The sequence below is a fragment of the Lentzea roselyniae genome, from assembly GCF_039537795.1.
GTDB classification, from domain to species: Bacteria; Actinomycetota; Actinomycetes; order Mycobacteriales; family Pseudonocardiaceae; genus Lentzea; species Lentzea atacamensis.
The window spans coordinates 283,378-325,588 of record NZ_BAABBE010000008.1 but is presented as its reverse complement, the minus strand read 5'-3'; the positions used below and the strand labels follow the sequence as shown (position 1 = coordinate 325,588).

Genomic DNA, 42,211 nt, shown 5'->3' with positions numbered 1-42,211 from the left:
CCTCCGAGTGGGTCGCCGAGGACGACAACGGCCGCGCCAACTACCGCAAGCTGCAGCAGGAGGGCGAGAACCACCCGATCGAGGCCACCGGCAAGAAGCTCCGCGACATGATGTCGTGGGTCGACCGCCCGATCACCGAGACCGCCTGAGTCCTTCCCCCAGGGAGGCCCGCGGAGCAACGCTCCGCGGGCCTTTCCGCTTTCAGCAGTTGATCATCCGCTAGCTTCACTCCCATGACGGAAAGTGCGCCGATCTACGACGACAAGGCCCACGTGCGCGGCAACCTGGACCTCCGCAACGCGGAGTGGAAGCGCCCGCCGGAGCCCGAACCGGAAGACGGCCACGTCGAAATCGCCTTCGTCCCGCACACCGACGGCGCCACCTACGTGGCGATGCGCAACTCCAAGCAGCTGGAACCGGTGCTCGTCTTCACCATGGCCGAGTGGGACGCTTTCGTAGCAGGCGCAAAGGACGGGGAGTTCGACGAGCCCTGGTAGGAGCCACCGGCCCCGCCCCCCAATGGCGCGCCCGCGACCCGCCCCCGCGCCGAACGTCCGTCCCGTCAACCCGATCCCGACGCCGCCGCGCCCCGGTGGCCGCGATGAGCGACCTGGCCGCGGCGAGCTTCTCCGCACCGAGCTGGGCCCGCAGGTCCGCGACACACGTCGCGGGCGACTGCCACGCGGACCTCACGAGGACGTGGAACTCCTGCTGCACCCGTACGTCACGCATTCCGCTCCTGAGTTCTGTCAGGCACCGACAACCCGAAGCTAGCAAGGCACCGGGGCCCTGGTCAGCCGGTTTTCCTTGGCTATCCCGTGCCTCCACGGTGATCGCCCGGCCAGTCCGCGGTCCCCACCGTGACTGCCGGGCCAACCCGTGGCCCCATGGCGACCACGCGGCCAGCCCCGCGCTTCCCACCGCGACCGTCGGGCCATCCCGTGCCCCCGCCGCGACCAACCGGCCAGTCCGCGGTCCCCACCGTGACTGCCGGGCCAACCCGTGGCCCCATGGCGACCACGCGGCCAGCCCCGCGCTTCCCACCGCGACCACCTGGCCAACCCGTGCCACCACGGCGACTGCCGGGCCATCCGGTGCCCCCGGCCGCGACTACCCGCCCAGCCCTCGCTCCCCACCACAACCACCCGGCCAACCCGCACCCCCGACGGCAACAACCGCAAACCGCGTCCCACCCCCCAAGACGCCGCAGTGACCTGAGCCACCCGCCAAAGGCCCAGGCAAGCCCCCTGTCTATGCTCGTTAACAGTCCGGACACATTGCGGTGCCCGGTCGGCGCGGGCCAGCCGCCCCCGACCACGCCCGCGCCCCACGATCCGACCGTTCTGGGAGCGATGTCCGTGACCAACACGAGCCGACCTGTTGTCCTCATCGCCGAGAAGCTCGCACCGTCCGTCCTGGACGCTCTCGGCGACGGCGTGGAAGTGCGCCACGTAGACGGCACAGACCGCGCGGCCCTCCTCGAGGCCGTGCAGGACGCGGACGCCCTGCTCGTCAGGTCCGCCACCCAGGTCAACGCCGAGGTGTTCGCCGCCACTCGCAAGCTCAAGGTCGTGGCCCGTGCGGGCGTCGGCCTGGACAACGTCGAGGTGCCGGCCGCCACGGCCAGCGGTGTGATGGTCGTCAACGCCCCGACGTCCAACATCGTCAGCGCCGCCGAGCACGCCGTCGCGCTGCTTCTCAGCGTTGCGCGGCAGATTCCGGCCGCCCACGAGACGCTGCAGAACCACGAGTGGAAGCGCAGCAAGTTCAACGGCGTCGAGCTCAACGGCAAGACGGTCGGTGTCGTCGGCCTCGGCAAGATCGGTCAGCTGTTCGCGCAGCGCATCGCCGCGTTCGGCACCGAGCTCATCGCCTACGACCCCTACGTGTCCGCTCAGCGCGCGGCCCAGCTCGGCATCGAGCTCGTCACCCTCGAGGAGCTTCTCGAGCGGTCCGACTTCATCAGCATCCACCTGCCGAAGACGCCGGAGACCAAGGGGCTCATCGGCGCCGAGCAGCTGGCGAAGGCCAAGCGCGGCGTCATCATCGTCAACGCTGCACGCGGTGGTCTCATCGACGAGGAAGCTCTCGCGGAAGCGGTGAAGGAGGGGCAGGTCGGCGGCGCCGGCATCGACGTCTTCTCCACCGAGCCCACGACCGAGAACCCGCTGTTCAACGTTCCGGGCATCGTCGTCACCCCGCACCTCGGCGCCTCCACGGCCGAAGCGCAGGACCGCGCGGGCACCGACGTCGCGAAGAGCGTCATCCTCGCGCTCGCCGGTGACTTCGTGCCGGACGCCGTCAACGTCCAGGGTGGTGCGGTCGGCGAAGAGGTGCGCCCGTACCTGCCGCTCGTGCAGAAGCTCGGCACCGTCCTCAGTGCACTGTCGCCGAAGGCCCCGACCAGCGTCACCGTCGAGGTCCGCGGCGAACTGTCCAATGAGGACGTCGAGGTGCTGCCGCTCGCCGCACTGCGCGGTGTCTTCGCCAAGGTCGTCGAGTCGCAGGTCACGTTCGTGAACGCGCCGCGTCTCGCCGAGGACCTGGGCGTCAACGTCCAGCTGGTCAAGGAGACCGAGAGCCCGAACCACCGCAGCCTCGTCACGGTGAAGGCGGTCCACGCGGACGGCACCACCAACAGCGTCTCCGGCACGGTCAGCGGCATCGCCCAGGTCGAGAAGCTGGTGAACATCAACGGCCGCAACTTCGACCTGCGGGCCGAGGGAACCGTGCTGCTGCTGGAGTACCCGGATCGTCCGGGTGTCATGGGCACGGTCGGCACGCTGCTCGGCGAGGCCGGCGTGAACATCGAGGCCGCGCAGATCAGCCAGACCGGTGCGGACGCCGTCATGGTGCTGCGGGTGGACCGTCCGGTCGACACCGCCGTGCTCGACCCGATCGGGGCGGCCGTGGGTGCCCGCACCGTGCGGAGTGTCGACTTCGGATAGTCACGACAAACCGGGAAGGGGACTGCAATGTCCCCTTCCCGTGGCTATCGCCGTTCACAACGAACGCGTAACAGGCAACTATCTGTAGACAACTTCATACTTTCGGGGCAGTCGCAGAGGCGTAGTCAGCGATTAGGTTCCCCACGAGGTTGACCCGGTGCCGTAGAGGGCGCGGCACTGTGTATTCGGGTCGAAAGCACACACCTCGTTTGGGGCAACGTTGTGAAGAGACGATCAAGTCTGGTGGTGTTCTCCGCCATCACCACACTGCTGATCGCACCCGCCACTGCGCAGGCGCAGAGCGAACCGCTCGCGCAGCCGGTGAAGGGCGCGCAGAAGCTCGACGCGAAAGCACTGCAGCTCAAGGTTTCTCCCCGGCTGAACCAGTCCGGCAAGGTCACCGCGTTCGTCGCGCTGGACCGCAAGCCTGCCGTTGACGCCTTCGAGGAGAAGAAGCCGCAGGGCAAGGAGGCCGCCAAGCAGGCGGCCAAGCAGGCGCGCAAGGACGTGTCGGCCTCGGTCGACCAGGTCGTCGGCGAGCTCAAGTCGAAGGACACCGCCACCAAGGAGCTCTACCGCACCTCCAACGGCGTTCCCGGCGTGGTCGTCACGGCGGACGCCGCGAAGGTCCGTGAGCTGGCGAACCGCCCGGACGTCACGGCGGTCTACCCGGTCGTGCCGAAGAAGCGGACGAACTCGAGCGCGGTGCAGCTCACCAAGACGCTCAACGTCTGGCAGCAGTACGGCAAGCTCGGTGACGACGTCCGGGTCGGCATCATCGACACCGGCGTCGACTACACCCACGCGAACTTCGGCGGCCCCGGCACGGTCGAGGCGTTCCGCGCCGTCAACCCGCGCGCGGCCGACCCGAACTTCCCGACCGCGAAGGTCGTCGGCGGTTATGACTTCGTCGGTGAGGAGTACGACGGGAGCAGCAAGGACCCGGCGATCAACACGCCGAAGCCCGACCCGAACCCCATCGACTGCAACGGCCACGGCTCGCACGTCGCCGGCACCACCGCCGGTTTCGGTGAGAACGCCGACGGCAGCACGTTCAAGGGCGACTACACCAAGCTCGACGCCGAGAAGCTCAACGCGATGAAGATCGGCCCCGGCACCGCGCCGAAGGCCCTCATCTACGCGCTGAAGGTCTTCGGCTGCGACGGGTCGACCAACGTCACCTCGCAGGCGCTCGACTGGTCGCTCGACCCCGACGGCGACGGCGACTTCTCCGACCACCTCGACGTGGTCAACCTGTCGCTCGGCTCCGACTACGGCGCCCCGGACGACCCCGACAGCCTGTTCGTCAAGAAGCTGTACCGCGCCGGCGTCATGCCGGTGTTCTCCGCGGGCAACGGCGGCGACCTCTACGACATCGGCGGTTCGCCGGGCAACACGCCCGAGGCGCTGACCGTCGCGTCCACCCGTGACTCGTTCGTGCTGCGCGACGGTGCCGAGGCCAACGGCCAGGCGAAGCCGGGCCAGTACAGCCAGAACTTCACCGGTTACCTCGGCTACGACGAGACCCGGCCGGTCGTGAAGCTCACCCAGGCGGGCAACCTCGACGGCTGCCAGCCGATCACGGAGAACCTCGCCGGCAAGTTCGTGTGGCTGGAATGGGACGACAACGACGCGACCCGCCGTTGTGGTTCGGGCGGCCGCACCAACAACGCGCAGGCCGCCGGTGCCAAGGGCGTGCTGCTTTCGTCGACTTTGAACAACTTCAACGCGGGCATCGCGGGCAACGCGACCATTCCGGCGTTCCAGTTCACCGGCGACGCCACCAACCAGGTGCGCCCGCTGCTGGACGCGGGCACGCTGAACGTGAGGCTCGCGGGCAACCTGCGCACCACGGTGCCGACCTACGACCAGTCCATTTCGGACACCCCGAGCTCGTTCACGAGCCGTGGCACGCGCGGCAAGTCGATCAAGCCGGACGTCGCGGCGCCCGGTGACACGATCTCCTCGACCGCTGTCGGTTCCGGCAACGACCGCTCGGTGATCTCCGGTACGTCGATGGCGTCCCCGCACGTCGCCGGCATCGCCGCCCTGGTGCGCCAGACGCACCCGGACTGGTCGCTGGAGGAGGTCAAGGCCGCGATCATGAACACCGCGGGCGCGGACGTGAAGGAGAACGGCAAGACCTTCGCGCCCAACCGCGTCGGCACCGGCCGCGTGGACGGCAAGGCGGCGCTGGACAACCAGGTCCTGGCGTTCGTCGAGGACGACCCCGGCTACGTGAGCGCAAACTTCGGCGTCGTCGAGGTCTCCAAGCCGGTCTCGAAGACCAAGACGATCAAGATCGTCAACAAGTCGACGAAGTCCGTCGAGTACAAGGTCGGCTACACCGCCGCCACGTCGATCCCCGGCGTGAGCTACGTGCTCTCGCAGGACAAGGTGAAGCTGAGCCCACGCGGCGTCGCGCGCGTCAAGGTCACCCTGAAGATCGACGACCCCAAGGCGCTGCGCAAGACGATGGACTCGACCGTCGCGCCGACGCAGCTCGACGTGGCGCGCCAGTTCGTCGCGGACGCCTCCGGTCGCGTGACCCTCACGCCGACCGCGGGTGCCACGGTGCCGCTGCGCCTGTCGGTCTACTCGGCGCCCAAGCCGGTGGCGGACATCCACACCGCGGGCAGCGTCCGCTTCCGCGGCAAGGACACGCAGGCGATCCTGAACCTCGTCGGCCGCGGCGTCGACCAGGGCGCCGGCTCGCAGGCGTACCGCTCGCTGGTCAGCGTTCTCGAGCTGCAGGCCCAGTCGCCGAAGCTGCGCGACTGCCGCCGCAACGTCACCGAGAACTGCGCGCTCAACGAGACCGCCAAGGGCGGCGACCTGCGTTACGTCGGCGCGGCCTCCACGGCCCCGCTCGCCAAGGCGCAGGGCAAGCCGGAGGAGGCGATGCTCGCGTTCGGCATCGCGACCTGGGGCAACTGGTACAACCTCGGCACCAACACCGTTCCGTTCATCGACATCGACACGAACGGCGACGGGACCGCCGACTTCGAGACCTACGCGTCCCGCCTGACCGACACCGACCTGCTGGTCGCGACGACGGTCGACCTCAAGACGGGCGCGACGGTCGACATCCAGGCGGTCAACGGCCTGTTCGGTGACGTCGACACGAACACCGCCGACACCAACGTCGCGGTCCTGCCGGTGCTCCTCACGGCCCTCGGCATCGACCCGACGAAGGACACCTCGCGCATCTCGTACGTCGCCGGCACCACCGGCTACTACGTGGCGCCGGGCAACGCGAACGGCCTGATCGACGTGATCGACCGCAACCTGTCCTTCGACCCGCTCAAGCCGGGTCTGTGGACGCAGGGCGGCGGCGACGCGGCGCTCTCGTACCTCGCCAAGCCGGGCACCGCGCTCGTGGTGAACAAGGACGAGGCCGCGCTGAAGGCCGACAAGTCCGAGGGCCTGCTGGTGCTCAACCACCACAACGCCAGCGGCGACCGCGCGTCGGTCGTCACGGTGAAGTCGAGCGGGCGCGGTTCCGCCTACTGATCCGACGTTCGTCCGAGAGGCCCGGTTTCTCCCGAGAAGCCGGGCCTCCGGCATGTCACGGGTGGAACTGGCCGCTGTCACCCCTTGACGCGACACCGTTCCTGCGATCGAGTGACACCCGAAAGTGCGGAATGGGCCGTGTGGGTGTCCCGCAGTACGGGAGACAACACCCCGAAGGGGTGTCCGACATGCGGCGAGTGGCCGTGATGCCGGTAGCCTTTCGCGAAGGAAAGTAGTCCCACTAATTGGGGACGGACACCTGGGAGGTGTGTGGATGCGGCTCGCAGTGATCCCAGGAGACGGGATCGGGCCCGAGGTCATCGCTGAGGCCCTGAAGGTCCTCAACGAGGTCGTTCCGGCGGCCGAGATCACTCGCTACGACCTCGGCGCGGCGCGCTGGCACGCCACGGGAGAGTTGTTGCCCGAGTCGGTGCTGGGAGAGCTTCGCCAGCACGACGCGATCCTGCTCGGCGCGGTGGGCGACCCGTCGGTGCCGAGCGGAATTCTGGAGCGCGGGCTGCTGCTGCGGCTGCGCTTCGAACTCGACCACCACGTGAACCTCCGCCCCGCTCGTCTCTACCCCGGTGTCCGCAGCCCGCTCGCGGACCCGCCGGAGATCGACATGGTGGTGGTCCGCGAGGGCACCGAGGGTCCGTACGCGGGCAACGGTGGCTTGCTGCGCAAGGACACCCCGCACGAGATCGCCACCGAGGTCTCGCTCAACACGTCGTTCGGTGTGGAGCGCGTCGTCCGCGACGCCTTCGCCCGCGCGTCGGTTCGTCAGCGTCGCCATCTGACGCTGGTGCACAAGACGAACGTCCTCACGCACGCCGGCTCGCTGTGGTCGCGCGTCGTGGAGGAGGTCTCGCTGCAGCACCCGGACGTGACCGTGGCATACCAGCACGTCGACGCGGCCACGATCCACATGGTCACCGACCCGGGCCGTTACGACGTGATCGTGACGGACAACCTGTTCGGCGACATCCTGACCGACCTCGCCGCCGCCGTGACGGGCGGAATCGGCCTGGCCGCGTCGGGCAACCTGGACGTGACGCGCCGCAACCCGTCGATGTTCGAGCCCGTGCACGGCTCGGCACCGGACATCGCGGGCCAGGGCATCGCGGACCCGACCGCCGCGGTGCTGTCCGTGGCGCTGCTGCTCGACCACCTCGGCGAGCACGAGGCGTCGCGCCGGATCGAGGCCTCCGTGGCGTTCGACCTGGCGACGCGCGACCACCAGTCGCCGGGCGCGACCTACGCGATCGGTGACAGGCTCGCGGCGCTCGTGTCGTCGAACGTGCGCACGGGCTGAGTTCTCGCAGACGTTTTGAAGCCCGGCCGGAGTTCTCCGGCCGGGCTTCGGCGTTCTTCAGCGCGGGTCAGAGCTGACCGGTGCGCTCACGCCACGCGCGCTCCTTCTGGATCCACGGGTTGTCCTGGGGGAACTCGTCGATCGTGGGGACTCGGCGGATCTCGGTCTTGAAGCCGGGACCGGTGATCGGCGCGCGCCTGGCCCACTCGATCGCCTCCTCCTTGGAAGCGACGTTGATGATGTAGAAGCCGTTGAACAGCTCCTTGGTCTCGCCGTACGGGCCGTCCGTCACGACCGGCGGCTCGCTGGAGAAGTCGACGACCACGCCCTCTGAGGCATCGGCCAGGCCCTCCGCGGAGAGCAGGACGCCGGCGCGGATCATCTCGTCGTTGAAGCGGCCGACCGTCTCCAGCATCTTGTCGAAGTCGACGTCGCCCAGGTTCGCGAAGGCCTCGTCGGTCGCGCGCCAGATCAGCATGAACTTCATGGTGTGTCTCCCTGTTCCGCGGTGTTGCGGTGCCTGACATCCCGAGGTCGAACGGGTCTGCCGCCGGATCGACACGACCCCGGATCTTTTTCCCGAAGTGACGCGGACCTCAGTTGATCGACTGCTCAGGCACGGACAGTGAGCCGCCGGTAACGTACGGCGCTGCCGATCTGGGGGGATTGGTGGAACGGGAGAGGCATGCACGACGAAAACGAGGCGGTGGCGCACGCGCGGCGCTACCGCGAGGGTGGGGGAAACCCGGAGGCGTTCCTGCGGGCCTTCCGGGAGAGCACGGTCTACCTGCAGCGGATCGACCCGCTGTCCCTGCCGGTCGTCTCCATCGAGGGACTGAACTGGCTCGCCGCGTTCTCGAGCCCCGAGCGGTTGCAGGAGCACCTCGCGGCCAGGGGCGAGAGCACCGAGGCCCACTACCTGGCGGTCACGGGCGAACGGTTGCTCGACCACTACCTGCCCGCGTTGCCGAGGAACACCGGTGTCGTGTTCGACAACGGGGCCGAGCACATGATGAGCCTGCCGCCGGTGCGCGGCATCGTCGCCGACGAGCTGGCGGTGGACGCGTGACCGGGTTCGGCGTCGACCTCGGCGCGATGGGTCAGGCGATCAAGGGCGTCAACGACACGGTCGCGGCGTTGAAGGAGTTCGCGCCCGACGGCGGCCACCTGATGGCCAGCACCACCAGCCTCGGGTTCCTCTGCCCCAGCCAGGACGAGTGCGGTGACGAGGTGCTCGCCGAGGCGCTGGAGGAGTTCTTCGACCGCTGGAAGTGGGGAGTGCGGCACCTCGTCGAGGAAGGCACCGAGATGGTCTCGGCGCTCAGCGACACGCGCAGCGTGTACGAGCAGGCCGAGGACAAGCTCAAGCAGGGTTTCCAGCTGCTGCTCGGCGACCCCGGCTCACAGGTGGACCCGACCAGGCAGTCCTGGGAGGAGCTCGGCAAGCCGTACACGCAGTTGACCTCGATGGAGAAGGAGTGGGACAAGGCCGCGAAGGGCCTCGAGAACTCGTGGGACTCGGCGGTCGAGGACGTCACCGGTGAGGAGACGTCGTTCAAGAAGGCCGGTGATCGCGCGTGAGCTGGTTCGGGCGCAGTGAGCTCGGCGACACCGACGACCCGAAGGAGCTCGTCCCCGGCGACGTCGCGACTCTCGACGAGACCGCGAGCGGGCTGCGCAAGCTCGGCACCGCCTGTCAGGAGGCGTACGGCGGTCTGTCCAAACTGGACGTCGGCCACTGGACGGGTGCGGCGGCGGAGAAGTTCCAGCAGTACTTCGCCAAGGAGACGCCGAAGTGGCGGGACGCCGCCGAGGCGTTCGGGCCCGTCGTGGAGGCGCTGACGACCTACAAAGGCGCGGTCGAGCGCGCGCAACGCGAAGCCGCGGAGGCGATCCGTCTCCACAACGAGGCGAAGAAGGTCACCAAGGACGCCGAGCGCCAGTACGACGCTGCGGCGTCGCAGTTCGAGAAGGCGTTCATGGCCGCACAGGTCAGCGGTGACTCGGCGCCCGCACCGCTCGCCCCGTTCAACGATCCCGGCAAGGCCCAGCGGGAGGCCGCCGAGCGGATGCTCGCCGACGCGCGCAACGCCCTGCGCAGTGCGGCCGCTGAGGCGGCCGCCGTCGTCACCAGGGCGAAGGACAAGGCTCCCGAGGAACCGGGGTTCCTCTCCAAGCTCGGTGCCTCGATCGAGGACAGCATCGAGAAGACCGTGGACCAGGTCGTGTCGGTGCACTCCGGTATGGGCCAGGCCGTGCTCGGCCTGGTCAAGGTGGCGCGGGTGATGAACCCGCTCGACCCCTACAACGTGGCCCACCCCGGCGACTACGCGGCCCACCTGATGCAGCAGGCCGCGGGCATGGTCCACATGGCCACGCATCCGACCGAGGCCGTCAAGGGCATCCTCAACGTCGAACAGTGGAAGAAGGACCCGTTCGCGGCGTTCGGTCAGCTGGTCGGCGACGTCGGTCTCGGCATCGCGACCGGCGGCGCCGGGCTGGCCGGCACGGCGGAGAAGGCGGTGCTGCGAGAGACAGCCGAGATGTCCGCGCGCGAAGCGGCCGAGCAGATGGGCACGCAGGTCGGCAAGCACGTCGACGACGGGCTCCCGCCGTGGCACCGGGCGGACTACGAGCCGCCGTCGCACACACCGGACTACAACAACCCGCACCCCGACGAGCCGTTCGGTCCGCAGCGCACCGATCCGGACGATCCCGTGCCGCACGACCGCGAGCCAGAGCCGCAGCGGGAGCCGGACCCTCCCGCGGAGGAACCGAAACGCGAGCCGGACGAGCAGCCCAGGGTCAGGGAACCGGAGCAGTTGCCGGAACCCTCCAAGAGCCAGTACTTCCGGCTGCAGGACCTGGTCCGGGAGATCGACTCCAGGCTGCCCGATCTCCCACCGGGGGAGAAGTCCGCGCAGCAGGAGCTGATGAACAGTTATCGGCAGCAGATGCGCGACATCATGGCCAAGCACAGCTGACGTCACGGCGACCAACAGGAGTTCTGCCCCAATGCACCCCCAACAGCCGCCGATGCGTCCCCAGCACCCGATGCGTCCGCAGCGCCAGATGCCACCGCCGCCGCAACCGCCACGCGCGATGAGGCCACCCGTTCCGCCGCCACCACCCCGGCCGGTGCCTCCGCGGCAGCAGCCGGTGGAGGAGCTTCCGGAGTGGACCAAGGACGGTGAGTTCCCGGCGATCTCGCGCGACGTCCCGCTCCACGGCAAGGATCCGGAGTCGGGCAGGGAACAGGTCTGGGTGGGCCGCGTCGTGTGGCAGGCGGTCACCGCGAAAGAGATCAAGATGGCTCTCTACGGCCCCTTCGGCCGCAAGATGTCCACCGGTGACTCCGTGTTCAGCGCCCTGCTCTCGATCCGCAACGAGCTGGAGGACCTGGAGCAGTACAACCCGCCGTGGAAGGTGCTGGTCAAGGGATCCAGGCGGGATGTGTGGCACGTCGGCCACAAGGTCTCCGTCTTCCCCGGCGATCGCGCCGAGATCCTCGTCCCAGGCGAGAAGGCGACCGAGTCCGTCGACGTGCTCGCGATGCTGGAACCGCACGACACCCCGAAGTTCGGCCTCGTCGAGCACCAGATGGCGAACTGCATGGAGTACTTCCGCCGCTTCGAGCCGGGCTTCGGTGCGGAAGGCGCCTTGTAGCTCGGGTTAGAGTACGAGCGTCGTGCACGGGGGAAGTCCGGTCGAAGTCCGGCGCTGACCCGCAACGGTAGGCCCCACCAGGGGCGAGCCCGAACACCCGCACACGGCTGCAGAGGAACTCCGACTCCTGCCGTGGACTGCGGGAAGGGAACATGTGATCGGGAAGATCAGCGCGCTCGTCGGCGTGCTCGCCGTCAGCATCGTCGCGGGTGTGGCGCTCGGCCCCGTCTCCGTACCGTTCGACGTCACCCTCGAACTGCTGTGGGCGGCGCTGACCGGCGGCACGGTCCCCGCCGACCTCGCCGGGCAGTACCACATCGTCTGGGACATCCGGCTGCCTCGTGTGCTGCTGGCCGCGGTGGTCGGCGCCGGCCTCAGCACGGTCGGCGTCGCGATCCAGGCCATGGTCCGCAACGCGCTCGCCGACCCGTACGTGCTCGGCATCTCGTCCGGAGCCAGCGTCGGCGCGACGGCGGTGGCGACGCTTGGCGTGCTCTCCGGTCTCGGTGTCTACGCGCTCTCGGCCGGAGCGTTCCTGACGGGGCTCGGTGCCACGGCGCTGGTGTACATCACCGCGCGGTCGAGCCGGGGGCTCACGCCGTTGCGGCTGGTGCTGACCGGAACCGCGCTCGCGTACGGCTTCTCGGCCGTCGCCATGCTGCTGGTGTTCCAGGCGCCGCGCGGTGAGGCGGCGCGGGCGGCCATGTTCTGGTTGCTCGGCAGCCTCGGCGGGGCCAACTGGCAGTCTCTGCCGGTCGCCACGGCCGTGACCGCGGCCGGGATCGTCTACCTGACGACCAGGGCGCGGCAGCTCAACGCGCTGGCGATGGGCGACGAGACCGCGACCACGCTCGGCATCGAGGTCAACCGGTTCCGCACGCACCTGTTCGTCGTCACCGCGGCCATCACCGGCGTGCTGGTGGCCGTCAGCGGCGCGGTCGGCTTCGTCGGCCTGATGCTGCCGCACCTCACCCGCATGGTCGTGGGCGCCGATCACCGCAAGGTGCTGGCCCTCGCGCCACTCGCCGGCGCGAGCTTCCTGGTGTGGGTGGACGTGGCCGCACGCATGCTCGCGGCGCCGGAGGAACTGCCGCTCGGCGTCATCACCGCCGCCCTCGGTGTGCCGTGTTTCATCTTCCTGATGCGCCGCAGGGCGTACGTGTTCGGAGGGCGCTGATGCGCGTCGAGCTCACCGGTGTCACCGTCCAGAACATCATCGAGGACATCTCGCTGCACGCCTCGAACGAGGTCGTCGGCATCGTCGGGCCGAACGGCAGCGGCAAGTCCACGACGCTGCGTTGCGTCTACCGCGCCCTGAAACCGCACGCCGGCATCGTCCTGCTCGACGGCGAGAGCGTCCACAAGCGACAGAAGATCGCCCGCGACCTCGCCGCGCTCACCCAGGAGTCACAGGTCGAGTTCGACTTCACGGTGGCCGAGGTGGTGGAGATGGGCCGTCTGCCGCACGACCGCGATCCGGAGGCGGACCGCCGCATCGTCGCCGACGCACTGGCCACAGTGGACGTCTCGCATCTGGCGGGCCGGGGTTTCCTCAGCCTCTCCGGCGGTGAACGCCAGCGCGTGCTCATCGCGCGTGCCGTCGCACAGGAGCCACGCGTGCTCGTGCTGGACGAGCCGACCAACCACCTCGACATCCGGCACCAGCTCGACGTCCTCGCACTCGCACGCGGCCTCGGCGTCACGGTTCTCACCGTCCTGCACGACCTGAACCTCGCCGCGTCCTACTGCGACCGTCTGTACGTGCTCGAAGAAGGCCGCGTCGTCGCGCACGGCACGCCCGAGGAGGTCCTCGTGCCCGAACTGATCGCCAAGGTTTTCCACGTCACGGCACACGTCGTCCGACACCCCACCACGGGAGTTCCCCAGCTCCTGTTCGACCAGGAGGTCATCCCTTGAGAACCGCCCTCGCCACAGCCGCCCTGCTGCTCGTCTCCGGCTGCGGTGCCACGGTCGCGCAGGACGCCTCGAAGTCGGACCCGGTGACCATCACGAACTGCGGCCAGCAGGTCACGTTCGACAAGGTGCCGTCCAAAGTGGTCACCAACGACACCGGCATCACCGAGCTGATGTTCGCGCTGGGGCTGAAGGACCGCATGGCCGGCTACGTCGTGGACGGCAACAACAGGGTGGACCTGCAGACCTCGCCGTGGAAGGCCGACTTCGACAGCACGCGCAAGCTCGCCGACAAGATCTCCAAGGAGGTCGTGCAGGGCGCCAACGCCGACCTCGTCTTCGCGGGCTGGAGCTACGGCTTCAGCGAGAGCACCGGCTTCACCCCGGACGCCCTGAAGCAGCTCGGGATCCCGAGCTACCTGCTCACCGAGGCGTGCCGCAACGGCGCCGGCAAGCAGCGCGGCATCATGCCCGCCCTCGACGCGCTGTACACGGACCTGCGCAACCTCGGGAAGATCTTCCGCGTCGAGGCCGAGGCCGAGGAGCTCATCAAGGGCTACCAGCAGCAGATCGAGAACGCGGGCAAGCTGATGGCGGGCAAGCCGCGCCCGAAGGTGTTCCTCTACGACAGCGGCCAGGACCAGCCGTTCACGTCCGGCAAGAACGCCGCGCCGCAGGACGTCATCGGCAAGGCGGGCGGCGACAACATCTTCGGCGACCTCGACGACAGCTGGACCACGGTCAACTGGGAGACCGTCGTGCAGCGCGACCCGGACGTCGTGCTGATCGTGGACTACGCGGACGGTGAGGCGAACACGCCCGCGCAGAAGCAGGCGTTCCTGGAGGGCTTCGCTCCGCTCGCGAACTCGCCGGCGATCAAGAACAAGCGCTTCTTCGCACTTCCGTACGCCGCGCTGGTCGAAGGCCCGCGCAACCCGGCCTCGATCGAGGCCTTCGCGAAGTACTTGTCGCAGGCGTGAGCGTGACCAGATAGTGGGAGATTTCCTCCCGGCGCTTGGTACGTCGTGCTGAGCTGTGGCAGCATCCGCTACATGGCTCAGCACCTCGCCATCATTATCGACGAGCGCGTCGGGTAGTGCCGCCCCTGGCACCCGACGCGCAGACCTCTCGCATCCCGCGGGGGGTCTTTTTGTTTGTCCGGATGAGGAGATGACCCCGATGGCCGGCCCGACCGACGAGTTCCACGTCTACGACACGACGCTGCGCGATGGCGCCCAACGTGAGGGAATTTCGTACTCCGTCACGGACAAGCTCGCTGTCGCACGGCTGCTGGACTCGCTCGGCGTCGGTTTCATCGAGGGCGGCTGGCCCGGCGCTCTCCCCAAGGACACCGAGTTCTTCGCCCGCGCGGCGGCCGGTGACCTGGAGCTCAAGCACGCCAAGCTGGTCGCGTTCGGAGCGACCCGCAAGGCAGGGGTCAAGGTCGAGGAAGACCCCCAGGTCAAGGCACTTCTCGACTCCCAGGCCCCGGTGGTCACGTTGGTGGCCAAATCGGACCTCAGGCACATCGAGCGGGCGCTGCGCACGGACACCGACGAGAACCTGAGGATGGTGCGCGACACCGTCAAGCACCTCAAGGAACACGGCAGGCGAGTCTTCCTCGACGCCGAGCACTTCTTCGACGGCTACGCGTTCTCGCCGGACACCAGCCTCAGGGTGCTGGAGTCCGCTGTGGAGGGTGGCGCCGACGTCGTCGTGCTGTGCGACACGAACGGCGGTCAGCTGCCGTTGGGGCTCGCCGAGACGGTGGCCGAGGTCGTCAAGAAGACCGGCTTCCGAGTCGGAATCCACTGCCAGGACGACACGTCCTGCGCCGTGGCGAACACCATCGCGGCCGTTCAGGCGGGCGCGACGCACGTTCAGTGCACCGCCAACGGTTATGGCGAGCGAGCAGGCAACGCCGACCTGTTCGCCGTCGTGGGAAACCTCGTGACCAAGCTCGGCATGGAGGTGCTCCCGACCGGGGCACTGGCCGAGCTCACCCGCGTCTCCCATGCGTTGGCCGAGATCGCGAACATCGCACCCGACACCCACCAGGCTTATGTCGGGTCGTCAGCATTCGCTCACAAGGCGGGTCTGCACGCGAGCGCGATCAAGGTGGATCCGGAGCTGTACAACCACATCGTTCCGGACCGCGTCGGCAACGACATGCGGGTGCTGGTCACCGAGATGGCCGGTCGGGCGAGCATCGAGCTCAAGGGACGTGAGTTCGGGCTCGACCTGACCGGCCGGTCAACCGAAGTCGGCAGCGCGTTGAAGCGCGTGAAGGAGCTGGAGGCGAAGGGCTGGTCGTTCGAGGCCGCCGACGCCTCGATGGAGCTGCTGCTGCGCTCAGAGCTGTCCGAACTGGACACTCCTCCCTTCACGCTCGAGTCCTACCGGGTCGTGCTGGACCACCGCTCGGACGGCGAGATCGTGTCCGAGGCCACGGTCAAGGTGCACGTGGCGGGGGAGCGGGTCATCGCCACCGCCGAGGGCAACGGTCCCGTGCACGCGCTGGACGCGGCGCTGCGCAAGGCGTTGCTGCCGCACTTGTCCTGGTTGGACAGCGTGGAGCTGGCCGACTACAAGGTGCGCATCCTCACCGAGCACCCCGGTACGGACGCGGTGACGCGCGTGCTGGTCGAGTCCACGGACGGCGAGCGCGAGTGGACCACCGTGGGGGTGCACGGCAACATCGTCGAGGCGAGCTGGCTCGCCCTCTGTGACGCACTGGTGCACAAGTCGATGCGAGCAGCGCTTTGAACGAGTAACCAGTGCAGAGTGTGTGTTGCCCCGGAGGAAGCGCCGGAGCGCCTGCAGGGACACCGTCTAAGGTTGTATACGTGCGCATTGCCCGAATCGCTCATCCTCAAGGCGTTGCTTTCGTCGCCGTTCACGGCGAGGAAGCCGCAGAGATCGCCGAACACCCCTTCGGCACGCCCACGTTCACCGGCCGCAAGTGGCCCTTGGCCGACGTCAGGCTGCTGGCGCCGATCCTGCCGACCAAGATCATCGGCATCGGCCGCAACTACGCGGACCACGCGGCGGAGCTCGGCAACGAGGTCCCCGCGGAGCCGCTGGTCTTCCTCAAGCCCAACACGTCGGTCGTCGGGCCGAACGTCGAGATCAAGATCCCGGCCGCGTCCGAGCGCGTGGACTTCGAGGGCGAGCTGGCGGTCATCATCGGCCAGCCGTGCCGCGAGGTCTCGAAGGCCAAGGCGATGAGCGTGGTGATGGGCTACACCATCGCCAACGATGTCACCGCGCGCGACCTGCAGAAGAAGGACGTGCAGTTCACGCGTGCCAAGGGTTTTGACACGTTCTGCCCGATGGGTCCGTTCATCGAGACCGAGTTCGACCCCTCCGACGTCCGCGTCGTCACCGAGCTCGACGGGGAGGTCAAGCAGGACGGGCGTACTTCGTTGATGGTGCACGACATTCCGTCGCTCATCGCGTACGTCTCCGGGATCATGACGCTGCTTCCCGGCGACGTGATCCTGACCGGGACGCCGGCCGGCGTCGGACCGATGAGGGCCGGACAGACGGTCTCCGTGACTGTGGACGGCCTTGGCACGCTCACCAATCCGGTCGCAAATAGGTAGCCGTACGGAGCAATCCGGCGCTCGGCAGCTTACGCACCCGGGTACCCGCTAGTAACTTCCCGGTGTCATGACGGACCTGGCGTCCACCCGTGTGTTGCTCGTCGACGGTTCGCAGCTCATCACCGAGGGGCTGCGCATCTCGCTGCATCGCACGCACTGCTTCCGCGTTGTGGGCATCGCCCACACCGTGGCTGATGCCGCGCGTTGTTTGCGCAGCGTCCTGGTGGACCTGGTCGTCACGGACTTCGACGTGCCGGGCGCCGGGCCGCTGCGCACCGTGCGGGACACGGCGCAGTACCGGCCGAGCGCCCGTGTCGTCGTGCTGTCCAATGCGGACAGTCCGAGCTGGGCCCGCGCGGCGCTGGACGCCGGCGCCGTGGCCTACCTGCTGAAAACCTCGCCAGTGGCCGAGCTGTTACCCCTGATCGCGGCCGCGGTGCGGGGTGCTCCCGCCACGATCGACGCGCGGGTGGGGTCGCTGGCCCGCCTGCCGGCGCGGATGCCTCCGCCCGCCTCGCTCGCCCAGCTGTCGGCCCGCGAGTTCGACGTGCTGGCCGAGATGGCGAAGGGCATGGACAACGCCCGCATCGCCCAGCGGCTCTTCATCAGCAACGACACCGTGAAGACCCACGTGAAGGCGATCCTGCGCAAGCTGGGTGCCCGAGACCGGGCCCACGCCGTGGCGATGGTGCTCGGCGAGTCCTCCGAGGCTTTCGTGGCGACTTAGAACGGTCACGACCTGGCGATCGTCTGCGGCTTCCTGCGTGCGAACTCCGGCGCGTGCTCCGGGCGAGGGCCGATCGCGATCACGTAGGCCGGTACCGCCTGCAGGAACGGCAACCGCTGGGCCGCCTTGAGCATGAACGGCATGCCGGTCGACGAGACCGTCTCGGTGCTGTTGAGCTTGCGGCCGAGGAACAGCCGGTGGATCACCCGCTGCATCGTCTGGATCACCATCGTCGGGAACAGTCGCCGCCTGCGCACCTTCGCGAGCGTCTCGCTCGTCACCCTGCCCTGGCGCAACGGCCTCGCGAGCAGCCTGGCGGTGGCGACCGCGTCCTGCACGGCCAGGTTGATCCCCACCCCGCCGACCGGCGACATCGCGTGCGCCGCGTCACCGATGCACAACAGGCCGTCGACGTGCCAGCGCCGCAACCGGTCCAGTTTCACGTCGAGCAGCTTCGCGTCGTCGATCGACTCGATGTGGTGCACGCGGTCGGCGAGCCACGGGATGAGCGTGACCACGCGCTCGCGGAACTTCTCCACGCCTTCCGCGCGCAGCTGCCGGTCCGTGCCCTTGCGGATCAGGAAGGCGCACTGGAAGTACTCGCCGCGCGGGATGAGCACCATGCCGCTGCCGGCGCTGAACCGCCCGGCGCCACCCTTGACGGGGTCGCTCTCGTTGCGCGGCAAGCGGAACCACCACACGTCCATCGGCGCGCCGAAGCGGTAGACGGGCAGGTCGACCGCAGCGCGCAGGATCGAGCCACGCCCGTCCGCCGCGACGACGAGGTCCGCGGCGATCTCGCCCTCGTGCCCGTCGACGCGGTCGCGGTAGGTCACGCCCGTGACCCTGTTGCCCTGCTTGGTGATCCCGGTGACCTCGGTGTTCATCCGCAACGTGAACGACGGCTCGAGCTTGCCCGCGTCCGCCAGCAGGTCCAGGAAGTCCCACTGCGGCACCATCGCGATGCGCTTGTTCGGGCCGGGAAGCCGCGACAGGTCGGCGATCGTGGCCTTGGCGCCGCCGTCGAGCAACGCCTCGATCTTGTCCACGTCCTGGTGCGGCACCTGCTCGAACGCGGGCCCCAGCCCCAGTTCGTCCATGAGCGTGAGCGTCGACGCGTGCACCGTGTCGCCGCGGAAGTCGCGCAGGAAGTCGGCGTGCTTCTCCAGCACCGTGACCTCTACGCCACCGCGCGCCAGCAGCAGCCCCAGCACCATTCCCGCAGGTCCGCCTCCGACGACGAGGCAGGTGGTCCTCTCCATGTCGATCCCCTCTTTTCAACCACTGTTGAATAAATCCAGCATGCTCTTGATCGCCGGGTGCGTCAAGCTGGTTCGGGGGTGACGCGGCTCGCTCCGTCTGGCTCCACTGTGGACAGTCTGGGAACCCAGGCCCCAAAACGGTTGCGGCTTGTGCGAAATGCCCTTGTACGGGCTATGGTGTCGCGTTCGCGGAACGGCCCGTTCGGGCAGCTGCACGGTTGCCCAACAACACTCGACTGGGTGATTGCTTTTGGCGCCCGGACGAGTCTGACTAGTTCGTTCGGAGCCTCAAGGTCTTCTTGATCGTGCAAGGACCTATAGGAATCACCTCGTTAGCCGAATCGGACGAGGCCCACTCACACCTAGCCTCACGGGGTGACAACTGCGTCCCCGACTTTCACGCGTAAGAGAACCGGCGAGATCCGCGCTGTCTGCCTGGATGTCGACGACACACTTGTCGACTACAGCACTTCATCGCGCGCCGCGTTGGCCTCGATGGTCGGTAACGCCGACGCCTGGTCGTTGTGGCAGCGAATCACCGACGACCACGTGTCCCGCCAGTTGGCTGGTGAACTCCAGTACGAGTCGATGCGCAACATCCGCACCCAAGCCTTCTTCGCCGCTCTCGGCGAAGAGCTGACGCTGGAGGAAGCCACCCGCCGCGAGCTGTCCCGCCAGGAGGTCCTCTCCGCGGGGTGGTGTCTTTTCCCGGACGTGATCCCGATGCTCGACTGGCTGCGCGCCACGGGCCTTCCGATCGCCGCGATCAGCAACGCCTCTGGCCGTCACCAGCGCGTGAAGATCGCCCAGCTCGGACTCTCGGCCTACTTCGACGCCGTCCTGATCGCGGGTGAGGTGGGCTGCGCCAAGCCGGACCGCGTGATCTTCCACACGGCGTGCCTGGCCCTGGGCGTCCCGCCCGGCGACACGGTTCACGTGGGAGACCGCCTGCACGCCGACGCCATCGGTGCCCGTGACGCCGGGATGCACGGCGTTTGGATCAACCGGACAGGTCCGACCGGCGGCACGTTGCCCGCCGGCCTGTCCTCGATCACGTCGCTGGCGGAACTTCCGGAGCTCCTCGTGTGCGAGCTCTCCGCCGCCACCGCCTGACCCCTCGGCGGAACAGCCCTGAGACCGGCCCTCACCTGCTCGTTTGCCTGCAGGTGGGGGCCGATTTCACTTCTGGTGGCCACGTGGTCTAGTATTTCTCCCGGCAGCAACGAGGGGCTCGGAACTCCCACGGAGAACCGAAGTCGATCGTGAAAGCCAATGGGGTATGGTGTAATTGGCAGCACGACTGATTCTGGTTCAGTTAGTCTAGGTTCGAGTCCTGGTACCCCAGCTGCTGCGGAAGAACTGCCCTCGGGTAAGCTTCCGAAGCTGGTAACAAAGCAAGAAGAAGAACTGAATAGCCGGATTTGGACCGGACAGAGTGATCTGATAAGGTTCAAAACCAGCAGGAAGTTCTAGGGCCCCGTCGTCTAGCGGCCTAGGACGCCGCCCTCTCAAGGCGGTAGCGAGGGTTCGAATCCCTTCGGGGCTACAGAGGTGGGAGAGGTCCGTCGACGGAAAACGTCGACGGACCTCTTTCGCATTTGTCTTCTGGGGGCCGAGCCCCCAGACCCCCAGCCGGGAGGGCTTCGCCCCCCGGACCCCCCGTAGGTTGAACATCGTGGGAGTGGGGGCTTCGCTTCGCTCGCCGAATCCCTGGGTGAGACTGGGGTCACCTTGGAATGGTGGATGCCAATTCTTTGGGCTTCGTTTCGCCCGCCTGGGAATGTTGGTGGGATACCTGCCGGGTGAGGCGGCTAACTGCGACCGGGTACCCCGGGCTTGTGCGGGGATCACAATCTGATCGCCTCGCAGGGCTTGCGGTGGCGTTCGCGCGGCTCACGATCCGATAGCCCTCACGGGGCTGTGCTGACGTTCGCGCGTCGAATCGTTGGGCGCTTGCGGGTTTCGTTTCTGCCCTGCCCCGTTGTGGCCGCGGCGGTTGTGTTGCGGTGTCGCTGCGCCTTGTGCGTCGTTCGTCGGCCGTTGTGTTGCCGCCATCGCCATCGCTGTGTGCCTTGGCGTGCTCTGGCGGGCATCCGGGGTTGTACCGCGTGTCGCGGGGGAGTTGCGGCGTGTCGTTGGGTGTTACGCGTGCGGCCGCCCTTCCCGGTGGGGAGGACGGCCGCTTGGCGTTGGTGCTTTAGAGGCGGCTTTGGAGGGCCTCGGCTGCTGCTAGGAGGTCGGCTGCCCAGCGGGCGCCAGGACGGCGGCCCATTCGGTCGATGGGGCCGCTTACGGAGACGGCTGCCACCACGGTGCCGGAGGAGTCTCGTACTGGGGCCGAGACCGAGGCCACGCCTGGTTCGCGTTCGGCCACGCTTTGTGCCCAGCCTCGGCGGCGGACTTCCAGGAGAGTGCGTTCGCCGTAGACGGCGTCGGCGAGAACGGCGCGCTGGGTGCCAGGGTCCGACCAGGCGGCCAGGACCTTGGCACCGGAGCCGGCGGTCATCGGGAGGCGGGCGCCGATGGGGACGGTGTCGCGCAAGCCGGAGGGAGGCTCGGCGGCCGAGACGCAGACACGCTGCATGCCGTCGCGGCGATAGAGCTGGACGCTCTCGCCGGTGATGTCGCGCAGGCGTGGCAGCACGGAGGAGGCGGCGTCGAGCAACGGGTCCGTTGCCCCGCCCGCCAGTTCTGCCAGTGCCGCGCCAGGACGCCAGCGGCCGTCGGAGCCGCGGCGCAGCAACCGGTGCACCTCGAGGCCCACGGCCAGGCGGTGCGCGGTCGCTCGCGGCAGGCCGGTGCGATTGCACAACTCGGCCAGGCCACATGGATCTTTTGCTACGGCGTTCAAGACGGCCACTGCCTTGTCCAGCACGCCGATCCCGCTATGCTGTCCCACAAGCCGATACTAACTTCCCAGACAGTGAGAAGTCCAGATCTGTCGGCGCGTCCATGATGTGGGACCAGGATGTAGGAGATGTCGCGATGAGCCGCACGCTCGCGGAGAAGGTGTGGGAGGCACACGTTGTGCGCCACGGCAGTGGTGCGGAGCCGGACCTCCTCTACATCGACCTCCATCTGCTGCACGAAGTCACCAGCCCTCAGGCGTTCGACGGGCTGCGCCTCGCCAACCGCAAGCTGCGCAGGCCCGACCTGACGATCGCCACCGAGGACCACAACGTCCCGACCGTCGACATCGACAAGCCGATCGCGGACCCCGTTTCGCGCCTGCAGGTCGAGACGCTTCGCCGCAACTGCGCGGAGTTCGGCGTGCGGCTGCACCCGATGGGCGACCTGGAGCAGGGCATCGTCCACGTGGTGGGCCCGCAGCTCGGCCTCACGCAGCCCGGCATGACCGTTGTGTGCGGCGACAGTCACACGTCCACGCACGGTGCGTTCGGCGCGCTGGCGTTCGGCATCGGCACGTCCGAGGTGGAACACGTGATGGCGACGCAGACGTTGCCGTTGCGTCCGTTCAAGACGATGGCCATCAACGTCGACGGCGCTCTCCAGCCTGGCGTCACGGCCAAGGACATCATTCTCGCGGTCATCGCGAAGATCGGAACCGGCGGCGGGCAGGGCTATGTGCTCGAGTACCGCGGCCGCGCCATCGAGGACCTCTCGATGGAAGCGCGCATGACGGTCTGCAACATGTCGATCGAGGCGGGCGCGCGCGCCGGCATGATCGCACCGGACGAGACGACATTCGACTACATCAAGGGTCGTCCGCACGCACCGTCCGGCGCGGACTGGGACGCGGCCGTCGCCTACTGGAAGACGCTGCGCACTGACGACGACGCGACTTTCGATGCGGAAGTTCACATCGACGCCGACGAGCTGACGCCGTTCGTCACGTGGGGCACGAACCCCGGGCAGGGCCTGCCGCTGGGCGCGAGCATCCCCGACCCCGAGCAGATCGCGGACGAGAACGAGCGCGTGGCCGCCGAGAAGGCGCTGTCGTACATGGGCCTGGAGCCGGGCACGCCGCTGCGCGACATCCGCGTGGACACCGTCTTCCTCGGCTCGTGCACGAACGGCCGCATCGAGGACCTGCGGGCCGCCGCGGACGTGCTCAAGGGCAAGCACGTCGCTTCGGGAGTACGGATGCTGGTCGTCCCCGGTTCGATGCGGGTGCGCAAGCAGGCCGAGGAAGAGGGGCTGGACAAGGTCTTCCTCGACGCGGGCGCCGAGTGGCGCCAGGCGGGCTGCTCGATGTGCCTTGGCATGAACCCGGATCAGCTCGCCCCCGGCGAGCGCAGCGCGTCGACCTCGAACCGCAACTTCGAGGGCAGGCAGGGCAAGGGCGGCAGGACGCATCTCGTCTCGCCCCTCGTGGCGGCCGCCACGGCCGTGCGCGGCACCCTCTCCGCCCCCGCAGACCTGGAGAACTGACCATGGAAGCCTTCACCACCCACACGGGCGTCGGCGTGCCGCTGCGCAGGTCCAACGTGGACACCGACCAGATCATCCCGGCCGTCTACCTCAAGCGCGTGACCCGCAGCGGGTTCGAGGACGGGCTCTTCGCCGCCTGGCGCGGTGACGAGCACTTCGTCCTCAACCAGGAGCCGTTCAAGGCGGGCAGCGTCCTCGTGGCGGGCCCCGACTTCGGCACCGGGTCCTCTCGGGAACACGCCGTCTGGGCGTTGATGGACTACGGCTTCCGCGTGGTCGTGTCGTCCCGGTTCGCCGACATCTTCCGGGGCAACTCGGGCAAGCAGGGCCTCGTGGCGGCGCAGTGCAGCCAGTCCGATGTCGAGCTGCTCTGGAAGCTGCTCGAGTCGGAGCCCGGCACGCCGGTCACCGTGGACCTCACCGACAAGACCGTCCGCGCCAAGGACTTGGTTGCCCCGTTCGAGATCGACGACTACACCCGCTGGCGCCTGTTGGAAGGCCTCGACGACATCGCTTTGACGCTCCGCCACGAGGCCGAGATCAGCGCATTCGAGGGCGATCGCCAGACTTGGTTGCCCACAACGGATCCGCTTCAGGCGGTCTGAGAGGGGGCCGGATTCTCCCCTCCAGAGGGGCGAATCCGGCGCCTCCTGTCCCTCGAAGGGGCGCAATTAGCCACGCCACAACGAAAAATCTGGCGTGGCGATTGGTATTTCTCGCGTTTTGGGCCTACCGTTGCGTTCTAGTCGGCCCGTCTCTTAGGGCCGTGAGCGTCCTGGGAGGGACTGACGGTGAATAAGGCCCAGCTCATCGAGGCGCTCGCCGAGCGCCTGGGAGACAAGAAGACCGCTGGCGCTGCTGTTGACGGCCTCGTGGACGTGATCGTCCGCAGCGTCAACAAGGGCGAGAAGGTCAACATCACGGGCTTCGGCGTCTTCGAGAAGCGTGCCCGTGCGGCTCGCACCGCGCGCAACCCGCGCACGGGCGAGACCGTGAAGGTCAAGAAGACCAACGTGCCCGCGTTCCGCCCCGGCTCGACGTTCAAGGACGTCATCAGCGGTGCGAAGAAGCTGCCGAAGGCCGTTGCCGCCAAGCCGGCTGCGAAGCCCGCCGCCGCCGCGAAGCCCGCGGCTGCCAAGGCTCCGGCGACCAAGGCCACGACCACGCGCGCCACCACGACGCGCACTCGCACGGCCGCGGCCGCCACCAAGGCGCCCGCGACCCGTCGCACCACCACGGCTGCCGCCAAGACCACGGCTGCCAAGGCGCCCGCGAAGGCGACCGCGACGAAGGCCGCTGCGAAGCCGGCCGCGAAGGCGACCGCTGCCAAGAAGCCCGCTGCCAAGACCACGGCTGCGGCGAAGCCCGCTGCGAAGACCACGGCCGCCAAGGCGCCCGCGGCTCGCAAGACGGCTGCCAAGAAGAAGTGAGACGGGCCTCCTCTTAGAGGAGGCTGCGTCACTTCGGTACAACACGCGGAAGGCCTCGGTGTGCGCACACCGGGGCCTTCGTGTGTTTCGGCCGCTGTCACCTGAGCGCCAATAGAAATAACGCATTCACGCCTGCGAACGGGTCCCGCACAAGCGAAACCGCCGCCTCCCACGCCCAACTCGTTGCCTGAGGCGAACTTTCGGGGGCGGGGAAGACGGCGGCGTGAAAAGGTTCTTCAGAGCGGTCAGGGGCGGGGTAGTGCCGAGGCCAGGTAGTGCGCCGACACCAGCGTTGGCCAGCGCGAAGGCGAGTCCGAAGTGGACCAGGCGCCGAACGGCCTGGTGAAGGCCAGCACCCACACGCTGCCCTTCTTGCACGGGATCTCGTCGAGCCGCAGCCCGCCCAGTTCGGCCAGCGTCCGCACCACGGACGGGATGACGCCACCCTGTGAGGACACGACGGCCCTGCCCTCGTCGGCGGCGATCTCCAGCAGCCGCACGAGACCCGCCTCCGGGTCGGGCCAGTAGCCCTCCTCGGACAGCCGCGGCTCCTCGACCATCTCGACCGAGAGATCCTCGGCCACGGCCCGAACGGTGTCCACGCAACGCACCCTGGGAGCTGTGTGGACGCGCGTGGGTGACCACACGGGCAGCAAAGAGCGGAGCGCCGTCGCCTGCCGCCAGCCGGCGTCTGAGAGCGGCCTCAGGTCGTCGTCATCGTCCCACTCGGACCGCTTTCCCGCCTTCGCGTGCCGCACCAGCAACACCAGCAACAGATCGGCGGGCAGACGGGTGAACTCCGCCAGCACCTCGCGATCCGGCTCGTAGGTCAGCAACGCGGAAGCGTCGGCCACCGGCAGCCATTTGAGCGAGTCCACCTCGTCATTGGCGGCGAAAGAACCCGAAACGGCCTCGGCGGCGTAGTAGTCGACGGTCTTCGGCACCGACTTCACCGAATACGACACCTGCTTCAGGTGACGGCCGAGGACGCACGAATAGCCGGTCTCCTCGAAGACCTCGCGCACCGCGCAGGCAGGGACCGTCTCACCCCGGTCCAGCTTTCCCTTCGGCAACGACCAGTCGTCATAACGGTGACGGTGCACGACCGCGACTTCGACGTCACCGTCGGCATCGCGCCAGAGCACCGCCCCAGCAGCTTTGATCACCCAAGAGCTCCGTGCTTGTGCAGCAGTTCCATCTGATGGTCGCGAACGGAGGATCCGTCCGACGGCGACGCTTCCCATTCTCCGTCGGAACGCAGCACCCAGCAGCGCGTCTGCGGGTCCAGCGCCGAGGTGAACACGGCTTCCAGCTGTGAGGTCAGGCGCGGGTTGATGACCCGCACGGCGACCTCGACGCGGCGGTCGAGGTTGCGGTGCATCATGTCCGCGCTGCCGATCCAGTACTCGTCGCAGCCGACGAAGTGGAAGATGCGCGAGTGCTCCAGGAACCGGCCGAGGATCGAGCGCACCCGGATGTTCTCCGACATCCCCTTCACCCCCGGCTTCAGGCCGCAGATGCCGCGCACGACCACGTCGACGGGCACACCTGCCTGGGAAGCGCGGTACAGCGCGTCGATGACCTGCTCGTCCACGAGCGAGTTCACCTTGATGCGCACACCGGAGGGCCTGCCGGCCTGCGCGTGCTCGATCTCGAGGTTGATCCGCTCGACGATGCCCTTGCGAACGCCGTAGGGCGCCACCATCAACGCGCGGTACTCGTCCTGGCGCGCGTAGCCGGTCAGCACGTTGAACAGGTCCGTGAGGTCCGCGCCGATCGTCGGCTCGGCCGTCAGGATGCCGACGTCCTCGTACAACCGGGCCGTCTTCGGGTTGTAGTTGCCGGTGCCGATGTGGCAGTAGCGGCGGATCGTCGACCCCTCCTGGCGCACCACCAACGAGGTCTTGCAGTGCGTCTTGAGGCCCACCAGGCCGTAGACGACGTGCACGCCGGCCTTCTCCAGCGTGCGCGCCCACTTGATGTTCGCCTGCTCGTCGAAGCGCGCCTTGATCTCCACCAGCGCCACGACCTGCTTGCCCGCCTCGGCCGCGTCGATCAGCGCGTCCACGATGGGCGAGTCACCCGAGGTGCGGTACAGGGTCTGCTTGATGGCCAGCACGTGCGGGTCGGCGGCGGCCTGTTCGATGAAGCGCTGCACCGACGTCGAGAACGAGTCGTACGGGTGGTGCACGAGGACGTCGCCCTCGCGCAGCGTCGCGAAAACGCTCTTCGGCGTCTCGCGCTCACCGAACGCTGGGTGCGTCGCCGGCACGAACGCCGGGTCCTTCAACGTCTTGCGGTCGATGCCGTAGAGCTGCCACAGGCACGACAGGTCGAGCAGGCCGGGCACGGTGACGACGTCGTGCGGGTCGACGTCCATCTCCCGCAGGAGCAGCTCGAGCATGTGCTCGGTCATGTCGTCGGCGACCTCGAGACGCACCGGCGGGCCGAACCGGCGCCGGGCGAGCTCGCGTTCCAGCGCCTGCAACAGGTCCTCGTCGCGGTCCTCCTCGACCTCCAGGTCCGCGTTGCGCGTCACGCGGAACGCGTGGCACTCGATGACCTCCATGCCGGTGAACAGCTCGCCCAGGTGCGCGGCGATGAGCTCCTCCAGCGGCAGGAAGGTCGCGGAGGACGACGAACGGTCCCCCTCCACGCGCACGAGGCGCGGCACGTTGTCCGGCACCTTCACACGGGCGAACCGCTCGCCGCCACCCTCGGGGTCGCGCACGGTCACCGCGAGGTTCAGCGACAGCCCGGAGATGTAGGGGAACGGGTGCGCCGGGTCGACCGCGAGCGGCGTGAGGACCGGGAAAACCTGCTCGCTGAAGTAGTTGGAGAGGCGCAGCCGGTCGTAGTCGGTGAGGTCGCCCCACGTCACGATGCTGATCCGGTGCTCTTCCAGCCCCGGCCGGATGTGGTCGAGGAACGCGCGGGCGTGCTGCTCGACGAGTTCCTGTGAGCGCTTGGAGATCGCCACGAGCTGCTCGAGCGGCGTGAGCCCGTCCGCGCTGCGCACCGTGAGACCGGTCTCCGCCCGCCGCTTCAGGCCCGCGACCCTGACCATGTAGAACTCGTCCAGGTTCGAGGCGAAGATCGCGAGGAACTTCGCGCGCTCCAGCAGCGGCTGCGAGGAGTCCTCCGCCAGCGCGAGCACGCGGGAGTTGAAGTCCAACCAGGACAGTTCACGGTTGAAGTACCGGTCGTCCGGCAGGTCGGTGGGCAGGGTGCTGGACGTCACCGCGGGCGGCGCCGACGGGACACCCCGTACCGGCGTCGCGACCGGCTGGTTCGGCTGGGTCTTCGTCCGCGGCGGGTTGGAGGCCCGCCTGGTCGCCGCGCGAGGCTGCCGGCGCGGAGTCGCCGCGGGCGGGGGCGTCGCCTTGGCTCGCGCCGAGCGGCGCCGGGAGGGTGTCGCCTTGCCGTCGTTGTTCTCCGTGCTCACGCCCCGCATTGTTCCGCACTATTGCCGCGAGCGCCCCTGTCGAGAACGTCTGACTGGTGAACTCCTCGTCACAGGACAGGCATGCGAAGGGCGACGATCGCCCCGTCGGGACTACGTTCGAGGGTCACCCGCTGCCCCGGACGCAGCATTCGCCAGCCACCCGCGGTGACCGCGGCAGCGCTCACATCGACCAGAACGCCGTCATCGCGCAGGACGACGGCAGAACCGTCACTGTTAAACGTAGACACGGTCGCCTGCACGGCCCAGAAGCCTAGACGTTCGGACCTGACCGTCTCGTTCGAGGCGCTGCCAGGGTCGAACCATGAAGGTTATTGCCACATTGACTGCGGTGACCCTGTTGGCCTTCACCACGGCAGGACTGGCCTCGGCGGCCTCGGCCGAACCCAGGACTCCGAAGGTGGACAAACCACGCCTGCAGGCGGCGGCGAAGAACGTCCGCCTGAAGGCGTCACTCCCCGGCACCGAACGGGCCATCTCGATCGCGTTCGCCCAGTACGGGCCTCGCGACGTGGCGTTCGTCAGCATGGAGACCGGTCTGAAGACGTTCGACGTGACCGATCTGGACCAGCCGAAGCTCCTCGACCACCTCACCAAGCAGGAGATGGCGCTGCCGGGGGACGACCCGGCGAAGCGCTTCTGGGAGAACGAGGACATCAACGTCGACCCCAAGCGCAAGCTCGCGTTCCTGGCACGCGAGGTCAACTCGTTCGGCCGGGCGCTGCCGGGCGACCGCCCGACCGGCAACTACATCGTGTCCGCTGTGGACCCGGCCGACCTCAAGATCCTCAGCTTCCACCGGCAGAACACCGGTCACACCAGCACCTGCATCAACGACTGTCAGTTCCTCTGGACGGCGGGGCTCGACCGGTCGGACGCCAGGACCGGCCGGATCTTCGTCACCGACATCCGCGATCCGAAGACCCCGAAGGAGCTCCCCGTCTCCGTCGACGTCCGAGGCAAGGCGGGCGAAGGCAAGATCACGCACGACGTCCAGGTCGACGCCCAGGGCATCGCGTGGGTCGCGGGCGACGACGGCACGCGCGGCTACTACACGCAGGGCTGGCACCGCGACCCGTTGAGCGGCAAGTACCGCGAGGCGAAGGCGTGGGACCCGGTCGCCTACGCGGGCGGCGCCGTCCCGAAGGCCGACATGCCGACCTCGTTCACGCACAACTCGTTCCGTCCGGCCGGCCGCACGCTCGGCGACGGCCCGCAGCCCACGCGGGAGAACCCGGCCGGCTCGCTGCTGCTGCACACCGAGGAGGCGTTCGGTTCGCCCACGTGCAAGACCGAGGGCCGGTTCGTCATCTCCTCGCTGCAGGGCACGCACAACGGTGAAGGCTGGGGTGAGCGGCCCAAGGAGATGAGGACCGTCGGCATCTGGAGCCCGGACGACCAGGAGGGCACCATCCCCGGCAACGTCACGTGCTCCGCGCACTACTTCGACGTGCAGAAGAGGATCGTGGCCTACTCCTGGTACAACCAGGGCACCCGGTTCCTCGACATCTCCAACCCCGCCAAGCCGATCCAGATCGGCTACTGGCGGCCGGACACCGCGACGTCGTGGGCGCCGTACTGGCACCGCAACACCGTGTTCGTCGCCGACATCTCGCGCGGTGTCGAGATCCTGGAGCTGGAGAAGGGCGCCTACGACGCCCAGGCGAGCGGCACGAACGTGACGCTCACCGCGCACCACGCCAGGGAACTGGCCAGGGAGAGCGACCGGGAACCCGTGCCGCTCGCCCCGAACCCGTTCTACGGCTGGGCCTGCCCGATGGTCGCCAACCGCGACGACTCGGACTGCGGCGTGGGAGGCTGCGGCGCACCCTGCTGAACCACGGCCGCCTTGACGGTGGCCGCCGCGCGCTGGCGGGTGATCACGCGACGACCGAGGTTGATCATCGGGATCTCCACGGTCGTGTACAGGACACTCGCCAGCGCCAGCCCCAGCGCGGTGACCACCACGGACTGTCCGATACCGGACAGGGCGGGCCAGAAGAACGCGATGACCGTCGCGGCGATCGTCTGCACGAGGTAGAGCGAGTACGAGCGCTCACCCACGAACTGCATCGGCTTCGTGGAGAGGAACGTCGTCGCCGGCCCAGGCGCGGCAAGCGCGGTGAGCAGCACCGCCGTCGCGAGCGCGTACACCGGGATGACCAGGACGTGGCCGGGAATCCCGTTGGTCCCGTCGAGGAACGCGGCGATCGGCTTCACGCTCAGGTGCACGCCGACGAATCCGATCGAGACGATCACCTGCGCGACCGGGTTCGTGAGGGGGCGCAGCAACGCGAACCCGCGCGGGCTGTGCAGCGCGATGGCGAGCAGGACGCCGGTCAGGATCGAGAAGTAGTGCAGCGGCCAGCCGGGGTTGCTGTGCGAGACGGTGAAGCTGACGATCACGAGCGCGAGCAGCATGCCGAGGAGGGCGGCGCCGGCGCGGCGCCTGAGCACGACGGTGCCCAGCGCGATCGCCACCAGCGGCCAGACCACGTAGAACTTCTGCTCGATGCCCAGAGACCAGGACTGCCCGTACGGGCTGGCGCCGGCGAACTCGTTGGTGAAGGTGAGGAAGTACTTGAGCGCCGGCCCGATCCCGTTGCTGAGGAACGTGCCCGCGATCGCCGAACCGGCGGCGGTGACCAGCAGGATCACGAAGTAGACCGGCAGAATCCGGAACGCCCGGCGCAGGTAGAACTCCTTGAGCGAAATCCGTCCTGTGCCGCGTTCCTCACGCAGCATCAGCGTCATGATGAGGAATCCGCTGAGAACGAAGAACATCTGGACTCCCGCCCAGCCCTGCAGCCAGTCCGGGCCCCCGTAGTGGAAGAACACCACCAGCACCGCGGCAATGGCCCGCAGGCCGTCAAGAGCGGGAAAGCGGCGCAACGCCAGGTAGTCGGCGTGCGTCAACGAATTCATGCAGGTACACCTCTGGGCATGCGTCGGGGAACGGCATCGGGGGGTACGCCGTTTGCATCAGGGGATACGGATGTAAAGGTGCAGGGGTTCCCCGTTGCGTTGCCCTGAACAACACTTTCGTGTTGTTCGTCACTGCTTCAACAGCGGGGCAACGGTGAAAGCGACGACAGGGGAGCGGCCGCCACGCCGCGCCATCCTTGCTGCGTCAAAGCACCGCCGTGCACTTCCAGCCAATAGGCGCCGTCGGTCGTGTGCATGGTCGCGCCGCTGCGGATGTCCGTGACGTACGACGACTCCGACTGCCACGACACGAAGTCGCCGCTGACCCGCGGGAAGAGGATGCCTTCGGTTTTGGGCGCGGTCCTGATCCCGGCGAGCTCGCGCGGTTCGGTCCAGCCCTCACGCCAGCCGTGCAGCGCGTCGCCCTGCGCCCACACCACCGTGCGGCCGTCGGACGCCGCGCTCCCGCTCGGCCGCGCGTCGCGGAGCTGTTCCGGTAACGCCACCTCGGCGCGGAACTTCCCGTCCTGCAGCCACATGACCGCGTCGCCGAGGAACAGCGGCTCCTCGCCCTGCCCGACGATCCTGTCCTTCTTCTTCGCGAGGTCGTACAGGTGCACGCCTTTGCTGTCGGCCCAGGCGGCCTTCCCGTTGTGCACCACGGCACCGCTGCCGCCGATCCGCACGGGCGCGCCGTCGTTGCGCGAGTCCCACGCGTAGGTGGTCGTGGTGCGGTCGGACGGGCTCGGGGTCGTGGAGAACGTCACCCAGCGGCCGTCGAACTCGACGCCGTGGAGTTGTGCGTCGTCCTGCACCGCCATGACCTGCTGGCGCTTCTCGCGGTCGCGCAACACGAGTTCGGTGGTCCTGTTGCGCGTGGTCTTCACGAGCGTCACGTCGGCGTTCGCGTTGGCGGCGACGATGGTGACCTTCTCGTGGGAACCGGCCACCGTTGTGTTGCGTGAGAGTTCGTCCTTCCAGTCCTGGGGAAGGTCCACGCGGCACGAGTCGAGCTTGTTCGGCGCGGTGTAGCCGGACGGCCGGTCGATCGGTACGGCGGCGACACAGCCCGCGATGGCCGTGATCGCCGCCAGCGCGATGAGCGCTCGCATCAGTCTCCCAAGTCGTGATCATCCAGCGACCCGGAAGACGCGTGAGGACGGCTCAGGTTGTCCAGGCGGGCAAGGCGTTCGCGGTGTGCACACCGAGACCGAGCGTCAGCGCCAGGCGCAGATCCTCTTCTGTGTCCACGTCACAGCGCAGCGACGGCCACGGTCCGAACAGCGCGATCGCGCCGGAAATCCGGTGGTGCCCCGCCGAGCCGACGCCGAACCTCGGGTCGAGCTCGCCGCCGGGTGCCGCGAGCAGCAACGTGGTTCCGGTGCCCTGCCGGTCCGGGACGAAAGCGCGCCGCCCGGCCGCGGCTTCGAGCGCGGCCTGGAGCTCGCCGGGCTTGAGCGCGGGCAGGTCGGCCTGCAGCGCGCCGACGCGGTTGGACCGGAGCGCGCGGGCGCCGTGCATCAGCGCCTCGTTGAGTCCGGGCTCGGCGGGTTCCGGTATCGCCTCGACACCCAGCGCGGCCATCTCGGCGGCGACAGCTGGGTCCGATGTGACGGTGACCACGCGGCGGACACTGGGCGTGGCCAGAGCGGCGCTCACCGTGTCCATGGCGAGCGCGAGCGCCAGCGCCGCGTGCGACACCGGATCTCCGCCGGTGGCGCTGGTCAGCCTGGTCTTGGCCCGGTCGAGCGTTTTGACCGGCACCACGAGGTCAACTTCATCCCGCACCCCGTCATGGTCCACGATCCGGCGACGGGTGCGTCGACCACTAACCTTCACCCCTCGATTTCGCCGGTCAGACGGGTGCATCGTGGCGTCGACACCGCTCCCCATATTGGACATATGGGGACCGGGGGTCGACGCCGCGAGGTGCCCTGCCGGACGCCGGAAGCGAGGGGTGAGGATTGTGGTCGGGGCACTACTGTGCTCATGGGCGCAGGTTCCGGGAGTGAGGAGAGGTTCACGTGGCCAAGGAGAAGGGCGGCTTCTGGGTCGGGGTCGCCGCGGCGATCCTCTACCCCATGTCGTTCGTGCTGGGCAGGCACCGGATCCTGCACAGCGACCGCATCCCGCGCCAAGGGTCGGCGCTGCTCGTGATGAACCACATCTCGCACCTCGACCCGTGCTACGACGCGGTGTTCGTGCACAAGAACGACCGCGTGCCGCACTTCCTCGCGAAGCACAGCCTGTGGAACGTGCCGATCATGGGCTCGATCCTGAGGGGCGCGAAGCAGATCCCGGTCTACCGCGGCACCTCGGACGCGCAGCAGAGCCTGCGCGAGGCGCACAAGGCGCTGGCGACCGGCCAGGTCGTGGTGATCTACCCGGAGGGCACGATCACCAGGGACCCCGACGGCTGGCCCGCGAACTCCCGCACCGGCGTGGCACGGCTCGCGCTGCAGCACGACGGCCCGGTCATCCCGGTCGCCCGCTGGGGCACGCTGGACCTCTACAACCACTACCAGAAGAAGTTCCGGCCGTTCCCGCGCAAGACGATCACGCACTTCGTCGGTGAACCGGTCGACCTGTCCGCCTACCGCGGCGAGGAGGAGACCCTGCCGTTGCTGCGCGAGGTCACCGATCTGCTGATGAGCCACGTGAAGAACCAGCTCGCCGAGGTTCGCCAGGAGCAGGCGCCCGAGGGCTTCTACGGACCGAGGAAGGCCTGAGCATGGGGATCGAACGCGTTGCGGTGCTCGGCGCCGGTTCGTGGGGCACGACGTTCGCGAAGGTCATCGCGGACTCCGGCCCCGAGGTCGTGCTGTGGGCGCGGCGGCAGGAGGTCGCGTCGGCGATCACCGAGACCCGCGTGAACGCCGACTACCTGCCCGGCATCTCGTTGCCGGCCAACCTGGAGGCGACCTCCGACCCGGCGAAGGCGCTGGACGGTGCCGACGCCGTGGTGCTCGCCGTGCCGTCGCAGACGTTGCGGGTGAACCTGTCGGCGTGGAAGGAGCTGCTGCCGGCGGACGCGACCCTGGTGTCGCTGTCCAAGGGCGTCGAGCTCGGCACGCTGAAGCGGATGAGCGAGGTGATCCGCGAGGTCGCCGGCATCGACGAGTCGCAGGTGGCCGTGGTGTCGGGGCCCAACCTGGCCAAGGAGATCGCCGTCGGGCAGCCGACCGCGACCGTCATCGCCTGCACGGACCACGACCGCGCGGTCGACCTGCAGCACGCGTGCTCGAACTCGTACTTCCGCCCGTACACCAACACCGACGTGGTCGGCTGCGAGCTGGGCGGGGCGTGCAAGAACGTCATCGCGCTGGCGTGCGGCATGGCGGCCGGTCTCGGTTACGGCGACAACACGATGGCGTCGATCATCACGCGTGGCCTGGCGGAGACCGCACGGCTGGGCGCGGCGCTGGGCGCGGACCCGCTGACGTTCGCCGGTCTGGCCGGGCTGGGCGACCTGGTGGCCACGTGCGCGTCGCCGTTGTCGCGCAACCGGACCTTCGGCGAGCGGTTGGGCAAGGGCGAGACTCTGGAGCAGGCGCAGGAGGCCGCGCACGGTCAGGTCGCCGAAGGTGTGAAGTCATGTTCATCGATTCGTGAACTGGCACGGGCCAATGACGTCGACATGCCGATCACCGAAGGCGTACACATGGTGTGTCATGACGGGCTCAGCGCGCGCGATCTGGGGGCGGCGCTGCTTGGACGCGATCGGAAACACGAACGCCAGTGAACAATTCCTATGGTGACGGCACCCGAGTGGTGCACTCGGTTTCGGGCGGGCCGGGTGAGCCGTTCGGCGCGCAGCCGGTGTTCGCCTCGGTGTACCACCTCGGCGGGCAGGACACCTACGGCCGGAGCAGCAATCCGACCTGGCGCGCTCTGGAGTCCGCGCTGGGATCGCTGGAGGGCGGCGAGTGCGTCATCTTCCCGTCGGGGATGGCGGCGATCTCGACCCTGCTGCGGACCCTGCTGTCCACAGGGGACACCCTGATGCTGCCGTCCGACGGGTATTTCGTGGCGCGGCGGTTCGCGTCCGAAATGGACATCAACCTCGTCGAGGTGCCCACGGCCGGGCCGTACCCGTCCTTCGACGGCGTGCGGCTGGTGTTGCTGGAGACGCCGTCGAATCCCGGCCTGGACGTGTGTGACATCGCGACGCTGGCCGAGGCGGCGCACGCGGCGGGTGCGCTCGTGGCTGTGGACAACACGACCGCGACACCGTTGGGACAGCGGCCATTGGAACTCGGCGCCGACATCGTGGTGTCGTCCGACACCAAGGCCGTCGCCGGGCACAGCGACGTCCTCTTCGGACACCTGACGGCGGCTTCCCCGGACCTGGCCACGTCGTTCCGCAACGCGCGGGCGTTGAACGGCGCGATCCCCGGTCCCTTTGAGACTTGGCTGGCGCTGCGCGGCCTCGGGACTCTGGATCTGCGGCTGGAACGGCAGGCCAAGAACGCCGCCGCGCTGTACGAGTTGCTCTCGGGCCGGGTCGCCGGGTTGCGCTGGCCAGGCGACCCGGCGGATCCGGCACACCTGCTCGCGGCGCAGCAGATGCGGCGGTTCAACGGCGTGCTGACGTTCGAGCTGGAGTCCGAGGAGGCGGTGGAGGCGTTCCTCCGCAAGTCACGGCTCGTGTCGGCGGCGACGTCGTTCGGTGGCCTGCACTCCAGTGCGGACCGGCGCGCGCAGTGGGGCGATCCGGTCCCGGAGGGACTGGTGCGGTTCTCGGCCGGCTGTGAGGACACCCACGATCTGGTGAAGGACGTGTCCCAAGCTCTGGGCCTGGATTGACAGAGGGTCCCGGTTCCGGGACCCTCTGCGTCATGTCCTTCAACGCATGTTGCTGTTGTACCTGGCGATAGTCCCGCGTCCTCTTTCGCGCTCGCCTGGTAAGGACTTTCTCCCGATGTTCGCCGTTCCTGAGAACAGCCTCGTTCTGCCTGAAAACTCCGCGTTGCTGCACCCCGTGCGGGTGGCGCTGGCGTGGGCGGCCGACCGCGACCGCTGGAAGCACCTGCTCCGGTACGACCCGGAAGAGCGTTTCTCGGCGCTGGTCGACAAGACCGACGACCAGGAGATCTGGCTGATGAGCTGGCTCCCCGGTCAGACGGCCTCGCTGCACGACCACGCCACGACCTCCGGCGCGTTCACCGTGGTCAGCGGCCTGCTGACCGAGGTGGTGACGACCCGCATCCAGGTCGTGCACTCCCTTCACGCCGGTCAGTCGCGCGTGTGGGGACCCGGCTACGTGCACCAGGTGCGCAACGACGGTGTGGACCCGGCCGTGTCGATCCACGTCTACCGTCACGGCACCCGCGCCATGACCCCGTACCGCTACGACCCGGTCAACGGACCCGTCCGCTGACGTGCGGCGGCACCGGCTTGTCCGTCTCGTGCGGAACCGGGGTGCCCCACGACTGGACGAGCGGCATGTGCCCGGCCCACACGAGGTTCGCCTCCAGGTCGGAGGGCTCCTCGCCGGGTCCGCCGTCGCGCACCTTCACGCTCGCCTCGGTGAGGTCGATCTCCAGCGCGGCCGTCTGCGCCAGCTCCTTCTTGGAGGGCTGCCTGGCGTAGTCCCAGCTGCCGGGCGTGACGTGCTCGACGATCACCTTCAGCGCGTGTTCGGGGTCCTCGGCGATCTTCGCGGTGCCGTGGATGATCGCCGACCGGTAGTTCATCGAGTGGTGGAACACCGACCGTGAGTAGACGACGCCGTCCACGAGCGTGACCGCGACGCAAACCTGCTTGCCTTCCAGCATGCTCCTGATGGACCGTGAGCCCGTCGACCCGTGCAGGAAGATGCGGTTGCCGTCCCTCCCGTACGCGGTGGGGATGAGGAACGGAGCCCCGTCGACCTCCACGGCCAGATGGCAGACCAGGCCCGCGTCGAGGATGTCGTAGAGCACCTGGCGGTCTTGGACGGCTCGCTTCTTGCCGCGGATGACGGTGCTGCGCGGGGTGGGGGAGAGCTGCAGGTCAGTGGACATGCTCCCACTCTGACGACAGAAGTGGCATCATTGAAGCGCCAGTTCTGATCAATTTGGGAAGGCCACTTTGGCTGAGACCGCGCTGCCCGTCGCGTTGGACCGCGAGTCGGCCGAACCACTCGCCGTCCAGCTCGCCGACGCCCTGCGCTCCGCGGCGTCGGAAGGACGGCTGCGTGCGGGCGACCGTCTCCCGTCCACGCGCGCGTTGGCCGACTCGCTCGGTGTGTCCCGCACGGTGACTGCCGCCGCCTACGAGCAGCTGCACGCCGAAGGCTGGATCGCGGGCCGTCACGGCTCCGGCACCTACGTCACGACGACCCCGCCCGGCCCGTTGCGCAAACGTTCGCGCAAGGCTGTCGTCCCCGCCATCACCGACTTCGTCGACCTCGGCACCGGGGCACCGTGGGCAGGTGGCCTCGACCGCGCGGCCTGGCGCAGGGCGTGGCGCGCCGCGGCCGACGCACCGCCGCTGTCCCGTCCCGAACGCGCGGGCCTGCCCGAGTACCGCGAGGCGATCGCCGAACACCTGCTGCGCCACCGCGGGCTCGCCGTCAACGCCGACCCCGTGCTCGCGACGGGCGGCACCACGGCGGTGCTGACCGAGATCGCGGTGTCCGTGCTGCGGCGCGGTGATGCCGTGGCCGTCGAGGAGCCGGGTTACCAGCGTGCGGTGGGCGTCTTCCGCGCCGCCGGCCTGAAGGTCGTCCAGGCCGCCGTCGACGCGGAAGGACTGCTCCCCGAGGCGGTTCCGCCCGGCGTGAAGGCCGTCTACTGCTCGCCCGCCCACCAGTACCCGCTCGGCGGGCGCATGTCGGCCGGGCGGCGGGTCGCGCTGGTCGAGCGAGCGAGGAGGGACGGCTGGCTGGTCATCGAGGACGACTACGACGGCGAGCTCCGCTACGACGTGGCACCGCTGCCGTCACTCGCGGCTTTGGCCCCGGACGTCGTCGTCCACCTCGGCACCACGAGCAAGATCCTCACCCCGACGCTGGGTGCGGGCTGGATGGTCGCTCCCGAGCACATCGCCACGACGATCCTCGAACACCGCGACCTGACCGGCACCAGCCCGGCCGCCGCGGGGCAACGGGTCGTCGTGGAGCTGGCCCGCACCGGCGACCTCGGCCGGCACCTGCGCAAGCTGCGTCGCGAACTGTCCGAGCGTCGAGCGTTGATCGTCGACACGTTCGCAGCCGCGGGCATCACGATGATCGGTGACGACGCGGGCGCGCACGTCGTCGTGCTGCTGCCCAGCCTGGAGGAGGAGCGGGAGATCATGCGGCTCGCCCTCGAACGCGGGCTGAAGGTGGACGGCCTGGCCAGGCACTACGTGAACCGGGCCAAGTTCCACGGGCTCGCCATCGGGTACAGCGCGTGTTCGCGGGAGCAGCTCGTGTCCGCGTTGCCGGTGCTGACCGAGCTGCTCAGACGGAACGGCTGACCACGACGACCTCGCGGGCCGTGACGAACCCGAGCCGCTCGTTCACGCGGATCATGGGGAAGTTGGACGCCGCCGTTCCGGTGTCGATGCGTTCGAGCTCCGGCCGGTCGGTGAGCAGCCACCGCAGCATGTGCGCCTTGACGAACCGGGCGAGCCCTCGCGCGCGATGCCTGGGTGCGACCACCGTGTCGTGCCAGACCGTGTGCTCGAAGTCGTCCGGATACAGCTGCACGTCGGTGAACGCCACGACGAGACCCGTGGCCTCCTCGACCGCGACGACGACGCGGTGCTCGACGCCGGCCGCCAGGTCCTCCGCCTCCGCGGCACGAACCAGTTCCGGCGTCCATTCCGGATCGCGAGCCGTGTCGGGCGCGTCGTGAATCGCCCGCCGCGTCGAGGCCACCGACACCAGCAGGTGCTCTGGCGTCGCGCCGATCCACCGCTCCACCCGGTAGCCGACGGGTGCGGACAGCTCCCAGGATTCGGGCTCGACGTCCGCGACGGTCAGCCGCTGCACGACTCGGGACGCGGTCACGTGGAACCCGCGCGAGCGCCCAGTGCTCGCCCGCGCTGCCCTTGGTCACGACCCGGTTCTCCAGCGCTTCCCGGCCACCCGCGCGCAACTCGGGCAGCAACGCGTCCAGCAGCGCGGTGCCGATGCCCTGCCTGCGGTACCGCGGGTGCACCGTGATCGAGCCGACCGCCAGCCGCGTCCGCAGTCCCACCGCCGCGATGCCCACGACCTCGCCATCACGCAGTGCGACGAGCCTGACGAACTCGCTGAAGTCGGGACTGGCCTCCCGCAGCGACGCGATGATCCGGTCCCTGCTCGACGCGGGTTCGCCGGGATGGTCGACGGCCTGGGCCGCGATCCGCACGTCCGCGTAACCGCGGAGTCCGGCGGCCTCGTCCAGGTCGAGTGGTTTGATCTTCAGCACGTCGTCCAGGTTAGAACTGGCGAGTAGGCACAATCGCCCAAACGGGTAGGGTCGGGCCCCATGACGCAGCGCAAGACGAGGGTGGCCGTGGTGTTCGGCGGCCGCAGCTCCGAGCACGAGGTCTCCTGCCAGTCCGCCAAGAGCGTCCTGCCCTTCCTGGACGCCGATCGCTTCGAGGTGGTGCCGGTCGGCATCACGCCGCAGGGTCAGTGGGCGCTCGGCACGGACCCGACCGCGCTCGAGGCGGGCACGGGCAACCTCCCGACACTGCGCAACCGCACCGACGTCGTCGCGATCGAGCCGGGCCAGGCTCTCAAGGACGTCGACGTGGTCTTCCCACTGCTGCACGGCGCGTGGGGTGAGGACGGCACCATCCAGGGTCTGCTCGAGCTGGGCGGCCTCCCGTACGTCGGGCCGGGCGTGTTCGCCAGCGCCGCCGCCATGGACAAGATCTTCGCCAAGAAGATCCTCCAGGCGGAGGGCCTGCCGGTCGGCAGGTTCGTCGCGCTCGACCGCGCCGCCACCACGCTGACCCTCGACGAGCGCGAGCACCTCGGCCTGCCGGTGTTCGTGAAGCCGTCGCGCGCCGGCTCGTCCGTCGGCATCTCCAAGATCAGCGACTGGGCCGACCTCGACGCCGCGATCTTCGAGGCGCGCCAGCACGACCCCAAGGTAATCGTCGAGGCCGCCGTCCCCAACGTGCGCGAGATCGAGTGCGCCGTGCTCGAGTACCCGGACGGCCGCGTCGAGGCGTCGCTGCCCGCCGAGCTGCGGCCGGTCGGCGAGGGCGTCGAGTGGTACGACTTCAACGCCAAGTACGTCGACGACTCCTACGAGGCCGACATCCCGGCGAAGCTCGACGACGACATCACCGCGCAGCTGCGCGAGATGGCCGTCACGGCGTTCAAGGCGCTCGACTGCCAGGGTCTGTCCCGGGTGGACTTCTTCCTCACCGAGCAGAACGAGCTGATCATCAACGAGCTCAACACGATGCCGGGCTTCACGCCGATCTCCATGTACCCCAAGGCGTGGGCGGCGACGGGCGTGGACTACACCACGTTGCTGACCACGCTGATCGAGACGGCGATCGCGCGCGGTTCAGGCCTGCGTTAGGGCCAGGCGCGGTGACCACCAGCCTTCACCGCAAAGGCTGGTGGTCACCGCGCCTCGGTCTTGACCGGCTGCTTCGGCAGCAGGTCGCGGACCGTCGTGGAAACGTCCTGGAGCGCACCGGTGCCCGCGTCGTCGGGCACCGTCAGCGCGACGTACACACCGCGGTCCACGATCACCCACGTCGAGCTGCCGGAACCGGGCAGCTGCAGCCACTGCACGTCCGAGATCACCCGCAGCTGCGAGGTCGCCGTGAGTTCGGAGGGCCGGGGCAGGCCGCACCGCAGCACCACCGGATCGTGTTTGGCGTCACCCCACGCGACCGCGGCGGGCGGCGCGGGCGAGGCGATCTCCCGGCGCGGCAGCATGTCCTTCCCGGACGGCAGCCCCACCGGCAGCTTCTCGATCAGCGACGTGCACGGCTGCGAGGCCGCGTCCGGTGCGTCGATCGAGACCAGCGCGAGGGGACCCGTGCGACCGGGGACGTCCTCCGACTGGTTTCCCGTGCCCAGCACCAGACCGAGCGTGGCGACACCGATGGCGAGCAGCACGGCGAGCCCGACCGCCGCGAGCAACGGCCGGGACAGCGCCGACGTGGATTCCTGCTGAGTCACCCGGCTATGACAGCACGAGCTAGAGATGCACCACCGGGCAGGTCAGCGTCCGGGTGATGCCTTCGACGTTCTGGATGCGCGCGACCACGAGTTGGCCGAGCTGGTCGACGGTGTCCGCTTCGGCGCGGACGATGACGTCGTAAGGACCGGTGACGTCCTCTGCGGTGGCTACCCCGGCGATCCCGGAGATCTCGGAGGCGACTGCAGCGGCCTTGCCGACCTCGGTCTGGATGAGGATGTATGCATGCACCACGGCGTGCCCCTTCGTCGCGACAGGTTGGGTCGAGGTAGGAACGTGTCACGCAACGTACCCCAGTTGGGGTTCCGAATGCTCAGATTGGGAGGCAACTTTGCGTCCGGAGCCGCCGCGCGACGCGGAGACGGTCGCCGAAGTGGGTGAGTTCAATCTCATCCACCGGGTGACGACCGGTCGGGCGCAACCCGAGACGACGATCCTCGGTCCCGGTGACGACGCGGCAGTGGTCGCCGTCCCGGACGGGCGCGTCGTCGCGTCGATGGACGTGCTGGTCGAGGGTGTCCACTTCAGACTCGACTGGTCCAGTCCCGAGCAGGTGGGCCGAAAAGCGGCCGCGGTGAACCTCGCCGACGTCGTGGCGATGGGTGCGTTGCCGTCCGCTCTGCTCGTCGGGTTCGCCTGCCCCGCAGACACCCCCGCGTCGGTCGTCGAGGGGATCATGTCGGGCCTCTGGCAGGAGGCGGCGCAGGCCGGCGCGGGCATCGTCGGCGGCGACATGGTCAGCTCCGCCACGCTGGTGATCTCGATCACCGCGATGGGCGACATGAACGGGCTGGAGCCGATCACGCGGTCCGGCGCGCTCGTCGGTGACGTCGTCGCGGTGGCCGGACGGCTCGGCTGGGCCGCCGCCGGGCTGGCCGTGCTGAGTCGCGGCTTCCGTTCGCCGGTCGGGATAGTCAACGCCCAGCGCAC

At 68.7% G+C, this 42,211-nt stretch carries 39 protein-coding genes, 2 tRNA genes, 2 pseudogenes and 1 riboswitch (1 of these 44 cut by a window edge); of the genes and pseudogenes, 29 read left to right on the top strand and 14 right to left on the bottom strand.

Going from position 1 to position 42,211, the window contains the following annotated elements:
* The 5 genes and pseudogenes from ABFX45_RS17410 to ABFX45_RS17390 form a co-directional block, all read left to right on the top strand.
* Positions 1 to 149: pseudogene (locus tag ABFX45_RS17410) on the top strand (ketol-acid reductoisomerase); the annotation flags it as partial.
* An 84-nt stretch (positions 150 to 233) separates the two neighbouring features.
* Positions 234 to 497 (top strand): DUF397 domain-containing protein, encoded by a 264-nt coding sequence (locus ABFX45_RS17405; protein WP_109634277.1) that lies wholly within the window; start codon positions 234 to 236, stop codon positions 495 to 497.
* Between the two features lie 861 nt (positions 498 to 1,358).
* Entirely contained in the window at positions 1,359 to 2,948 is a 1,590-nt protein-coding gene (serA, locus tag ABFX45_RS17400; RefSeq protein WP_109635235.1) for a phosphoglycerate dehydrogenase, read from the top strand.
* A gap of 240 nt (positions 2,949 to 3,188) precedes the next feature.
* Complete coding sequence (locus ABFX45_RS17395) at positions 3,189 to 6,461, top strand: S8 family serine peptidase (RefSeq protein WP_428834156.1); 3,273 nt, start codon at positions 3,189 to 3,191, stop codon at positions 6,459 to 6,461.
* 274 nt (positions 6,462 to 6,735) lie between these two features.
* Positions 6,736 to 7,773, top strand: a complete 1,038-nt coding sequence (locus ABFX45_RS17390) for a 3-isopropylmalate dehydrogenase (RefSeq protein ID WP_109634268.1) — start codon at positions 6,736 to 6,738, stop codon at positions 7,771 to 7,773.
* Positions 7,774 to 7,840: 67 nt separating this feature from the next.
* On the opposite strand, the gene ABFX45_RS17385 is transcribed toward ABFX45_RS17390, so the two are convergent.
* A complete protein-coding gene (locus ABFX45_RS17385; protein WP_109634266.1) occupies positions 7,841 to 8,260 on the bottom strand; it encodes a YciI family protein in 420 nt (139 codons plus the stop codon).
* A 198-nt stretch (positions 8,261 to 8,458) separates the two neighbouring features.
* Here ABFX45_RS17385 and ABFX45_RS17380 point away from each other — a divergent pair, with 198 nt between their 5' ends.
* The 10 genes from ABFX45_RS17380 (at position 8,459) to ABFX45_RS17335 (ending at position 17,685) form a co-directional block, all read left to right on the top strand.
* The gene (locus ABFX45_RS17380; RefSeq protein WP_109634264.1) at positions 8,459 to 8,842 is read left to right on the top strand and encodes an SseB family protein; all 384 of its coding nucleotides are present in this window, start codon (positions 8,459 to 8,461) and stop codon (positions 8,840 to 8,842) included.
* The gene (locus ABFX45_RS17375) at positions 8,839 to 9,354 is read left to right on the top strand and encodes a hypothetical protein (protein WP_346131007.1); all 516 of its coding nucleotides are present in this window, start codon (positions 8,839 to 8,841) and stop codon (positions 9,352 to 9,354) included. Before ABFX45_RS17380 ends, ABFX45_RS17375 begins: the two co-directional genes overlap by 4 nt.
* On the top strand, positions 9,351 to 10,757 hold the full coding sequence (locus ABFX45_RS17370; protein WP_346131005.1) for a putative T7SS-secreted protein: 1,407 nt from the start codon (positions 9,351 to 9,353) through the stop codon (positions 10,755 to 10,757). Before ABFX45_RS17375 ends, ABFX45_RS17370 begins: the two co-directional genes overlap by 4 nt.
* A gap of 175 nt (positions 10,758 to 10,932) precedes the next feature.
* On the top strand, positions 10,933 to 11,439 hold the full coding sequence (locus ABFX45_RS17365) for a hypothetical protein (protein ID WP_346131003.1): 507 nt from the start codon (positions 10,933 to 10,935) through the stop codon (positions 11,437 to 11,439).
* Positions 11,432 to 11,554, top strand: a riboswitch (cobalamin riboswitch). Its footprint overlaps the gene before it by 8 nt.
* A gap of 39 nt (positions 11,555 to 11,593) precedes the next feature.
* Positions 11,594 to 12,616: a FecCD family ABC transporter permease gene (locus ABFX45_RS17360; protein WP_233439360.1), complete on the top strand. Its 1,023-nt coding sequence runs from the start codon at positions 11,594 to 11,596 to the stop codon at positions 12,614 to 12,616.
* Entirely contained in the window at positions 12,616 to 13,356 is a 741-nt protein-coding gene (locus ABFX45_RS17355; RefSeq protein WP_211337224.1) for an ABC transporter ATP-binding protein, read from the top strand. The genes ABFX45_RS17360 and ABFX45_RS17355 overlap by 1 nt, the downstream gene beginning before the upstream one ends.
* Positions 13,353 to 14,333, top strand: coding sequence for an ABC transporter substrate-binding protein (locus tag ABFX45_RS17350; RefSeq protein ID WP_346131000.1), 981 nt, complete (start codon positions 13,353 to 13,355; stop codon positions 14,331 to 14,333). The genes ABFX45_RS17355 and ABFX45_RS17350 overlap by 4 nt, the downstream gene beginning before the upstream one ends.
* A 199-nt stretch (positions 14,334 to 14,532) precedes the next feature.
* Positions 14,533 to 16,119 (top strand): citramalate synthase, encoded by a 1,587-nt coding sequence (gene cimA / locus ABFX45_RS17345; protein ID WP_233439358.1) that lies wholly within the window; start codon positions 14,533 to 14,535, stop codon positions 16,117 to 16,119.
* A gap of 80 nt (positions 16,120 to 16,199) precedes the next feature.
* Complete coding sequence (locus tag ABFX45_RS17340; protein WP_109634250.1) at positions 16,200 to 16,958, top strand: fumarylacetoacetate hydrolase family protein; 759 nt, start codon at positions 16,200 to 16,202, stop codon at positions 16,956 to 16,958.
* A 67-nt stretch (positions 16,959 to 17,025) separates the two neighbouring features.
* The gene (locus ABFX45_RS17335) at positions 17,026 to 17,685 is read left to right on the top strand and encodes a response regulator transcription factor (RefSeq protein WP_109634247.1); all 660 of its coding nucleotides are present in this window, start codon (positions 17,026 to 17,028) and stop codon (positions 17,683 to 17,685) included.
* 5 nt (positions 17,686 to 17,690) lie between these two features.
* On the opposite strand, the gene ABFX45_RS17330 is transcribed toward ABFX45_RS17335, so the two are convergent.
* Positions 17,691 to 18,947 (bottom strand): FAD-dependent oxidoreductase, encoded by a 1,257-nt coding sequence (locus ABFX45_RS17330; RefSeq protein WP_346130997.1) that lies wholly within the window; start codon positions 18,945 to 18,947, stop codon positions 17,691 to 17,693.
* 375 nt (positions 18,948 to 19,322) lie between these two features.
* Between ABFX45_RS17330 and ABFX45_RS17325 the strand changes: the two genes are divergently transcribed.
* The 3 genes from ABFX45_RS17325 (at position 19,323) to ABFX45_RS17315 (ending at position 20,493) form a co-directional block, all read left to right on the top strand.
* A complete protein-coding gene (locus tag ABFX45_RS17325) occupies positions 19,323 to 20,060 on the top strand; it encodes an HAD family hydrolase (protein ID WP_109634243.1) in 738 nt (245 codons plus the stop codon).
* Between the two features lie 160 nt (positions 20,061 to 20,220).
* Positions 20,221 to 20,292, top strand: a tRNA-Gln gene (locus ABFX45_RS17320).
* 128 nt (positions 20,293 to 20,420) lie between these two features.
* Positions 20,421 to 20,493 (top strand) — tRNA-Glu (locus ABFX45_RS17315).
* A gap of 651 nt (positions 20,494 to 21,144) precedes the next feature.
* Here ABFX45_RS17315 and ABFX45_RS17310 read toward each other — a convergent pair.
* The gene (locus ABFX45_RS17310; RefSeq protein WP_170154825.1) at positions 21,145 to 21,846 is read right to left on the bottom strand and encodes an IclR family transcriptional regulator; all 702 of its coding nucleotides are present in this window, start codon (positions 21,844 to 21,846) and stop codon (positions 21,145 to 21,147) included.
* A gap of 86 nt (positions 21,847 to 21,932) precedes the next feature.
* Between ABFX45_RS17310 and leuC the strand changes: the two genes are divergently transcribed.
* From leuC to ABFX45_RS17295, 3 genes are all read left to right on the top strand, one after another.
* Positions 21,933 to 23,339, top strand: a complete 1,407-nt coding sequence (gene leuC / locus ABFX45_RS17305) for a 3-isopropylmalate dehydratase large subunit (RefSeq protein ID WP_346130994.1) — start codon at positions 21,933 to 21,935, stop codon at positions 23,337 to 23,339.
* Positions 23,340 to 23,341: 2 nt separating this feature from the next.
* Positions 23,342 to 23,944 (top strand): 3-isopropylmalate dehydratase small subunit, encoded by a 603-nt coding sequence (leuD, locus tag ABFX45_RS17300; RefSeq protein WP_109634239.1) that lies wholly within the window; start codon positions 23,342 to 23,344, stop codon positions 23,942 to 23,944.
* 186 nt (positions 23,945 to 24,130) lie between these two features.
* Positions 24,131 to 24,769 carry an HU family DNA-binding protein gene (locus ABFX45_RS17295; protein ID WP_109634236.1) on the top strand — a complete coding sequence of 213 codons (639 nt, stop codon included), beginning with the start codon at positions 24,131 to 24,133 and terminating at the stop codon, positions 24,767 to 24,769.
* A 245-nt stretch (positions 24,770 to 25,014) separates the two neighbouring features.
* On the opposite strand, the gene ABFX45_RS17290 is transcribed toward ABFX45_RS17295, so the two are convergent.
* From ABFX45_RS17290 to ABFX45_RS17280, 3 genes are read right to left on the bottom strand one after another with little or no spacing between them, the layout of a single operon-like run.
* Positions 25,015 to 25,932, bottom strand: a complete 918-nt coding sequence (locus tag ABFX45_RS17290) for an NUDIX hydrolase (RefSeq protein WP_233439406.1) — start codon at positions 25,930 to 25,932, stop codon at positions 25,015 to 25,017.
* Positions 25,932 to 28,223, bottom strand: a complete 2,292-nt coding sequence (locus ABFX45_RS17285; protein WP_109634231.1) for an RNA degradosome polyphosphate kinase — start codon at positions 28,221 to 28,223, stop codon at positions 25,932 to 25,934. Before ABFX45_RS17285 ends, ABFX45_RS17290 begins: the two co-directional genes overlap by 1 nt.
* A 59-nt stretch (positions 28,224 to 28,282) precedes the next feature.
* Positions 28,283 to 28,474, bottom strand: coding sequence for a cold-shock protein (locus ABFX45_RS17280; protein WP_112230027.1), 192 nt, complete (start codon positions 28,472 to 28,474; stop codon positions 28,283 to 28,285).
* Between the two features lie 89 nt (positions 28,475 to 28,563).
* On the opposite strand from ABFX45_RS17280, the gene ABFX45_RS17275 reads away from it, so the two are divergent.
* Complete coding sequence (locus ABFX45_RS17275; RefSeq protein ID WP_346130990.1) at positions 28,564 to 30,069, top strand: LVIVD repeat-containing protein; 1,506 nt, start codon at positions 28,564 to 28,566, stop codon at positions 30,067 to 30,069.
* Here the strand turns inward: ABFX45_RS17275 and ABFX45_RS17270 are convergent.
* The 3 genes from ABFX45_RS17270 to cofC form a co-directional block, all read right to left on the bottom strand.
* Complete coding sequence (locus ABFX45_RS17270; protein ID WP_346130988.1) at positions 29,991 to 31,157, bottom strand: acyltransferase family protein; 1,167 nt, start codon at positions 31,155 to 31,157, stop codon at positions 29,991 to 29,993. The two genes, ABFX45_RS17275 and ABFX45_RS17270, sit on opposite strands and share 79 nt — an antisense overlap.
* A gap of 137 nt (positions 31,158 to 31,294) precedes the next feature.
* A complete protein-coding gene (locus ABFX45_RS17265; RefSeq protein WP_112230021.1) occupies positions 31,295 to 32,269 on the bottom strand; it encodes a hypothetical protein in 975 nt (324 codons plus the stop codon).
* Positions 32,270 to 32,321: 52 nt separating this feature from the next.
* Positions 32,322 to 32,945 carry a 2-phospho-L-lactate guanylyltransferase gene (cofC, locus tag ABFX45_RS17260; RefSeq protein WP_346130986.1) on the bottom strand — a complete coding sequence of 208 codons (624 nt, stop codon included), beginning with the start codon at positions 32,943 to 32,945 and terminating at the stop codon, positions 32,322 to 32,324.
* Positions 32,946 to 33,238: 293 nt separating this feature from the next.
* Between cofC and ABFX45_RS17255 the strand changes: the two genes are divergently transcribed.
* From ABFX45_RS17255 to ABFX45_RS17240, 4 genes are all read left to right on the top strand, one after another.
* Positions 33,239 to 33,886, top strand: a complete 648-nt coding sequence (locus ABFX45_RS17255; protein WP_109635225.1) for a lysophospholipid acyltransferase family protein — start codon at positions 33,239 to 33,241, stop codon at positions 33,884 to 33,886.
* Between the two features lie 2 nt (positions 33,887 to 33,888).
* On the top strand, positions 33,889 to 34,899 hold the full coding sequence (locus ABFX45_RS17250) for an NAD(P)H-dependent glycerol-3-phosphate dehydrogenase (RefSeq protein WP_346130984.1): 1,011 nt from the start codon (positions 33,889 to 33,891) through the stop codon (positions 34,897 to 34,899).
* Positions 34,896 to 35,963, top strand: a complete 1,068-nt coding sequence (locus ABFX45_RS17245; RefSeq protein WP_109634214.1) for a cystathionine gamma-lyase — start codon at positions 34,896 to 34,898, stop codon at positions 35,961 to 35,963. Before ABFX45_RS17250 ends, ABFX45_RS17245 begins: the two co-directional genes overlap by 4 nt.
* Before the next feature lie 115 nt (positions 35,964 to 36,078).
* The gene (locus ABFX45_RS17240; RefSeq protein ID WP_109634212.1) at positions 36,079 to 36,537 is read left to right on the top strand and encodes a cysteine dioxygenase; all 459 of its coding nucleotides are present in this window, start codon (positions 36,079 to 36,081) and stop codon (positions 36,535 to 36,537) included.
* Here the strand turns inward: ABFX45_RS17240 and ABFX45_RS17235 are convergent.
* Positions 36,518 to 37,162: a pyridoxamine 5'-phosphate oxidase family protein gene (locus ABFX45_RS17235; RefSeq protein WP_346130981.1), complete on the bottom strand. Its 645-nt coding sequence runs from the start codon at positions 37,160 to 37,162 to the stop codon at positions 36,518 to 36,520. The two genes, ABFX45_RS17240 and ABFX45_RS17235, sit on opposite strands and share 20 nt — an antisense overlap.
* Before the next feature lie 67 nt (positions 37,163 to 37,229).
* On the opposite strand from ABFX45_RS17235, the gene pdxR reads away from it, so the two are divergent.
* A complete protein-coding gene (gene pdxR, locus ABFX45_RS17230; protein WP_109634208.1) occupies positions 37,230 to 38,600 on the top strand; it encodes a MocR-like pyridoxine biosynthesis transcription factor PdxR in 1,371 nt (456 codons plus the stop codon).
* Here the strand turns inward: pdxR and ABFX45_RS17225 are convergent.
* Positions 38,584 to 39,135, bottom strand: a complete 552-nt coding sequence (locus ABFX45_RS17225; protein WP_346130979.1) for a GNAT family N-acetyltransferase — start codon at positions 39,133 to 39,135, stop codon at positions 38,584 to 38,586. The two genes, pdxR and ABFX45_RS17225, sit on opposite strands and share 17 nt — an antisense overlap.
* A gap of 130 nt (positions 39,136 to 39,265) precedes the next feature.
* Positions 39,266 to 39,325, bottom strand: a pseudogene (locus ABFX45_RS46480) (hypothetical protein); the annotation flags it as partial.
* Positions 39,326 to 39,598: 273 nt separating this feature from the next.
* Between ABFX45_RS46480 and ABFX45_RS17215 the strand changes: the two are divergent.
* Entirely contained in the window at positions 39,599 to 40,651 is a 1,053-nt protein-coding gene (locus ABFX45_RS17215; RefSeq protein WP_109634202.1) for a D-alanine--D-alanine ligase family protein, read from the top strand.
* 44 nt (positions 40,652 to 40,695) lie between these two features.
* On the opposite strand, the gene ABFX45_RS17210 is transcribed toward ABFX45_RS17215, so the two are convergent.
* On the bottom strand, positions 40,696 to 41,262 hold the full coding sequence (locus ABFX45_RS17210; RefSeq protein WP_233439344.1) for a DUF3515 domain-containing protein: 567 nt from the start codon (positions 41,260 to 41,262) through the stop codon (positions 40,696 to 40,698).
* 19 nt (positions 41,263 to 41,281) lie between these two features.
* On the bottom strand, positions 41,282 to 41,515 hold the full coding sequence (locus tag ABFX45_RS17205) for an Lrp/AsnC ligand binding domain-containing protein (protein ID WP_089925682.1): 234 nt from the start codon (positions 41,513 to 41,515) through the stop codon (positions 41,282 to 41,284).
* Positions 41,516 to 41,612: 97 nt separating this feature from the next.
* Between ABFX45_RS17205 and ABFX45_RS17200 the strand changes: the two genes are divergently transcribed.
* On the top strand, positions 41,613 to 42,211 hold the 5' portion of the coding sequence (locus tag ABFX45_RS17200) for a thiamine-phosphate kinase (protein ID WP_109634200.1). 370 nt of this gene lie beyond the right edge of the window; only the first 599 of its 969 coding nucleotides appear in the window; the start codon lies at positions 41,613 to 41,615; its stop codon lies beyond the right edge, outside the window.

Bases quoted from the DNA above. Each gene is read 5' to 3' on its own strand.
- ABFX45_RS17335 (WP_109634247.1), top strand. From the start codon at position 17,026: ATGACGGACCTGGCGTCCACCCGTGTGTTGCTCGTCGACGGTTCGCAG.
- leuC (WP_346130994.1), top strand. From the start codon at position 21,933: ATGAGCCGCACGCTCGCGGAGAAGGTGTGGGAGGCACACGTTGTGCGC.
- ABFX45_RS17355 (WP_211337224.1), top strand. From the start codon at position 12,616: ATGCGCGTCGAGCTCACCGGTGTCACCGTCCAGAACATCATCGAGGAC.
- ABFX45_RS17250 (WP_346130984.1), top strand. From the start codon at position 33,889: ATGGGGATCGAACGCGTTGCGGTGCTCGGCGCCGGTTCGTGGGGCACG.
- ABFX45_RS17265 (WP_112230021.1), bottom strand. From the start codon at position 32,269: ATGCGAGCGCTCATCGCGCTGGCGGCGATCACGGCCATCGCGGGCTGT.
- ABFX45_RS17240 (WP_109634212.1), top strand. From the start codon at position 36,079: ATGTTCGCCGTTCCTGAGAACAGCCTCGTTCTGCCTGAAAACTCCGCG.
- ABFX45_RS17330 (WP_346130997.1), bottom strand. From the start codon at position 18,947: ATGGAGAGGACCACCTGCCTCGTCGTCGGAGGCGGACCTGCGGGAATG.
- ABFX45_RS17380 (WP_109634264.1), top strand. From the start codon at position 8,459: ATGCACGACGAAAACGAGGCGGTGGCGCACGCGCGGCGCTACCGCGAG.
- ABFX45_RS17270 (WP_346130988.1), bottom strand. From the start codon at position 31,157: ATGAATTCGTTGACGCACGCCGACTACCTGGCGTTGCGCCGCTTTCCC.
- ABFX45_RS17255 (WP_109635225.1), top strand. From the start codon at position 33,239: ATGTCGTTCGTGCTGGGCAGGCACCGGATCCTGCACAGCGACCGCATC.
- ABFX45_RS17390 (WP_109634268.1), top strand. From the start codon at position 6,736: ATGCGGCTCGCAGTGATCCCAGGAGACGGGATCGGGCCCGAGGTCATC.
- ABFX45_RS17235 (WP_346130981.1), bottom strand. From the start codon at position 37,162: ATGTCCACTGACCTGCAGCTCTCCCCCACCCCGCGCAGCACCGTCATC.
- ABFX45_RS17215 (WP_109634202.1), top strand. From the start codon at position 39,599: ATGACGCAGCGCAAGACGAGGGTGGCCGTGGTGTTCGGCGGCCGCAGC.
- ABFX45_RS17385 (WP_109634266.1), bottom strand. From the start codon at position 8,260: ATGAAGTTCATGCTGATCTGGCGCGCGACCGACGAGGCCTTCGCGAAC.
- cimA (WP_233439358.1), top strand. From the start codon at position 14,533: ATGGCCGGCCCGACCGACGAGTTCCACGTCTACGACACGACGCTGCGC.
- leuD (WP_109634239.1), top strand. From the start codon at position 23,342: ATGGAAGCCTTCACCACCCACACGGGCGTCGGCGTGCCGCTGCGCAGG.
- ABFX45_RS17405 (WP_109634277.1), top strand. From the start codon at position 234: ATGACGGAAAGTGCGCCGATCTACGACGACAAGGCCCACGTGCGCGGC.
- ABFX45_RS17285 (WP_109634231.1), bottom strand. From the start codon at position 28,223: ATGCGGGGCGTGAGCACGGAGAACAACGACGGCAAGGCGACACCCTCC.